We start from the raw sequence: 56,448 nt of genomic DNA, 5'->3' as shown, positions 1-56,448 counted from the left end.
CCGACCGGGGTCCAGGGGCTGTGCCCGCGGAGGAAGCAGAGCTCGTTGACCCACAGGTTGCCCAGCCCGGCGACGTTGCGCTGGTCGAGCAGCGCGGCGGCCAGCGGCCGGGCCGGGTCCGCGGCGAGGCGGGCGGCGGCCTCCGCCGGGTCCCAGTCCGCGCGCAGCGGGTCGGGTCCGAGGTGCCCGATGACCTCGTGCTCCTCGGCGGTGCGGACCAGCTCGACGACCGGCATGGAGATCCCGTAGGCGGTCGACCCGGCCGCGGTCTCCAGCAGCACCCTGACGTCGGGCAGCAGGTCGCGCGGCAGCCGGCGGCCCGGCCGGGTGACGGTCCAGGAGCCGTCCATCCTGAGGTGGGTGTGCAGGGTCAGGCCCGAGTCCAGCCGGGTCAGCAGGTGCTTGCCGTGGGTGTCGATCCCGGTGACGGCGTGCCCGGCGAGGTCGTCGGTCGCGTGCGCCGGCACCCGGAGCTCCCCGCGCACCAGGGTCTGCCCGACCAGCGAGGGCTCCAGCTTCCGGGCGACCTTGTAGACGCTGTCACCTTCGGGCACCGGGCCAGTGTCCTCGTCCGGGCAAGCCCCTCGTGCACGGGCAGGGGTGCACCGCTGGCTACGGTGAGCACCCCACCGAGCAGAGAGAACCGCATCCCGTGACCAGCACCGCCGCTCCCGACGAGACCGTCGTCGTCGTCGCCGTCTTCACCGCCGCCCCCGGGCAGCTCGACGCCCTGCGCTCCGCCCTCGTCGAGGCCATCCCGGCCGTCCACGAGGAGGAGGGCTGCCTGCTCTACGCCATCCACGACGCCCCGGACGACCAGATCTACATGCTCGAGAAGTGGACCAGCGCCGCGCTGCTCGACGCGCACGGCTCCGGCCCGGCCGTCGCCCGCCTGCAGGAGCTGACGGCGGGCCTCACCGCCGGCCCCACCCAGGTGCTCCGGCTCAGCCCCATCCCCGCCGGCACCGCGGAGCAGGGCCTCCTCTAGCCGTCGGCCTCAGTTCGGCGGCACCTGCCGCAGCGACGCCGCCGGCGCCGGGGCGTCGGCGGTGAGCGCGGCGCCGTGGGGCAGCGGCGCGCCGTAGTGCTGCAGCAGAGAGCCGGCGGCGTCCCAGAAGACGTCGTCGACGCCCGGCAGGTACCAGGCCAGCGTCGGCTCGCCCGGTCCGGCGGCTCCGCCGGCCCCGGCGTCGCCCCCCGCGGTGCCGTCGGGCCGGCCGTAGGGGTCGCAGCCCGCGCCGGTCGGGTCGGCCTGCGCCCCCAGCGCGTCGATCATCCCGCTGACCGCCGCCCGGCCCGCCTCCCCGCCCCGGGTGAACTGGGCGTACTGCGGGTCGCGCAGCGCGGCCGCCACCCGGGCGTGCAGCTGGGCCAGGTTGTCCAGGCCGGCCCGCATCCGCAGCCACTGGTGGCGTTGCCACTGGCCGTCGGCGGCGAACCGGCGCCGCAGCCGGGCCCCGGCCACCGCACCCCGCAGCGCCAGCGCGGCGATCCGGTCCCGGGGCATGAACAGGTTCGACCCGCCCTCGTCGGGGCGCTGGCGCACCCAGGCCACCCGGCCCTTCGACGCCGGCAGGAAGGTCTGCGCGGTGTCGCGCCAGTTGCGGGCCGTGTCCACCACGGCGGCCAGGAAGCCCAGCAGGCTGCGGCCCATCGGGGCGGCCACGCCGTGGGCGGCCTGCCGGTCGCTGGGCAGGTAGACGTCCTGGTGGCCGGCGCCGCGGGGGTGCGCGCCGAGGTTGATGCCCACGGTCGGCCAGCGCGGCAGGATCGCGTCGAAGAAGTGGATGGGGAAGTTCGAGGTCACCCCGCCGTCGGTGAACCACAGCTCCTGCACCCAGGTGCTGCCCGGGCCGTCGGCCGGTCCGGCCGGGTGGTGCAGCCGGCGGCCGTCCCGGCGCACCGGGGCGCCGAAGTCGTCGCGGACGACCGACGGGGCCGCCGTCCGGTAGAGGTGCAGGGCCTCGAACAGGCCGGGGAACGCCAGGCTCACCCGGACGGCGAACACGACCGGCAGGTCGGCCGCCTCCGGCAGCGGGTGCAGGTCGCCGAGCACGGCGCCGGTGTCGAGGTCGCGCCCGCCACGGAGCGGGGCGCCGGCGGTCAGGGCGTCGACGACGTCGGGCGGGAAGACCCCGGCCAGCTCCCCGCGGGACAGGTAGAGCTGCTCCCCGCCCGGGGCGAGCGGGAAGCGGTACGGCACCCGGTGCACCAGCTCGCTCGCCATCAGCTCCAGGTTGACCATCCGGTGGTCGGGGGAGGCGGCGGCCCGCTCGAGCGCCGCGGCCAGCGCGGCGGACCGGGGCCCGGCGGCGGTGTAGCGGGCGTCCCACAGGTGCCCGAAGCGCAGCACCTCCGTGGTGCCGGCCAGCTCGGACAGGCTGCGGTCGAGCCAGTCGACCAGGTTGAGCGGCACGGTCACCCGGGGCATGCCCATCAGCCGGGCGAAGCGGCCGTCGAGGTACCCGGTGCCGTCGGGGCCGGTGCTGCTGCCGGCCACCAGGCCGAAGCGGTGGCTCTTCGCCCGGCCGAGCAGCCGGAGCACGCTGACGGCGACGCCGGCCAGGACGACCAGCGCCCCGGCCAGCCAGGCGAGCACCGAGCGGGCGAGGCCCAGCCAGCGCCAGGTCTCCGAGACCAGCGGCAGGGCGACCACGACGAGCAGGCCGAGCCCGCCGAGCCCCAGCAGGAGGGCGGTGCGGCGGGCGACGGGCGGCCGGGGCGGGGCGGGTACGGGCTCGCGCAGCTCGGCGGGAACCGCCGGCGGCCGCGGGCGGCGCAGGGAGAGCAGCCCGGCCGCGAGCCCGAGGACGGCCACCGTGAGGGCGAGCAGCCACCCGGCGGCCACCAGGTAGGCGGTGACCGGGTCGGGGGCGGGGGCGCCCTCCACCAGCCAGGTGCCGACGGAGAGCAGCGCGGGCAGGACCAGCAGGAAGGCGAGGCAGACGGCGCGCACCCCGTCGCCGAAGCTGGTGGCGGCCAGCAGGGGCAGCGCCCAGGACCGGCCGCGCATCACCGCGGCCACCAGCCGGAACAGCGGCAGGGCCGTCCGCTTGGGCTTGAACAGCTGAGCGGTGCGCAGCTCGTCGGGGGTGCCCGCCGGGTCGTCGACCTGGGCCAGCCAGGCGATGACGTCGGCGAGCCCGGCGAAGCCGCGCCGGAGGTGGCCGTCGCGGGCCGGCTCGGGGCGCGCCGGGGCGGGCGGCTCGTCGCGCAGGTCCGCCGTGGCCCGGCCCACCTCCGCAGCCGCGGCGAACGCCGCCGCGATGGCGCCGGCCGAGGCGCCGCCGACGTTGCGCAGCCGGAAGTCGCGGGCGATCTCGCACAGGGCCAGCGGGTAGATGACGCCGCTGGTCGTGCCGCCCTTCATCGTGACGTCGATGCTGGCCCGCAGGTAGGCCTGCTGGGCCGGGCTCGCGCCCCCGACCGACCCGTCCCCGCGCCCGTCCGCCGTCCCGCCCGCCGGCGCCAGGGCTGCGGCGGGGGAGAGGTGCAGCACCGGCCGGAGCACCGGGTCGGCGTGCAGGGTGGCGGTGTAGGCGGCGGGGTCCCGCAGCCCGGGCCGGACCGGGCCGTCCGCCCACAGCCAGCCGGGTGGTTCCTCGCGGTCGTGGCCCGGCGGCAGCGGCGCCTCGGCGAAGGGCAGGTCCGGGTGCCCCTCGTCCAGCAGCCGTCGCAGCTCGTCCAGCGCCGCGGTCCCGCTCGTCACCGCCATCACCCACCCCCGCCCGGCCACCTCCGGCAGCCTCCCCCCAGGAGAGCACCGCAGGGCCTCCCGCGATACCCCTGGCGGGGGTCAGCGGCGCGGGGCGACCCGGCCGAGCAGGGCCCGGGTGGCCGCGACCACCGTCTCGCGCCGGTAGGTGAGCGCGTAGTTGAACTCGCGCTCGCCGTCGGGGCCGCCGCTGCGCAGGTCGCGGGCGAGCAGCGCGGCGCTGAAGTGCGGGCTGAGGACGGTGACGTCCCACTCGTCGGCCACGGGGTCGTCGGCGGCCAGCGGGGCGCCGCGGAGCCCGGGCGCCGGCTCGTCGCCCAGCCCCTCGCCCAGGACGCAGGTGAAGGCCGTGCCCGCGGCGAGCCCGGCGTAGCGGCGCGCGGTGTCGGGGGTGAAGTGCCGGGCGTGCTGGAAGGTCGCGCCGACCACGCAGGTGTCGCCGAGCCGTCGGGCCTCCCGCTCCAGCTGGATGCTCAGCTGCACCAGCAGCCGCTTGGTGGAGCGGCGCAGCGGCGTGCCCGCGGGCAGGCAGTCGAAGGGGGTGACCCGGGGTCCCGGCGGCACCGGGTCCGCCGACGTCGCCAGGGCCAGCGGCGCGACGTCGACGGCGTCCGGACCGGCGGGGTGGTCGGTGCCGCGGCCGAACAGCCAGCCCTGGCCGAGCGTCGCGCCCAGCGCCTCGGCGGCCCGCCGGTGCTGCTCGGTCTCGATGCCCTCGGCCAGCAGCAGCGCCCCGCTGCGCTCGGCGTAGGCGTTGACCGCGTTCATGATCTCGGCGACGGCCCGGTCGGGCCGCTGCTGCACCAGCCGGAGGTCCAGCTTCACCACGTCCGGCCGGACGACCTCGAGGAAGGCCAGCGACGCCGACTCGGCCCCGACGTCGTCCAGGGCCACGCCCCAGCCCAGCTCGCGGACCCGCTGCACCGTCTGCAGCAGCTCGGCGGGACGGGCGGTGAGCGCGCGCTCGGTGATCTCCAGCACGACCCGCAGCCGGCCGGGCGCCTGCGCGGCGAGGGCCACGAGGTCGTCGAGGGGAGCGCTCTCCAGCACCTCGGGCTCGACGTTGACGAACAGGGTGAGCGGGGCGACGAGGCCCTGACCGACGGCGCCGCGCAGCGCCGACCGGCGGCAGGCGGCGTCCAGCTCGGCGAGCAGGCCGTGCTCGCGGGCGGCGGCGAAGAGGTGGTCGGGCCGCTCCAGCGGGCCCACCGGGCCGCGGGCGAGCGCCTCGTAGCCGACCAGCCGTCCGGTGGCCAGCTCGACCAGCGGCTGGTAGACCGAGCGGATCCCGTCGTGGTCCAGGACCTCCCGCAGCGCCGTCGGGGCGGCTGGGGCCCGGTGGTCGGCGGGCAGCAGCGAGGTCATCGGGGTCTCCCAGGACTGGCGACGATCCCCGAGGCGGTCAGCCTAGGTGACGCCCGGGCGGCCGGGCGGTCAGGCCCGGCGGTAGGTGGCCCGGCCGGCCCAGAAGGTGGCGACCACCGGGTCGGGCAGGTCGCGCCCGTGCCACGGGTTGTTCCGGGACAGCGACGCCGAGCCGGCCCGGTCGACGACGGCGCGCGCGGCCGGGTCGACCAGCGTCAGGTTGGCGGGCTCGCCGACGGCCAGCGGGCGGCCCTGGCCGGTGAGCCGGGCGATGCGCGCGGGGACGGCGGACATCCGCTGGGCCACGTCGCCCCAGCCGAGGCGGCCGGGCAGCACCATCGTCTCGAGGACCACGGCGAGGGCCGTCTCCAGCCCGAGCATCCCCGGGGCGGCGTCGGCGAAGGCGTGCTCCTTGTCGTGCCGGGCGTGCGGCGCGTGGTCGGTGGCCACGACGTCGAGCGTCCCGTCGGCGAGGGCCTCGCGCAGCGCGGCGACGTGCTCGTCGGGTCGCAGCGGCGGGTTCACCTTGTAGGTCGGGTCGTAGCCGGCGACCTCCGCGGTGGTCAGCAGCAGGTGGTGCGGGGCCACCTCGGCCGTGACGTCGACGCCGCGGGCCTTGGCCCAGCGCAGCACGTCGACGGTCTCCGCGGTCGAGACGTGGCAGACGTGCAGCCGGGAGCGGGTGAGCGCGGCCAGCTGGACGTCGCGGGCGACGACGGTGGACTCGGCGACCGCCGGCCAGCCCGGCAGGCCGAGGCGCCCGGACAGCTCGCCCTCGTGGCAGCAGGCGTCCGGGCCGGCCAGCCGCGGGTCCTGCGCGTGCTGGGCGATGACGCCGTCGAAGGCGCGGACGTACTCCAGCGCCCGGCGCATCAGCCGGGCGTCGGTGACGCAGTGGCCGTCGTCGGAGAAGACGCGGACGCCGGCGCTCGAGCGGGCCATCAGGCCCAGCTCGGCCAGCTCGGCCCCGGCCAGGCCCTTGCTGATGGCGCCGACGGGGACTACCTGGGCGTGCCCGTCGCGCCGGCCCAGCGCGGCGACGTGCTCCGCGGCCTCGGCGGTGTCGGTGACGGGGTTGGTGTTGGCCATCGCCAGCACGGCGGTGAACCCGCCGCGGGCGGCCGCGTCGGTGCCGCTGGCCACGGTCTCGGCGTCCTCGCGGCCCGGCTCGCGCAGGTGGGTGTGCAGGTCCACCAGGCCGGGCAGGGCGACCAGGCCGTCGGCGTCCACCCGCTCGACGTCGGGGCCGGCCGTCGCCGGGTCGGCGAAGCGCCCGTCGCGCAGCAGCAGGTCGGCGCGTCCGGCGCCGAGCAGGTCGGCGCCGGTGACCAGCACGTCGGGCATCAGAGATCTCCTCGGGGGGTCGCCGGGGCGTCCTCGCCGCCCAGCAGCTGGTAGAGCACGCTCATCCGCACGGCCACGCCGGCCGCCACCTGGTCGAGGATCAGGGAGCTGGCCGCGTCGGCGGCGTCGGCGGAGATCTCCAGGCCGCGGTTCATCGGGCCGGGGTGGCAGATCGCCGAACCGGGCCTCATGCTGGCCAGCCGGGCGCGGGTGAGGCCGTAGCCGACGGTGTACTCTCGCGGCGTCGGGAAGTAGCCGCCCGACATCCGCTCGCGCTGCACGCGGAGCATCATCACGGCGTCGGCCTCGGGCAGCACGGCGTCGAAGTCGCTGCTGGTGGTCACCGGCCACGTCTCGACGCCCGAGGGCATCAGCGTGGGCGGGGCGACCAGGGTCACGTCCGCGCCCAGGGTCTGCAGCAGCAGCACGTTGCTGCGGGCGACGCGGGAGTGGGTGACGTCGCCGGCGATCACGACCCGCTTGCCGGCGAAGGTGTCGAGGTCCGGCTCGGTGGTGCGGAAGTGCCGGCGCAGGGTGAACGCGTCGAGCAGGGCCTGGGTGGGGTGCTCGTGGGTGCCGTCGCCGGCGTTGAGCACGTGCGCGTCGACCCACTGCGCGGCCTGGCCGGGGGCGCCCGAGGCGCCGTGCCGGATGACCAGCGCGTCGACGCCCATCGCGGCCACCGTCAGCACGGTGTCGCGCAGCGACTCGCCCTTGGAGACCGAGGAGCCCTTGGCGCTGACGTTGATGACGTCGGCGGAGAGCCACTTGCCGGCCAGCTCGAAGGAGGACCGGGTGCGGGTGGAGTCCTCGAAGAACAGGTTGACGACGGTGCGGCCCCGCAGCGCGGGCAGCTTCTTGACCGGCCGGGCCTGCACCTGGGCCATCTCCTCGGCCAGGTCGAGGATCGCCGAGGTCTCGGCCAGGCTCAGGTCGGCGGCGGACAGCAGGTGCCGCATCAGCGGGTCCCCTCCTCGTCGGGCGTGCTCAGCTCGGACCCGGCGCCGTCCCAGCCGGGGGAGATGGTGACCTCGTTGACCCCGTCGGTCTCCTCGAGCCGGACGCTGACCCGCTCGTCGGCCCGGGTGGGCAGGTTCTTGCCGACGTGGTCGGCGCGGATCGGCAGCTCGCGGTGGCCGCGGTCCACCAGCACCGCGAGCCGGACGGCGCGGGGCCGGCCGAGGTCGCCGAGGGCGTCCAGCGCGGCCCGGACGGTGCGGCCCGAGAAGAGCACGTCGTCGACCAGCACCACCACGGCGTCGTCGACGCCGACCGGCAGCCGGCTGCGGCCGACGGCCCGGGTGGGGTGGCGGCGGAGGTCGTCGCGGTAGAGCGTGATGTCCAGGGCCCCGACGGGGATGTCGACGCCCTCGACGTCGGCCATCGCGCGGGCCAGCCGCTCGGCCAGGGGGACGCCGCGGGTCGGGATGCCGAGGACGACGAGGCCCTCGGCGCCGCGGTTGGCCTCCAGCACCTGGTGGGCCATCCGGGCACAGGTCCGCTGGATCTGGTCGGCGTCCAGGACCAGGCGTGACGTGGTCGTCGCGGGCTCAGCCACCGACGTGATCCTCCTCAGGCACCGTGCGCGGGCTCTTCTCGCCCGCGACCCACGTACGTGTGACGGCGGGGCTGGCCCTCCCGCTACGGTAGGAGGGTGAATCAGCTCCTGAGCATGCTAGTGCCTCTGGAAACCCTGCCCGGCTGGCCGGAGGCCCCGAGCCCCTCGCTGCTCGAGGTGCTCGGCCTGCTCGTGGGGGCGCCGCTGCTGGTCATCGCGGTCATCGCCGTGCTCACCCGGGTGCACCACGCCGTCAAGGGCAACATGGGCACGCCCGCCGTGGCCAACCAGCCGATCTGGGTCAACGGCGAGCGGGTCGAGCCCTCGATCCAGAGCCAGCAGGCCCGCGAGTCCATCGAGGCCGGCCACCGGGCGGTCACGGAGGGGGCTGCGCAGGACGCCCAGGACGACGGCGCCCCGCAGGGCGGCCGGGCCCGGCGCGCCCAGCACGACGACGACGCGACGACGGGTGGCGCCGGTGCCCGCTGGTGAGGTGCTGGACTTCGTCGAGAAGCGCCGCCTGCAGCGCGCCGTCGAGGTCGCCGAGGAGATCTCCGGCCTCGCCTTCTCCGTCTACGTCGGGCCGGGCGAGGTCCCGGTCCGCCGGCACGCCGAGCGGCTGCACGCCGGCCTGAAGGACGCCGACGGCACCGTCCTGGTGTTCTGCGACCCGGCCGGCCGCTCCCTGGAGATCGTCACCGGCACCACGGCCCGCCGCGTGCTCGACGACTTCGACTGCCGCCTCGCCGCCGTCTCCATGCAGACCTCGTTCCTGACCGGCGACGTCGTCGGCGGCCTCGTCAACGGCATCCAGCAGCTGGGCCAGTCCGCCCGGCACCCCGAGACGCTGCACACCTCGCGCATCTCCTGACGCCCGTTCCCCCAGCCCAGGCCGTCGGTCCTCCCTCCCCTGAGCTCGTCGACGGGCCTTCGACAGGCTCAGGCCGCGGGTCCGGGCTCAGGCCGCGGTGGAGGCTCAGGCAGCGGCAGCCTCAGGTCGGCGAGCGCTGCAGGAACGCGTGCCACAGGTGGAGCGTGGCGTAGGAGCGGTAGGGCGACCAGGACGCCGGGTCGGCGGCGCCGAGGGCGGCGAGCTCCCGGCCGATGATCAGGTCGGAGACCAGCAGCACGTCGGGGACGTGCCAGACCCGCATCAGCACGTAGTCGGCTGTCCAGGGCCCGATCCCGGGGCAGGCCAGCAGGGCGGCGCGGGCCTCGACGGGGTCCAGCGCCGGGTCCAGCACCAGCCGGCCGTCGAGCAGCCGCTCCGCCACCCCGACCAGCGCGCGCCCCCGGGCCCGCGGCATCGGCAGCGTCGTCGGGTCCACCGCGGCGAACTGCGCGGGCGTCGGCCACAGCCGCTCCAGGCCGGGACCACCGCCAGCCGCGGGGGAGCCCAGCCGTGCGCTCAGCGCGGCCCCGTGGGTGCGCGCGGCCGCGAGGGAGATCTGCTGGCCGATGAGCGTCCGGACGAGCATCTCGGCGGGGTCCAGCACGCCCGGCACCCGCAGCCCGGGGGTGGCGGCCACCAGCCCGGCCAGCGCCGGGTCGCGCGCCAGGTGGGCGTCGACGACGGCCGGCTCGGCTGCCGCGTCGACGAGGTGCTCGACGCGCCGGACCGCCTCGCCGTGGTCGCGCGGGTCGGCGTCGACCGCCAGCGCGAGCACGCCGTCCGCCCACCGCAGGTCCAGCGTCGCCGGCCCGTGCGCCAGGCCCAGCGTCCGGGCGTAGCGGACCGACCCGTCGTCAGCCGTCGCCCCGATCTCCACCCCGGCTACCGCGTGCCGGAGCAGGAAGTCCAGCAGCGCGGCCCCGGCGAACGGCCCCGGGACGGCCACCTCCCGCGCGAGGTGCCGGCCCGGCTCGGCCGCCGTGCTCAGGCGGACCCGACGCGCTGGCAGGCCAGGGCGCGGACCGCCTCGTCGCGCCGCTCGAGGATGATCCGGCGCACCGACGGGGCGATCTCGGCGTCCGCGAGCCAGGCGTCCAGCTGCTCGAGGAAGGGCTGCAGGTCACCCGGCCAGGGGAAGAGGTTGCGCAGCGCGCTCTTGCGCAGCGCGACGCCCTTGGTGGCCCAGACCCCGCGGCTCGCCGAGATGTCCTCCGCCAGCTGCAGGTAGCGCTCCACGTAGGGCTGCAGCAGCGCGTCCTGCTGGCGCTGCCAGAAGCCGAGGCAGATGGCGCTCTGCTGGGCGTTGGGGATGGTGTCCTCGTCCACCGCGAGCCGCCACGCCTCGGCCTTGGCCTCGGCGGTCGGGCGGGCGGCGCGGGCACCGGCGGCCCGCTCCTGGCCGGTGACAGAGCCGTCGGCCCGCTCCTCGGCGGCGATCAGCGCCTCGTCGGCGCGGCCGAGGCCGGCCAGCCGGGCGACGACGGCCCAGCGGAGGTCCTGGTCGAGCTCGAGCCCGGCCGGCACGTCGCGGCCGTCCAGCCAGCCCTCGACCTCGGCCGCGCAGTCCTCGTCACGGGCCGCGCCGACGAAGGCGCGGGCCAGGGCCAGCTGGTGGTCCGAGCCGGCGGCGGCCTCGTGCAGCAGCCGGCGCAGGCCCTGCTGCCAGGTGGTCGCCGTCGCGGCGCGGGTGGCGGGCGGGGTGTAGCTGCCGGCCGTCACCGCGGCCTGGCCGAGCAGGTTGCCGACCACCGTCAGGTCCGTCTCGCGGGTCAGCCCGCGGAGCACGAGGTCCAGGTAGGCGTCGGCGGGCAGCGTCGCGTCGCGGGTCGCGTCCCAGAGCGCCTGCCAGCCGACGGCGCGCGAGAGCGGGTCGGGCAGCCCCGGCAGGGCGGCGAGCGCCGTCCGCGTCGAGTGCGGGTCGAGGCGGACCTTGCTGTAGGTCAGGTCCTCGTCGTTGGTGAGCAGCAGGTCGGGGAGCGGGCGCCCGACCAGGGCCGGCACGGGGGTGAGCTCGCCGCTGACCTCCACCTCGACGCGGTCGGTGCGGGTGAGGGCGTCGCCCTCGCGGGCGTAGAGCCCGACGGCGATGCGGTGGTCGCGCAGCGTCGGCCAGGACGCGTGCGCGGTCTGCCGGACCGCGGCGGAGGTGATCCGGCCGTCCTCGGTGCCCAGCTCGAGGGCGAGCAGGTTGACGCCGGGCTGCTCCAGCCACTGCGCCGACCAGGCGCCGAGGTCGCGGCCCGAGGCCTCCTCCAGCGCGCGCAGCAGGTCGTCGAGGGAGGTGTTGCCGAAGGCGTGCTCGGCGAAGTAGGTGCGCAGGCCCTCGAGGAAGGTCTCGCGGCCCACGTAGCCGACCAGCTGGACGAGCACCGAGCCGCCCTTGGCGTAGGTGATCTGGTCGAAGTTCGACTCCACGGCCTCGAGGTCGGGGATGTCGGCGGCCACCGGGTGCGTGGAGGGGAGCTGGTCGCCGCGGTAGGCGTTGGTCTTGAAGCCGTGCAGGAAGCGGGCCCAGACGGCCGTCTTGTCCTCGGCCAGCTCGCTGACGGCGAAGTTGGACGCCCAGGTCGCGAAGGACTCCTTGAGCCACAGGTCGTCCCACCAGCGCATGGTCACGAGGTCGCCGAACCACATGTGCGACAGCTCGTGCAGGATCGTGTCCTGGCGCCGGGAACGGGAGGCGGCGGTCACCCGGCTGCGGAAGATGTACTCGTCGCGGAAGGTGACGCAGCCGACGTTCTCCATGGCTCCGGCGTTGTACTCCGGCACGAAGACCTGGTCGTACTTGCCGAAGGGGTAGGGGAAGCCGAACTGGGTCTCGAAGACGTCGAACCCGTCGGTGGTGACGGCGAAGATCTCGTCGGCGTCGAGGTGCTCGAGCAGTGAGGCGCGGCAGTAGATCGCCATCGGCAGCTCGCCGGCCAGCGCCTCGTAGCTGGACGTGACGCTGACGTAGTCCCCGGCCACCAGCGCGGTCAGGTAGGTGGAGATCGGCTCGGTCTCGCTGAACCGGTGCCGGACGAAGCCCTCACCGGCGGGCTCGCGCTCCAGCGCGTGGCCGTTGGAGACCACCTGCCAGCCCTGCGGCGCGACGACGGCGATGGTGAAGCGGGCCTTGAGGTCGGGCTGCTCGAAGCAGCCGTAGACGCGGCGCGCGTCGGAGGACTCGAACTGCGTGTAGAGGTAGGTGCGGCCGTCGACCGGGTCGACGAAGCGGTGCAGGCCCTGCCCGCTGCGGCTGTAGCGGCAGACGGCGACGACGGTGAGCTCGTGCTCGCCCGGGGTCACCTCCAGCGGCAGCCGGGAGGCGGCGAAGGACGCCGGGTCCAGCGCGACGCCGTCGAGGCTGGCGCTGGTCACCGAGGACGCGATGAGGTCGAGGTGCGTCGAGCCCGTCCCGAGCCCGGTGAAGGAGAGGGTGGTGCGGGAGACGAACTCGCGCTCCGGGTCGGGCAGGCCGGCGCCGGACAGGTCCACCTCGACCGCGTAGCGGGAGGTGCGCAGCAGGGCTGCGCGGGCCTGCGCCTCGGCGCGCGTCAGGTTGTCGGGAAACATGCGGGCGATCTTGTCACGCGCTCCTGACACCGCTGTCGGGAGCGGGGCGCCGCTGGTCACCCGCTCGCGGGTCGCCGGTGCGGAACCGCTGAGCGGTGGGCCGTCGGAGGACGCGCGGCGCGCGACCCGTCAGCGGTTCCCGGGGTACCGCGGGTCCGGCGTCAGTCCCGGCCGCGCGCGGCGGCGGCGGACATCAGGCCGGTCCAGCTGCCCGGCGCCTGCAGGTCGTCGTCGAGGCCGAGCCCGTCCAGCACCGTGCCGGCCGCGCGGCGGGTCGCGGCGTCCCACGAGCCGGTCAGCTCGACGGGCTGCCCCCACAGGTAGCGGCAGACGGCCTGGACGACGTCGACCTGGACACCCGAGCGCGGGCTGAAGGTGGGGTCGCCGTCGCCGGAGCGGCCGTTGTCGACGTGCACGTGGTTGGCGTGCTGGGCGTCGTAGAGGTAGGTGAGCACGTAGGAGAACCGGGCGTGCAGGCCGGCGGCGAGGGCCCAGTAGCGCTGCCTGGCCTCGTCCAGCCGGGCCCCGTCGAGGGAGCGCCAGCGGTCGTGGCGGCAGGACACCTCGGTGCCGTCGGCCAGCCGGACGCGGGCCAGGTCGAAGGCCCGGCCGGCGTGGTGCCAGGAGTCGCAGGCGGTGCCGCCGTCGGTCCAGCTGCCGTAGGTGCTGAGCTGCTCCGGCGGCGACGGCAGCACCGCGGCCAGCCCCTCGGCCCAGGTCCCCAGCCGGGCGTGGAAGGCGGCGTCGAAGCGGAAGGCGCTGCGCCGCCCGTCCGGCTCGTAGACCAGCGGCAGCCCGCCGACCGTGCGGTGGGAGCCCAGCGCGGAGCGCGGCACGCAGGTGGCGCTCTCCCCGCGCTCGGCGACCCCGCCGCCGAGGTCGGGCACCGCGCCGCAGCCCGCCAGGCCGGTGACCGCCAGCCCCGCGCCGAGGCCGAGCACGCGGCGACGGGTCAGCGGGTCGGGCACACGGCCAGGGTAGGGAGCACCCCAAGCCCGTCGTCGGCTCAGAGGCCGAGGAAGTCCTGCACCCGCGCGGCGAGGTCGGCGGCGCCCGCGTCGGTGGGGTGCAGCAGGTCGGCGTAGCGGGGCGGCTGCAGCGCCGACGCCTCGGCGAAGGTGTCGCCCCAGATCCGGCTGAGGTCGCAGAAGCCGATCCCGAGGTCGTCGGCGACGGCCGTCCAGCGGGTCGTGTAGTCCGCGTAGGTCGGCGTGCCGGGCCGGTACAGCGTCGGGCTGGAGACCGGCGGGAAGCACAGCGCGACGTCGCCGCCGGTGGCCTGCTGCCGGGTGACGAGGCGGCGCAGGTCGGCCTCGACGGCGTCCAGCGGCCGGCCCGCGTTGTAGTCGTTGGCGCCCAGCTCCACCAGCAGCAGGTCCTCGGCCAGGGTGTCGAGGAAGGGCAGCCCGAAGAAGCTCTCGCGCGCCGGGTCGTCGGGGCCGAGGAAGGTCTCCAGCGACTCCCCGGCCACGGCCAGCTCGTCGACGACGTAGGGGCCCGCGCCCGTCCCGGTGCCGACGGCGACCAGGTGCACCGGGCCGCCGCTAGCCCAGACCCGCACCGTGTGCCGGCCGGGGGAGCCGAGGTCGACCTCGCTGACGAGGTGGCCCGCCACCGGTCCGCCGCGCGGGGCGACGTCCGGTTCCGGGCCGCCGGTGAGGACGTTGCGCAGCGCGACCGGGGCGCCGCCGTCGACCGACACCAGCTGCTGGCTGCGGCCGCCCGGCTGGGCCAGCACCAGGGTGGTGGCGGTCCGGCCCTCGGCCGTCAGCTCGACGTGGGCGCGGGAGCCGTCCGGGCCGCCGTCGGGCAGGCCGGCGCAGGTCCGCCGGAACAGCCCCGCCGCGATCTTGGTCACCGGGCCGTGGACGACCAGCCGGGGGTCCCAGCCCCGGTTCTGCGCCGTCACCGGCCAGGCCTGCTGGTTGAGCAGCAGCCAGCCGGTACCGCCGTCGCCGTAGGTGCGGGCGAGGCTCTGCCGCAGCAGGCCCACGAGGCTGTGCAGCGGCTTCGGCGAGGAGCTGCCGGAGCCGAACGCGACCGAGTCGCCGAGGACGCCGATCCGGCGCGGCCCGGCCGGCGTCGCGGTCCGCAGCCGCTGCTGCCACGGCGCCGGTGCGGGCGGCTCGTCGCCGGTGCAGCCGCCGACGGCGAGACCGGCGGCCAGGGCGCCGCCCCAGCCGAGGAGCCGGCGCCGGTCCAGGCGCAGCGGGGGAGCGGGCACGGCGTCCACCCTAGGCACCGGGAGCCGTCCGGGGGCGCGGCGCAGCGCCGGTGGGGGCGTCGGCGGCGTCTGCCAGACTGCTGCCATGCGCGTACACATCGGCACCGACCACGCCGGCTTCGACCTCAAGAACTACCTGGTCAGCGCCCTCGTCGCGGACGGGCACGACGTGGTCGACCACGGGCCGGAGGCCTACGACGCCGAGGACGACTACCCCGTCTACTGCATCCCGGCGGCCGAGGCGGCCGTCGCCGAGCCCGGCTCGCTGGGCGTCGTCATCGGCGGCTCGGGCAACGGCGAGCAGATCGCCGCGAACAAGGTCGTCGGCGCCCGCGCCGCCCTGGCCTACGACCGCGACACCGCCACCCTGGCCCGTCAGCACAACGACGCGAACGTCGTCGCCGTCGGCGCGCGCATGCACACCGAGGAGGAGGCGCTGGAGCTGGTCCGGCTGTTCCTCGACACCCCGTTCAGCGGGGAGGAGCGGCACGCGCGGCGGATCGCCCTGCTCGCCGACTACGAGCGCGACCGGACGGCCTGAGCCGACCGTGCACGCACGACCGGGCCGGTCCCCGGGCGCACCGCCGGACCGGCCCCTAGGCGGACGTGCGGCTGGGTCGCCGGCCGTCGACCCGGGCCATCAGGTCGGCCAGCACCTCCACCGCCAGCTCCTCGTCGTCGGGGCCGGGACGCGACACGTCCCGAGCCCGCATCGCACGGTCGAGGGTGACCAGCCCGGAGACACCGTCCCGCCCGAAGTCGCGCGGCCATCCGTCGCGCCACTCGGACGGGTGCCCCCCGGGAGCTCCCCCGCCGTGCGTTCCCGAGGGCCTGGCCCCCGGTGCCCACGCACCACTCATGCGGTCCACGCTAGGCGCGCCCTCCGGGGCGGCCGGGAATCGAGACCAACTCGTTACCCGATGTGTCGCGCGCTCCGCGGGCGGGCGGCGCGGCCGTGAGCGGGCTCACGTTCCCCTGCGGCGCCGCGGAGGTCGGCGTCGCCCCGGACGGCACCGTGACCGCCGTCCTGCCGGGCGCCGGGCCCGAGCGGCTGGTCAGCGGCGGGCTGCTCGTGCACGCCGCCGACGGCACGCCCCTGGTGGCCGGACCGCCCGAGGTGCGGGCCGACGAGGACGAGCTCGAGCTCGCCTGGTTCTCTGGGTCGCTCGGCCTCGTCGTCCGGCACACCTTCGTCGCCGGCTGGGGGCTGCGGGTGGCGCTCAGCGCCCCCGGCGACCACGCCGTCGTCCTCGACGACCCGCTGCTGACCTGGCGGGTGCCGCCCGCGCGCCCGGCCTGGGCCCTCGCCGCCGGGGCCGCCGGGGCCTACGCCGTGCTGCCCGCCGACGGCACCGGTCCGCTGCTGGGCGGCGTGCTGCGCAGCGGCGCCCTGCCCGCCGTCGACGCCGACGGTCTGCACCTCGGCCCGGTGCGGCTGGAGCCGGGCGGGCGCTACGTCGTGCAGTGGCAGTGGGACCTGCACCCCGGTCCGCGCAGCCTCGGCCGCGGCCGGCACCCCGAGGTGCCCCGCCGGCTCGACCTCGTCGTCGACGAGGTGGTGGTCGCCGACGCGGGGGAGGACGAGGCGCTGGTGCTGGCCGGCGGGCTCGAGGCCGAGCACAGCCGGGGCCAGGTCGAGCTGAGCGCCGCCAGCCCCGGCCGCTACCCCGTCGAGCTGCGGTCGGCGCGGGGCACCACCGCCTACGAGCTGCGGGTGGGCCCGACCCTCGACGTCCTGCTCGCCGAGCGGGCGCTGGCCGCGCTGGACCAGCCGCGCACCTCCGCCGGCGTCGTCCGGCTGCCCGACGTCGACGCCGCCCTCGTCGTGCAGCGGGCGCTGGCCGCCGCCGTGCTGCCCGACATCGAGACGGCCGAGGAGGCGCTGGACCTGCGGACGGCGCGGCTGCCCGAGGACGACGCGCTGGACCCGCGCACCGTCGGCTACCTGTGCGGCGAGCACACCCGGACCCGCGACGCCGGCCTGCTGGACCGGGCGGAGCGGGCGGTGCTGGCCGCCCGTGCGCCCGAGCCCGGGCTGGGCCTCGCCGCCACCCAGCTGTGCCTGGCGCTGCTGCTGGCCGGCCGTCCGGTGGCCCCCGTCCTGGAGCACCTGGCCGGGCTGGCCGCCGCGGCCGACCGGCCTCCGGTGGCCGCCCCGCTGGCCGACCAGGCGGCGCTGCTGGAGCTGGAGGTCGTCACCGCCCGCGGCGGGCCGGACGGCGGCGGCGCCGGGTCCACGACGGTCCGGGACCGGGTGGCGGCGCTGGGCGGCTGGCTGGGCGCGGGGCTGACCGGGCGCGCGGTGCGGCCGGTGCCGGTGGACCAGCTGGCGCACCTCTGCGCCGTCCTGGCCCTGCTGCCCGAGCCGGCCGCGGCCGCGCACCGGACCCGCTGGGGCTGCACCGCGCAGGTGCTGGCCACGACCGGCCGCGCCCAGGTGCTGGAGCGGGTGGCCTGGGACGGCGGGCCCGCCGCTGGTCCCGCGCTCTCGTGGCTGCTGCTCGCCGCCCGCGCCGACTGACGCCCCGCCCCGCGAGCCCCCCGCGCACCGCGCCACCCGCACCGTCCGCCCGCCGCTCGGTGCGGGGCCGGCGCGGAGCGCTCTGCCACAGTGGCGGGGTGAGCAGCACGGCGGTGGTCCCCCCGGTCGCGACGTCCGGGACGGCCCCGCCGCCGGGGCGTCCGGGGCGGGCGCTCCGCCCCGGCAGGCGCTGGACCCGCTTCCCCTCGGTGGTCGCGCGGCTGCTGGTCCTCGGGGCGGTGGTGCTGGGCCTGCAGGCGCTGGCCCCCGGCGTCGGCTGGACCGACCTGCTCGTCGACGTCTACTCCACGCTCGTGCTGCCCGTCGACGGCGCCACCGTCGGCTTCGCCGTCTTCCTGCTGATCCTGGCCGGCGGGCTGGCGCGGCGGAAGCAGGCCGCGTGGGTGGTCGCGCTGGTGCTCTGCGGGCTGGCGCTGCTGGGGGACGTGGTGGGCGTCGTCGGCCTGGTCCGGGCCTCGGCGCAGGCGGGGGAGGGCACGGCCCTCCCGCTGCTGGCCCGGTTCGCGGTGAACCTCGCCGTGCTCGGTTGGCTCACCGCGTGCCTGGTCCTGCACCGGCGCGAGTTCGACGCCCGGCGCCCGCCCGGCCGGGTCCGCTCGGCGCTGCTCACCCTCGCCGTCGGGCTGGTGGCCACCTTCGGCGTCGCGCTGCTGCTCGTCACCGTGGTGCCGAGCGCGCTGGTCGCGCCGCGGGGGCGGTCCGCCTGGGTGCTGCGCCAGCTGGGCACCCTGGCCCTCGACAGCGGCGGCTCGCTGACCGGGCCGGTCCTGGTCGCGCCGCCCAGCTGGGTCAGCACCGTGATCGGGGTGCTGGCCGGGCTCAGCCTGCTGGCCGCACTCGTCGTCCTCATGCGCAGCCAGCGCCGGGCGTCGCTGATGACCGACGCCGAGGAGCCGCGCGTCCGCGCCCTGGTCGCCCGGTCGGGGGAGGACTCGCTGGCCTACTTCGCCACCCGGCGGGACCGGGCGGTCGTCTTCGCCCCCGACGGCCGGGCGGCCGTCACCTACCGCGTCGACCTGGGCGTCTGCCTGGCCGCCGGCGACCCGCTGGGCCCGCGCGAGCAGTGGCCGGCCGCCATCGACGCCTGGCGCTCGCTCTGCGCGACCTACGGCTGGACGCCGGCCGTCATCGGCGCCGGCGAGCCGGGGGCCACCGCCTACGCGCGCGCCGGCCTGCGGGTCCTGCGGCTGGGCGACGAGGCGGTGCTGCAGCCGCGTGACTTCCACCTCGACGACAAGGAGATGCGCCCCGTCCGGCAGGCCGTCCAGCGGCTGGAGCGGGCGGGCTACCGCACCCGCGTCCGCCGGCAGCGCGAGGTGCCGGCCGAGGAGCTGGCCGCGCTCGTCGGCCTGGTCGAGGCATGGCGCGACGCCGAGACCGAGCGCGGCTTCTCGATGGCGCTGGGCCGGCTGGGCGACCCCGCCGACGGCGACTGCCTGGTGGTCGAGGCGCTGTTCCCCGACGCCCTGGTGGACGAGCGGGGGGCCGTCGCCGGCCTGCTCTCCTTCGTGCCCTGGGGGACCGACGGCTTCTCCCTCGACCTCATGCGCCGGCACCCGCAGGCGGACAACGGGGTCACCGAGCTGATGGTCTGCGCCGTGCTGGCCGCGGGCCGGGAGCTGGCGCTGCGGCGGGTGTCGCTGAACTTCGCGGTCTTCCGCTCGGCCTTCGAGGAGGGCGCGCGGATCGGCGCCGGGCCGGTGCTGCGGCTGTGGCGGCGGCTGCTGCTGGTGGCGTCGCGCTGGTGGCAGATCGAGTCGCTGTACCGCTCCAACGTCAAGTACCGCCCGCTCTGGCAACCCCGCTTCCTCTGCTACGCCGAGACCCGCGACATCGCGCTGGTCGGTGCGGCGTCGGGCGTGGCCGAGGGCTTCATCGACCTGCCGGGGTTCCTCCGCTCGCGCTCCCGGCCCGCCGCGGTCGGCGCCGGCCCGGCCAGGTCGGCGCCCGCCGAGCCACCCGCGGACCCGGCGGCCGACCCCTCCGACGCCGGCGACGCCCGCCGGCTGCCGGAGCAGGTGCGGCAGCGGATGGCGGTCCGCGACGACCTGCTGGCCCGCGGGGTCGACCCCTACCCGCCCGCCTTCCGGCCCGCCCGGAGCCTGGCCGAGCTCCGGCTGGGCATGACGACCTCCGTGGCCGGCCGCGTGCTGGCCGTCCGCGACCTCGGCGGCGTGGTGTTCCTGCTGGTGCAGGACTGGAGCGGCCGCGCGCAGCTGATGATCACCCGTGAGGCGGCCGGTCCGGAGGCGCTCGCCGAGCTGCGCCGGACCGTCGGCCGCGGGGACCACGTGGGCGCCGAGGGGACCGTCGTCCTGTCCCGCAGCGGCGAGCAGTCTCTGCAGGTCACCGCCTGGCTGCTCACCTCCAAGGCGCTGCGGCCGCCGCCCGACCTCCGCACCGGTGTGCCCGACCCGGAGACCCGGGTGCGGCAGCGCTACCTCGACCTCACGGTCAGCCCCGCGGCGCGCGGCCGGCTGGTCGCCCGCTCGGGAGCGGTCCGGGCGGTCCGCGACACCCTGCACGCGCTCGGGTACCTCGAGGTCGAGACGCCGGTGCTGCAGACCGTGCACGGCGGCGCGAACGCCCGGCCCTTCCGCACGCACATCAACGCCTACGACCTCGAGCTCTACCTGAGGATCGCGCCCGAGCTCTACCTCAAGCGGCTGATGGTGGGCGGGGTCGACCGGCTGTTCGAGATCGGCCGGAACTTCCGCAACGAGGGCGCGGACGCCACCCACAACCCCGAGTTCACGATGCTCGAGGCCTACCAGGCCTACGGCGACTACACGACGATGCGGGCGGTCGCCCAGCAGCTCGTCACCGAGGCGGCGCGCGCGGTGACCGGGCACCCCGTCGTCGAGGGCACCGACGCCGCGGGCCGGCACCACGTCGTCGACCTGCTGGAACCCTGGCCCGTGGTCACGGTGCACGACGCCGTCGCCGCGGCCGCGGGGACCGAGGTCACCCCGGACACCCCGCGCGCGGACCTGGTGGCGCTGGCGGAGCGGCTGCACCTCGACCTCGACGCGCGCGCGGGCCGTGGTGCGGTGCTCACCGAGCTCTACGAGCACCTGGTGGAGCGGACGACCGGCCGGCCCACCTTCTACACCGACTTCCCGGCCGAGGTGTCCCCGCTGACCCGCCCGCACCGGCGCGACGACCGGCTGGCCGAGCGCTGGGACCTCGTGGCCTTCGGCGCCGAGATCGGCACCGCGTACTCCGAGCTGGTCGACCCCGTCCTGCAGCGCCGCCGGCTCACCGAGCAGTCGCTGCAGGCGGCGGGCGGCGACCCGGAGGCGATGGAGCTGGACGAGGACTTCCTCGTCGCCCTCGAGCACGCCATGCCGCCCACCGGGGGCCTGGGGATGGGCCTGGACCGGCTCGTCATGCTGCTCACCGGCACCTCGATCCGGGAGACCATCACCTTCCCGCTGGTCCGGCCGCGGGGCCGGGGGTGAGCGCCGCAGGCTCCCGGGGCTCCCTCCGGACCGCGCCGGGCCGTCCGGTCGCCGCCGTCGCCGGGCTCGTCACCGTGCTCACCTACAACACCTGGGCGGCCTGGCGCCCGCTCAACGGCCACGCAACCCTCCTCGACGGCTACCTCTCCGAGCTGGGCGCCCTCGACCAGCCGCACGACCTGTTCTTCCGCGGTGGCGACCTGCTGAGCGGCCTCCTCGTGGTGGTCGTCGGCCTGCACGCGCGGAGCCGCTGGCGCGCGCGCCGCGCCGGCACGACGAGCCGGTGGGAGGCGCTGGCCTGGGCCGGGCTGCTGCTGTTCGCCGTCGCCACCGTGCTCGACGCCTTCTGCGCCCTCGACTGCTCGCCCACCCTCGAGACCGCCTGCCGGGTCGCCGAGGAGCAGGGCCGGGTCTCCTGGCGGCACGCCGCGCACACCTGGACCAGCGTCGGCGCCCAGGTGGGGATCACGACGTCGCTCGTGGCCGGGTGGCTGGGTCTGGTGCGTCGTCCCGGCGCCCGGCACGAGCCCCCGACCCGACGACGGGTCGCGCTGGGCCTGGCCGTCGTCGAGGTCGTGGCCCTGCTCGTGCTCGTCGTGATGGACGGGCTCGGCGTCCCCGGGCTGGGCTACCCGCAGGCCGTGACGGTCGTGGCGGCGTCGCTGTGGTGCGCGGTCGTCGGGCTCGGCGGCCTGGACGCGCCGCCGTCGTCGGACCGGCGCGAGGCGACCCGAGAGCCTGCCGACGCCCTCGCCGGGCGGGTGCCGCGGTGAGCGACGTCGACGGGGTCCGCCGGCTCGCCGGGCTAGACGTCCGGGTCCGGGTGCAGGGGAGCGGCCCACCGGTGCTGCTGCTCGGCGGCTGCGGGGTGCCGGCCGAGCTGTGGGCGCCGGTGGTCGAGCGGCTGCCGGGCGCCACCGTCGTCCGGCTCGAGCGCGCGGGGGGCGGCGGCACCCGCTGGCCCGGCCGGCTGCCCGACCTGGCGGGCGAGGTCGCGGTGCTCGCCGCCCTGCTGGCCGAGCTCGACGGGCCGGCCGTGGTCGCCGCCCACTCGATGGCCGGGCCGCACGCCGAGGCGCTGACCCGGCTGCACCCCGACCTCGTCGCCCGGCTGGTGCTGGTGGACAGCAGCGTGGCCCGGGACCGCCCGCGGCCGCACCCCGCCGCCGTCGGCGCCGGCTGGCTGGCCCTGGCCCGGCTGGCCCGACGGCTGCTCCGGCTCGCCCCGGCCCGCCGGTTGGCGGCCGAGGTCGGCTGGCTCGGCAGCGCCCGGCAGACCCGCGTCCGGGCGGCGGCGGTGCGCGACGCCGTCCGCCGGGCCTGGTCCGACCCGGAGGCCGTGGCGGCCGTCGTCGCCGAGCAGTCGGTCGAGGCCGACCAGCTGGCCGCGCTCGACGCCGTCCGCGCCCGGGCGCCCTGGCCCGGCACCCCCGCCGTCGTGCTGACCGCGGCCGGTGACGGCGGGGCCGGCTGGGTGGCTGACCAGCGCCGGCTGGCGGGGCTGCTGTCGGCGTCGGTGGTTGTGGTGGAGGATGCTCGGCACCTGATGATGCTGGACTGCCCCGACGTGCTCACCGCTGCGGTGGGCCGCGAGCCCTGGAGGGACGAGCGACCATGACGAACCCGCCGAGCACCGGCGCCGGGGCCCCCACCGGACCCGGCCTGGTGGCCGAGCTCTGGTACCCCGAGGCGCCCGACCTCGCCGACCCCGGCCTGCTGGAGGCGCTGCGCGCCGTCCGCCCCGGGGCCGAGGTGCAGGACGGCTCGCTGAGCGTCCCGCACCCCCTCGACGACCCGGACCTGCCGCCGCTGGTCACCGTCGTGGTGCCTGGCTCCCCGCTGGGCGAGGACGGCAAGACCCTGCCCGACGTCAGCCAGACCTGGGACTGGGCGGGCGCGGAGGCCGCGCTCGCGCCGTGCCGGGCCTCGGTGCTGGTGACCGAGGTGCTGGCCGCCGGCCGCAGCGCCGCCGAGCGGGTGACGTCGCTGGGCGAGGTCGTCGCGGTGCTGGTCGCCCGCACGTCGCCGCGCGCCCTGCACTGGGCCCGCAGCCAGCGCGTCTCCGACCCGGCGACCTTCGGCGCCGGCGACGTCGACGGCGTGATCAACGTGCGGATGTTCAGCGACGCCCACGACGAGGGCGCGCTGGCGATGGACTCCCTCGGCCTGCACGTCTTCGACCTGCCCGACGTCCAGTGCCACTTCCGCGACCGGGAGCCGGGCGAGATCGCCGAGCTGCTGTTCGCCACCGCGATCTACCTGTTCGACACCGGCGACGTCATCGAGGACGGCAACACGATCTCCGGCACCGACGGCGAGGGCCGCTACGTCTGCCGGCGGGAGGCCTCCCTGCTGGACCCCGCGCGCCTGGTGCTCGACGTCGACCTCGGCGAGCCGTGGGCGGCCGGCCGGCGCGACCGCACGTCCTGAGGTGCGGCGGACCGACGTGACCTCCGCGCGGCGGGCGGTTGTGTGACGAGGCAGAGTGGAGCCGTGCCCGTCAGCATCCGATCCATCGAGACGGTGGTGCCCGAGACCGTCCTGGCCCAACCGGTGGTCCGGGACCTCTTCGCCGCCCAGCCCGGGCTGTCGCGGCTGCGGCAGCGGATGGTGGCCACCGTCTTCGACGCCGCCGCCATCGACACCCGGCACACCGTCCTCGCCGAGCTGGCCGGGGGCGGCACCCCCGGCGCGGGGTTCCTCGAACCCGCCACCGGCGTGCTGCGCCGGCTGCCGACCGGCCGCCGCAACGCCGTCTACCGGGAGGCGGCCGGTGAGCTGTTCACCGCCGCCGCCAAGCAGGCGCTGGCCGCCGCGCCCGGCGTGCTGCCCGCCGACGTCACCCACGTCGTCACCGTCTCCTGCACCGGCTTCTACGCCCCCGGCCCCGACATCGAGGTGGTCCGGGCGCTGGGCCTGGAGCCCTCCGTGCAGCGCTACCACGTCGGCTTCATGGGCTGCTACGGCGCGTTCCCGGCCCTGCGGGCGGCCGCGGACTTCTGCCGGGCCGACCCCGACGCGGTGGTCCTCGTCGTCTCCGTCGAGCTGTGCACGCTGCACCTGCGCAGCGCCGAGGACGCCGACACCCTGCTGAGCTGCTCGCTGTTCGCCGACGGCGGCGCGGCGGCCGTCGTCACCGCCCGGCCCGCCCCGCCCGGCACACCGCTGCTGGACCTCGACACCTTCGCGTCGGCGCTGGTCGTCGAGGGCGAGCACGACATGGCCTGGACGATCGGCGACGAGGGCTTCGAGATGGTGCTGAGCGGCCAGGTGCCGCGGCTGGTCGGCGCCCACGTGCGTGAGGCCCTGACGCCCCTGCTGGGCGCGGGCGGGGACGGCTACCCCGGCGTCGACCACTGGGCGGTGCACCCGGGCGGGCGCAGCATCCTCGACCGCGTCGAGTCCGCCCTGGGGCTGGGCCCGGACCAGCTGGCGCCGTCGCGGGAGGTGCTGCGCCGCTACGGCAACATGTCCAGCGCCACCGTGCTGTTCGTCCTGCGCGCCCTCCTGCAGGGGGAGCCCGCGGGCGCCGGCCGGGTCTGCGCGCTGGCCTTCGGCCCCGGTCTCAGCGTGGAGAGCGCCCTGCTGACCCGGCGGGACGCCTGATGGGGCCGCGCCGGTGAGCGTCGACCTGCGGCACCGCGACACCGCGGTGCTCGAGCTGATGGACGACCCGGACTGCGACGAGCAGGCGCTGCGCCGCACCTACGCCCGTTTCGGGCTGGTCAACCGGCTGGTCGCCGGCTGGCGACGGACCTACCGCGAGCTGCTGGCGCCCCGGCTCTCCGCCGAGCGGACGACGACGCTGCTCGACGTCGGCTTCGGCGGCGGGGACCTGGCCCGCGCGCTGGCCGGCTGGGCGCGGGCCGACGGGCTCCGGCTGGTCGTGGACGCCGTCGACCCGGACCCGCGCGCGCTGGCCTTCGTCCGCGACCGGCCCGCCACCCCGGGTGTCACCTTCCGCGCCGCCGACACCGCCGCCCTCGTCGCGGCGGGGGAGCGGTTCGACCTCGTCACCTCCAACCACCTGCTGCACCACCTCGACGCCGACGCGCTGGGCCGGGTCCTGGAGGAGTGCACCCGGCTGGCGCGCGGGCTCGTCGTGCACAGCGACCTGCGGCGCAGTCGGGCGGCCTACCTGGGCTGGTGGCTGGCCGCGCGGCCGGCGGCCCGCGACTCCTTCCTGCACACCGATGGGCTGCGGTCCATCCGCCGCAGCTACACCCCCGACGAGCTGGCCCGGGCGCTCCCGGACGGCTGGCGGGTGCGGCCGCAGGCGCCGTTCCGGCTGCTCGCCACCTGGAGCCCGCGTGGCTAGGCCGGCGCGGGCGCTGCTCCGGGCGGCCGGCACCAGCTACCTGGCCAGCTGCGCCCTGGGCGTCGGCGTCGCCACCGGCCGGCTGCGCACCGGCCGGGCGCGCTGGGTGCACCACGCGCTCTACGTCAGCACGGCGACGTTGACGGCGGTGGCGCTGGCGGCCGCGGGCCGGGAGCGGGCCCGGGCCGGCTGGTGGCTGCTCCCCGCGGTCGTCCCGCTGGCCGTGGTCCCGTACGCGGGCACCCGCTCGCGGCGCCACGTCGTCGTCGCGGCCTCGGCCGCACCCTTCTACGCGGCCGCCCTGGTCGCAGACCGGCGGTGACCATGGAGTTCCTCGACGTCGTCCGGCGGCGCAAGACCACCAACGGGCCGTTCCTGCCCGACCCGGTGACGCCTGAGCACCAGAAGCTGCTGATGGAGGTGGCGGGGCGGGCGCCGTCGCAGCTCAACAGCCAGCCGTGGCGCTTCGTCATCACCGAGGACCGCGGCGTCGTCGAGCAGGTGGCGGCGATCAGCGGCGAGAGCATGACCGAGGCGATGTCGAACGGCACGTTCTTCGAGCGCTACAAGCGGTACTTCCGCTTCAGCGCCGAGGAGATGGAGTCCCGCCGCGACGGGATGCTCTTCGACAAGCTGCCGGCGCCGCTGCGGCCGTTCACCAAGCAGGTGTTCACCGCGCGCGGCCAGCGGCTGATGAACACGCTGCGGGTGCCGCACACCCTGGGCGAGGAGAACCGCAAGCTGGTGGCGGGCTCGCCGCTGCTGCTCGGCGTGATGCTGGACCGCGCCGAGTACCGGCCCGGGGAGCTGTCGTCCTTCTACTCCGTGTTCAGCATGGGCGCGGCGATGGAGAACGTCTGGCTGACCACCGTTGAGCTCGGGATGGGCATCCAGTTCATCTCCTTCCCGATGGAGGTGCCGGGCCAGTGGGCGCGGATCGAGAAGCTCTTCGGCGTCCCCGACGAGCTGGAGCTGATGGCGGTCTACCGGCTGGGCTACCTGCCCGCCGAGCAGCGCCGACCGGCCATCGACTGGTCCAGCCACCAGCGCAAGCTGGTATCCCAGTACGTCTTCCGCGACTCCTGCGCCACCCCGCAGCAGGGCTGGGACGACGTCGGCCAGACCCCACGCTGACCCCCGCCCTGCGCCGGCCCCCGCTCCCTGAGCCCGCCCCTGCTCCCTGAGCCCGTCGACGGGCCGAGCCGTCGTAGGGCTCAGTCGTCCCCGGCCCGCAGCCGCCTCCGCGCGGAGAGCAGCTCCATCTCCGGGCGGGCGGCGACGCTGCGCTCGACGGCGTCGAGGACGTCGACGAGGTGCCCCTGCTCACCGGCCACCGCGACGACCCCGACGACGGCCCGGCGGTGCAGCTCGACGTGGTCCACCTCGGCGACGGCCACCTCGAAGCGGCGTCGGAGCTCCGCCAGCAGCGGCCGCACCAGGGAGCGCTTCTCCTTGAGCGAGTGCACGTCCCCGAGCAGCAGGTCCAGCTCCAGCGATCCCGTCCACATGGCCACCGGCCGATGGTAGGGCCGAGCTGTGAGGAGTTGAGTCGCGACTACCCGGTCGAAGTCCTCACAAGCCCACGGCCGACCGGTGGCAGACTGCCCGGATGGTGCTGCCGGCCGACGGACACGTCCACAGCGAGTTCTCCTGGGACGCGCTGGCGGGCTCGATGGAGGGGACCTGCCGCCGGGCCGTCGCGCTCGGCCTGCCGGCGGTGGTCTTCACCGAGCACGTCGACCTCACCCCGTTCCGGGCCGGCGCCCTGGTGGAGCGCTACGCCCCGCTCGTCCAGGACGGCCTGCTGGTCGCGCCGCGACTGGACGTCCCGGGCTACCTCGCCTCCGTCGAGCGCTGCCGGGGCCTGTTCCCGGAGCTGCGGGTCGTCACCGGGATCGAGGTGGGTCAGCCGCACCGGCACGGCGACGAGCTCGCCGCGCTGCTGGCCGCGGGGTCCGTCGACCGGGTGCTCGGCTCCCTGCACTGCCTGCCCGACGGCGACGCCTTCGCCGAGCCCTTCACCCTGGTCGAGCGCCGGCCCGTCGCGGAGCTCTTCGTCGAGTACCTGGCCGAGATCCCGCGGATGGTCGCGGGCTCGGACGCGTTCGGCGTGCTGGCGCACATCGACTACCCCGTGCGGTCCTGGCCCGCGACGGCCGGTCCGTTCGACCCGCGCGACTTCGAGGACGAGCTGCGGGCCGCGCTGGCGGCCGTCGCGGCGGGGGAGCGGGCGCTGGAGATCAACACCAAGCTGCCGCTCGACGACACGGTCCTCCGCTGGTGGGTCGAGGAGGGCGGGCGCCGCGTCACCTTCGGCAGCGACGCGCACGAGCCGGAGAAGGTCGGCCGCGGGCTCGAGGGCGCCGCGGCCAGGGCGGAGGCGCACGGCTTCCGCCCTGACACCCGGCCCGAGGACCCCTGGCTCCGCGGCTGACCCGGGGCATGACGCAGCACCGGGGAAGGGCGCGCGCGTCCGGTGGCCGAATGGTCTGAGGCCGGACCATTGACGGCTCGGGGCCCCGCCGACAGACTGTGCGCGACGTCGCCCCCTTCGATCGGAGCCCGCATGAGCGTCGACCACCCCGACCACGCCGACCTGGACGACGACGCCCGGCACCTGGCCGAGCTCGGCTACACCCAGGAGCTGCACCGCGGCATGTCCGCGTTCTCCAACTTCGCCGTCTCGTTCTCGATCATCTCGATCCTCGCCGGCTGCATCACCTCCTACGGGATCGCGCTCCGCTCGGGCGGCCCGTCGACGCTGGTGCTCGGCTGGCTCATCGTCGGCATCCTCGTGCTGGCCGTGGCCGGCGCGATGGCCGAGGTCTGCTCCCGCTACCCGACGGCGGGCGGGCTCTACTTCTGGGCCGGCCGCCTGGCCAAGCGGAACAAGCGCGAGTGGGCCTGGTTCACCGGCTGGTTCAACTTCCTCGGCGAGGTCGCCGTGACCGCGGCCATCGACTTCGGCTGCGCCACCACCTGGATGGCGTTCATGAACCTCGTCTGGGGCGTCGAGGCGACGCCGGGGCGCACGTTCGCCCTCTTCGTCGCGATCATCGTCGTGCACGGCCTGCTCAACACCTTCGGCGTCAACCTGGTCAGCCTGCTGTCCAACGTCTCCGCCTGGTGGCACGTCGGCGGTGTGCTGGTGATCGTCGGCGCGCTGTGGATCCTGCCCGAGAAGCACCAGTCGGTGTCCTGGACACTGACCGGCTTCCACAACGAGACCGGCTGGACCTTCCTGCCCTACGTCTTCCTCATGGGCCTGCTGATGGCCCAGTACACCTACACGGGCTACGACGCGTCGGCCCACGTCGCCGAGGAGACCAAGAACGCCTCCGTCGCGGCGCCCCGGGGGATCGTCACCAGCGTCCTGGTCTCAGTCATCGGCGGGTTCATCCTGCTGTACTCGATCACCGCCGCCATCACCGACCGCAGCGAGGCCGGCCTGGCCGCCCTGTCGGAGTCGGCGACCGGCCTGCCGCCCGCGCAGATCTTCCTCGACAGCCTGGACAACCCGACGGTGGCGAAGTTCCTGCTCTTCATCGTCTGCGTCGCCCAGTTCTTCTGCGGCATGGCCTCGGTCACCGCCAACTCGCGGATGTCCTACGCGTTCTCCCGCGACAAGGCGCTGCCGGGCTCCCGGATCTGGGCCAAGGTCAACCCGCGCACGGGCACCCCGACCAACTCCATCTGGCTGTGCGTCGCGCTGTCGGTGATCCTGGCCTCGCCCGCCCTGGTCAGCTCGACGGCCTACTTCGCCGTCACCTCGATCGCGGTGATCGGGCTCTACATCGCCTACGTGGTCCCGGTGCTGCTGCGCCGGCTCAACCGCGACTTCACCCCGGGCCCGTGGAACCTCGGCCGCTTCTCCGGCCTCGTCGGCTGGGTCGCGGTGGTCTGGGTCGTCATCATCTGCATCCTCTTCGTGCTGCCGCCGGTCTCCCCGGTCGACGTCAGCACCTTCAACTACGCACCGGTCGCGGTGCTCGTGGTGCTGGCCTTCGCCACCGTCTCCTGGTTCGTCGGCGGCCGGCACACCTTCATGCTGGCGGCGAAGGACGAGGCGACCAGCCCGGAGGCCGAGAAGGTGCTGGACAGCTGAGCGGGGAGCAGGAGGCCGGGCCGGGGCTGGCGGCCGTCGTCCTCGGCGCGGCGCGCAGCCGGCACGCCTTCGAGGACTGCGTCGAGCGGCTGGCCACGGCCATCCGGCTGGGCGTCTACCCGCACGGCAGCGCGCTGCCGCCCGAGCGGGAGCTCGCGGTGGCGCTCGGGGTCTCCCGGGCGACGCTGCGGGAGGCGATGGCCGGGCTCCGGGAGGCCGGGATGGTGGCCACCACCCGGGGCCGGGGCGGCGGCAGCGTCGTGCTGCACGAGCCCTCCACGCCGGGCCAGGGCGGCCGGGCCCGGCTGCGGGGCCGGCGCGAGGAGCTGCTGGACGGCCTCGTCTTCCGCCGGGTGGTGGAGCCGGGGGCGGTGCAGGTCGCGGCGGGGCGCACGCTGAGCGCGGCGGAGCGGGCGCTGGTGGTCGACTCGCTCGCGGCGGTGGCCGCGGCACCCGACGCGGCGGGGCACCGGCAGGCGGACTCCCGGCTGCACCTCGCGCTGGCCACGGTCACCGGGTCGGCCCGGCTGGTCGAGGCCGTGACGGCGGTGCAGGCGGGGCTGCACGACATGCTGGTGGCGATCCCGGTGCTCCGGGTCAACATCGAGCACTCGAGCGCCCAGCACGAGGCCATCGTGGCCGCCGTGCTGGAGGGCGACGGCGCCCGCGCGCGCCGGGAGATGGAACGGCACTGCGACGACACCGCCGCGCTGCTGCGCGGCCTGCTGGACTGACCGACGAGTGGACGAGGGACGAGGAGAGCGGACATGAGCCAGCTGAGGAACGACCGGCACCTGAGCGTGCACGACCTGCGACGACGCGTCGCCGAGGGCGAGCTCGACACCGTCGTGGTGGCCTTCACCGACATGCAAGGACGGCTGCAGGGCAAGCGGATGCACGCCGCCTACTTCGTCGACCACGTGCTGGAGGCGGGCACCGAGGGCTGCAACTACCTGCTGAGCGTCGACGTCGACATGAACACCGTCGACGGCTACGCGATGGCCAGCTGGGACTCCGGCTACGGCGACATGGAGTTCGCGCTGGACCTGCAGACGATCCGGCTGCTGCCGCACCTGCCGGGCTCGGCGATGGTGCAGTGCGACCTCGTCACCCTCGACCACCGCCCGGTCCCGCAGTCCCCGCGCACGCTGCTGACCACCCAGCTGGCCCGGGCCGCCGAGCGCGGCTACGTCGCCCTGGCCGGCACCGAGCTGGAGTTCATCGCCTTCCGCACCTCCTACGAGGACGCCTGGAACGCCGGCTACCGCGACCTCGCGCCGCTCAGCCAGTACAACGTCGACTACTCGGTGCTGGGCACCGCCCGGGTGGAGCCGCTCTCCCGCGCCATCCGGAACGCGATGTACGGCGCGGGGATGGACGTCGAGTCGGCCAAGGGGGAGTGCAACCTCGGCCAGCACGAGATCGGCTTCCTCTACGCCGACGCCCTCACCACGGCCGACAACCACGCCGTCTACAAGACCGCCGCCAAGGAGATCGCCGCCCAGCACGGGATGTCGCTGACCTTCATGGCCAAGTACGACCAGCGCGAGGGCAACTCCTGCCACATCCACCTCTCGTTCCGCGGGGAGGACGGCGAGACGGTCTTCTGGGACGAGTCGGGGAACGGCGGGAGGAGCACGCTCTACGACCACTTCCTCGCCGGCCTGCTGGCGACGATGGCCGACTTCACGCTGCTCTACGCGCCGAACGTCAACTCCTACAAGCGGTTCGCCGCCGGCTCCTTCGCCCCCACGACGATCGCCTGGGGCCAGGACAACCGGACCTGCGCGCTCCGCGTCGTGGGGCACGGGAAGGGCGCCCGGGTGGAGAACCGGGTCCCGGGCGGCGACGTCAACCCCTACCTGGCGCTGGCGGCGATGGTCGCGGGCGGCCTGCACGGCATCGAGCACGAGCTGGAGCTGCCGGCCGAGCTGACGGGCAACGCCTACACCTCGGGCCTGCCGACGGTGCCGCGTACGCTGCTCCAGGCCCGGGACGCCTTCGCCGGCTCCGCGGTCGCCCGCGAGGTCTTCGGCGACGAGGTCGTCGACCACTACACCAACATGGCCGACGTCGAGCTGGCCGCCTTCGACGCCGCCGTCACCGACTGGGAGCTGCGCCGCGGCTTCGAGAGGATGTGAGACCCATCTCCGAGAGCTTCACGCTGGTCGACCCCACCACCGCCCGCCCGATCGGCGACGTGGCGATGGCCGACCTGGCCCGCACCGACGCCGCGATCGAGGCCGCCGCGGCCGCCGCCCCGGCCTGGGCCGCCGTCACGCCGGGGGAGCGGGCCCGGCTGCTGCGGCGGTTCGCCGTCGTCGTCGACGAGCACCTGGAGGAGCTGGCCCGGCTGGAGGTCCGCAACGCCGGCCACACCATCGGGAACGCCCGCTGGGAGGCCGGCAACGTCCGCGACGTCCTCAACTACTACTCGGCCACCCCCGAGCGGCTGTTCGGCCGGCAGATCCCGGTGCCCGGCGGCATCGACGTCACCTTCCACGAGCCGCTGGGCGTCGTCGGGATCATCGTGCCCTGGAACTTCCCCATGCCCATCGCGGCCTGGGGCTTCGCGCCGGCGCTGGCGGCGGGCAACACGGTCGTCCTCAAGCCCGCCGAGTACACGCCCCTGACCGCGCTGCGGCTCGCCGAGCTGGCGCTGGAGGCGGGGCTGCCCGAGCACGTCCTCACCGTCCTGCCGGGCGCCGGGCCCGTCGTCGGGCAGCGGTTCGTCACCCACCCGCTGGTCCGCAAGGTCTGCTTCACCGGCTCCACCGCCGTCGGCAAGCAGGTGCTGGCCGGCTGCGCCGAGCAGGTGAAGCGCTGCACGCTGGAGCTGGGCGGCAAGAGCGCCAACATCGTCTTCGCCGACGCCGACCTCGCCAAGGCCGCCGCCGCGGCCCCGTCCGCGGTGTTCGACAACGCCGGCCAGGACTGCTGCGCCCGCTCCCGGATCCTCGTCCAGGAGTCGGTGCACGCGGAGTTCCTCGACCGGCTGCAGAGCGCCGTCGAGGCCTTCGTGGTCACCGACCCGTCCGACGAGGCCGCCGAGATGGGACCGCTGGTCTCGGCCCGGCAGCGCGACCGGGTGCAGGGCTACCTCGACGAGGTCGACGTCGCCTTCGCCGGCACCGCGCCGGACGGGCCCGGGTTCTGGGTGCCGCCGTCGGTGGTGCTGGCCACCGGCCCCGAGCAGCGGATCTGGCGCGAGGAGGTCTTCGGGCCCGTCGTCGCCGTGCTGCCGTTCGCCGACGAGGCCGAGGCCGTGGCGCTGGCCAACGACTCCGACTACGGGCTGTCCGGTTCGATCTACACCGGCGACCTCGGCCGGGCGCTACGGGTCTCCCGGGCCGTGCAGGCCGGCAACCTCAGCGTCAACTCCCACTCCTCGGTGCGCTACTGGACCCCGTTCGGCGGCTTCAAGCAGTCCGGCCTGGGCCGCGAGCTGGGGCCCGACGCCCCGCACGGCTTCACCGAGGAGAAGAACGTCTTCCTCAGCGACGGATGAGCATGATCATCTGTCCAACCGACCACGAAGGAGCAAGATCATGACCGGACGCGTGCAGGGCAGGGTGGCCGTGGTCACCGGGGGCTGCTCGGGCATCGGCCTCGCGAGCGTTCGCCGGCTGGCCGCGGAGGGCGCGCACGTCGTCATCGGTGACGTCGACGACGCCCGGGGACCCGTGGTGGCGGAGTCGGTGCAGGGCACCTACGTGCGCACCGACGTCACGAGCAAGGAGGACGTGGACGCCCTCTTCGCCACCGCCAAGGAGACCTACGGCGCGGTCGACATCGCCTTCAACAACGCGGGGATCTCCCCGCCGGAGGACGACTCGATCCTCGACACCGACCTCGACGCCTGGCGGCGGGTGCAGGAGGTCAACCTGACGAGCGTCTACCTGTGCTGCAAGGCCGCGCTGCCGCACATGATCGAGCAGGGCCGCGGGTCGATCATCAACACGGCCTCCTTCGTGGCGGTGATGGGGGCGGCGACGTCGCAGATCTCCTACTCCGCGTCGAAGGGCGGCGTGCTGTCGATGAGCCGTGAGCTCGGCGTCCAGTTCGCCCGGCAGGGGATCCGGGTGAACGCGCTGTGCCCCGGGCCCGTCAACACGCCGCTGCTGCGCGAGCTGTTCGCCTCCGACCCGGAGCGGGCCGCCCGTCGGCTGGTGCACGTCCCGATCGGCCGCTTCGCCGAGCCGGACGAGATCGCGAACGCCGTGCTGTTCCTGGCCTCGGACGAGTCCAGCTTCATCACCGCGAACACCTTCCTGGTGGACGGCGGGATCAGCGGCGCGTACGTGACGCCGCTGTGAGCCGCCCGGTGATCGGGCTCAGCGCCTACCGGGAGCAGGCGGCCTGGGGCGTCTGGCACGCGCAGGCCGACCTGCTCAACTCGCTGTACGCGCGCTCGGTGGAGGCGGCCGGCGGGATCCCGGTCCTGCTGCCCCCGCAGGCCGAGGACGGGGCGGGCGTGGTGGAGCGGCTGGACGGGCTGATCATCAGCGGCGGCTCCGACGTCGAGCCGGTCCGCTACGGCGCGGAGAGCGACCCGCGCACGCAGGCGCCGCGGCCCGACCGCGACGCCTGGGAGCTGGCCCTGCTCGACCGGGCGGCGGCGCTGGGCACCCCGGTGCTCGGCATCTGCCGCGGCCTGCAGGTGATGGCCGTGCACGCCGGCGGGACGCTGCAGCAGCACCTGCCGGACGTCGTCGGCCACGACGAGCACTCGCCGGGCGGCGACGCCTTCGGCTGGGTGCCGGTCGCCACCGCCGAGCGCTCGCTGGTCCGCACGCTCGTGGGCGCGGACCTGCAGGTCAACTGCCACCACCACCAGAGCGTCGCCGTGCACCCGGGCCTGGTGGCCACGGCCCACGCCGCCGACGGGACGGTCGAGGCCCTCGAGGACCCCGACCGGCCCTTCTGGCTCGGCGTCCAGTGGCACCCCGAGCACGGCGACGACCACGGCCTCTTCCGCGGCCTGGTGGAACGTGGGCTGAAGAGCTGAGCCGAGCCGAGCAGGGGAGAGACCCGGCGACGCCACCCGGCACCCGACGAACACGGCGGACCAGAGCGCCCGCCGCGTCCGAGCGGAGCGAGGACCATCAACACCGGCGGAGCCGAGGGTCGTCCTCGCTGAACGTGCGGACCGGGCCGGGGCCGGTGGTCCGGGTCTCGAAGCGGACGGTGACCCGGCCGACGCCGGAGCCCCAGACCCAGCCGGGGCCGTGCTCGTCGTGCTCGACGTCGGCGCCGGGGGTCCAGCCGGCCCGCCGCGGCGGCTCGGGCTCCTCGTCCGGCGCTGAGGTCGGCTCGGCGCCCGGGGCGGCGTCGGCCTCGGCGAGCGCCGGCGGGTCCTCGGCGAACAGGTCCTCCTGCAGGACGTCGGTCAGCCCGGCCACGCCGACGCCCAGCAGCCGTACGCCGTCGGTGACGTCGACGCCGGCCAGCAGCGCCTCGGCGACCGACGCGACGACCTCGGCCCGGTCAGTGGCGCTCAGCAGGGTGCGGGACCGGGTGATCGTGGAGAAGTCGTGCCGGCGCAGCTTGAGGGTGACGGTGCGGGCGAAGAGCCCGGAGGCGGTGAGCCGGCGCGCCACCGCCCGGGCGTCGCGGCGCAGGATCGCGGTGAGCTCGGCGACGTCGGTGAGGTCGCGCTCGAAGGTGTCCTCGGTGGAGATCGACTTGGCCTCGCGCTCGGCCTCGACGGGCCGGTCGTCGCGCGCGTGCGCCAGGGCGACGAGGGCGGTAGCGGCGTTGCGGCCCAGCACCTGGGCCAGCTCGTCGACGTCGACGTCCTGCAGGTCGCCGACCCGGTGCAGCCCGATGCGCTGCAGCTTGTCGACCGTCACCGGCCCCACGCCGGGGATCACGCCCACCTCCATCGGCGCCAGCAGTGCGACCTCGGTGCCGGGCTCGACGATCCGGCTGCCGTCGGGCTTGGCCAGCTCGCTGGCGATCTTGGCCATGAACTTCGAGGTCCCGACGCCGACGGAGGCGGTCAGCCCGTCCGTCGCCTCGGTGATCGCGGCGCGGAGCTCGTCGACCACGCGCTGCAGCGTGGCGGTGTCGTAGCCGGGGACGGACTCGGCGGCCCGCAGGTCGACGAACGCCTCGTCCAGGCTCAGCGGCTCGACCAGCGGGGACAGCGCCCGCAGCCGGGCCATCACCTGGCCGCTGGCCTCGCGGTAGGCGCCGAAGCGGCCGCCGAGGAACGCGGCGTGCGGGCAGCGCCGACGGGCCTCCCCGCCCGGCATCGCGGACCGGACGCCGAACACCCGGGCCTCGTAGGACGCGGTGGCGACGACCCCGCGGGCGCCGACCCCGCCGACGACGACGGGCTTGCCCCGCAGCGAGGGCTTGTCGCGCTGCTCGACCGAGGCGAAGAACGCGTCGAGGTCGAGGTGCAGCACGGAGGCCTCGGGTCGCACGGCCCCATCATGCCGCCCCGCGCCGCGGGCTCACTCCTGCGCCGTAGCCGCCCGATCCGGCCGGTGAGGCGACAACGTGTGACCTCGCGCGGTGAGTACGCCTCACCAGCTCACACGCTGTGCGGAGACAGGGCGCTAGGTTGCGGTGTGCCCCGCGACCTCGCCCTGGCCGTCCGGATCGCCGAGCGCCACGGGCTGCCCACCGCCCCGGCGCAGGAGGTGCGCGGCGCCGGCTCGGTCAACCACGTGGTGGTCCTCGGCCGTGGCGACGAGCGCGTGGTGGTGCGGTTCGCGCGCGAGCAGGAGCGCGGCGACGAGTTCGTCGTCGAGTCCTGGTGCCTGCGGGCGGCCGCGGCCGCCGGGCTGCCGGTGCCCGCGGCGCTGGCCGACGGCGTCCTGGACGGGGTGCCCTACGGCGTCCAGCGGTACGTCCCGCACCTCCCGCTGGAGCCGGCCGACCCCGGTCGGCTGTGGTGGACGCTGGGGGACTGGGCCCGGCGGACGGCGGACGTCCCGGTGGGCGACGACGCCCCCGACGCCCTGTTCACCCGGTTCGGCCGCGACCTGCCGGCCGCCTGGCAGGCCCACCTGGACTACAACCGCGCGGCGCTGACGGCTGAGGACCCGCTGCTCGGGCTCGGCGTCTACCCGGCCGCCGAGCAGCCGCGGCTGCACGAGCGGCTGGACCGGCTGGCCGCCACCCCGCTGCGGACCGGCCTCGGCCACGGGGACCTGGTGCCCCGCAACGTCCTGCGGGCCCCCGACGGCACGCTGGTGCTCATCGACTGGGGGACGGCCGCGTGCGGGCCGGTCCCGTTCGCCGACCTGCTCACCCTCACCGGCCACCACACCGACGACGACATCGCCAGCCCGGACCAGCTGGCCGCCTTCGCCGCCGGCTTCGGCACGACGCTGCCCGCGCTGCTGGCCCCGCTGGACGACGTGCGGGCCGTCGCCGTCCTCGACCGCGTCCGCTGGGCCCTCGACCGGCGCCCGGACCTCGTCGCCGGGGTGGCCGAGCGCGGTCGGCGCGACCTCGCCCGGCTGGCCGGCCGGCCGTGACGGACGGCCGGCGGCGAGACCCGGTGGCGGGACGCCGCCCGGCCGGGGAGGCTGGCCCGGCCATGGACGCCGCACACCTCCTCGCCGCCTACGACGCCCAGCTCCGCACCGACGCCGAGACGGCCGGAGCGCTCGACGTCGCGACCCTCGGCCCGCTGCTGCTGGCCACCTTCGCCGGGGGTCAGGGCTTCATCACCTACCGCGACCTCGGCGGGGGCGGGGCGGCGGAGGTCGCGGCGCTCGTCGCGGGCGCCCTCGACCACTTCCGCGGGCTGCCGTCGGTCGAGGAGGTCGAGTGGAAGGCCCGCGGCCACGACCACGCCCGCGGTCTGCCCGAGGCCCTGGCGGCGCACGGCTTCGTCGCCGGTGAGCCCGAGTCGGTCATGCTCGGCCGCGCCGCGCTGCTGGCCGCCGACGTCGCCCTGCCGGCCGGGGTCGCGCTCCGCCGGGTCCGCGCGGAGGAGGACGTCCGGGCGGCGAGCACGGCGCAGGACGCCGCTCTCGGGGAGCCCGTGTCGGCCCGGCGGGCCGAGGACCTGCTGCACCGGCTGGCCGCCGACGACGGGGTGGAGCTGTGGGTCGCCGAGTCCGGCGGCCGGGTGGTCAGCGCCGGGCGGCTCGAGCCGGTGGCCGGTAGCGACGTCGCCGGGCTCTGGGGCGGCGCGACCCTGCCGGGCTGGCGCGGCCGGGGGATCTACCGCGCGCTCACCGCCGCCCGCGCGCGCTCGGCCCTGGCGCTGGGCCGCACCCTGCTGCACAGCGACTCGACCGAGCTCTCGCGGCCGATCCTCGAGCGGGCCGGCCTGGTCCGGGTCACGAGGACGACGCCCTGGACCTGGCGCCGCTGACCCTCAGCCCTCGGGCTGGGTCCGCGCGGCCAGCCGGTCGTGCCGCTGCTGGGCCGCCTGCGCGCTGCCCAGCCCGAGGCCCTCGGCGACCTCGGCCCAGGTGAGCCCGCGGCCGCGGGCCATCACCAGCAGCCCCAGCTCGGTCTCGTCCAGCTCGGCCCGCACCTGGGGGAGCAGGGTGAGCGCGGCCCGCAGGTCGTCGGCGTCCACCCGGGGCTCGGCGTCCTCGTGCTGGGCCGTGCCGGCCGCGAGCAGCTCCACGAGGCGCACCGCCTCGTGCGGCAGCAGCGTCGCGGCCGGAGCCGTCCGGGCGCGGGCGGCGGGGGAGGCGGCGTGCCGTTCGGCGACCGCGACGAGGGCGGCGGGGGCCCGCCGGCGGCGTCGGTCCTCGGCGGTGGTGCGGGGTTCCTCGGTCATGCTCCGAGCCTCCACCCGTCAACAGATTGTTGTCAACAGCACGTTGACGTCCGATCGGTCGCGGCTGCGACCAGTGCGCCGCTGGTACGGCGGCCGGTCGGGTCCCGGCTGCTACCGTGGCGGCCTCGGGGACCGACACTGTGGCGCGCGCGCCCGAAGGAGCACCGGTGAGCCCCCGAACCACCCCCCGCCTGGCGTCCCTGGCTCTCGCCACGGCTCTCCTGGGCGGCGTCCTGTCCGGCTGCGGCACCGCCCCCTGGAACGAGGGCGACGAGCAGGCCGCCCCCGCCGCCCCCGTCTCCGCGACGCCGTCCGTCACCCCGAGCCCGACGCCCACGGCGAAGCTCGTGAACGACCTGGCGAAGGGGTCGGCGAAGCGGACCCTGACCGCCGGCGGGGTCGAGGTGGCCGTCACCTACTACTCCGAGCTGGCGCTGGACCGCTGGAGCCCCGAGGCCACCAAGCCGCTCAACGTGGCCCTCACGGCCTCCTTCCCCGACGGCAGCGAGCAGGACATCTACCTGCGCTCGGTCGAGGCCCGGGTCGACGTGGCGGGCGAGGACGGCCCGCTGCCGGCGGCCGAGCCGCTGACCGACCAGGCCGACGTCGACCCCGGGTACCTCGTCACGGAGCCGAGCTCCTACAGCGAGGTGCTGACCCTGCCGGCGCTGGACCCCGCCGCCCGCTCGGTCACGCTCAACCTGACCTACGAGCTGCTCGCCCAGAGCGCCCCGAAGTCGAAGCGTTACCTCAAGCAGACGGCCAGCGACACCCTGGAGATCGCGCTCGCCACGACCTAGGACCGACCCGAGCCAATCCTGAGGTACGGGACCCATACTTTTCCCAGCGCACAGCCGGGCGGACGTGCGGTCCCGTCGACGCCGTCCCTCCCGTCCCACCGCCGCGGTGCGCGCGGGCGGTGCGGCCTAGGGGTTGGTGGGGGCGATGAGTCGGGGCGCTCCCACCAGCCCCTTCCCGTTTCCCGGACCCGGGCGGAGAGAACTGTCAGCGGTGGGCTCTACGGTCGGCGCATGGAGCAACGGATCAGCGTGCTGACGCTCGGCGTGCGCGACCTCGAGACCGCCCGCCAGTTCTACGAGGACCTCGGCTGGCGGCCGCACCAGCCGGGCGACGGCGACGTCGTCTTCTTCCAGGTGGGCGGCTTCGTCGTCGGGCTGTGGGGACGTGAGCAGCTGGCGGAGGACTCGTGCGTCGAGGACACCGGCGGCTGGGGCGGCGTGACGCTCGCGCACAACGTCGCCGACCCGGCCGCCGTCGACGCGGTCCTGGCCCGGGCCGAGGCCGCGGGGGCGCGGATCGGCCGCCGCGGCGCGCCCACCTCCTGGGGCGGCTACGGGGGCGTCTTCGTCGACCCCGACGGCCACCCCTGGGAGGTCGCCCACAACCCGGGCTGGGTCCTCACCCCCGACGGGGCCACCCTCCTCGAGCCGCCGCCCGGCTGAGCGGGGGGCGCCCGCCACGGGACGGGTGCGCGGGCGCGCCCGCCGGGTGTCGGTAGGTTGACCCCGCGGCGCCGGGGTACCCCCTCGGGGGCGATGCTGCCCGCGCCCGCATCGAACGACCACAAGTGCAGAGGTTTGAGACATGGATATCTGGCCTGGAAGGCCCTACCCGCTGGGTGCGACCTACGACGGCAGCGGCGTCAACTTCGCGATCTTCTCCGAGGTGGCCGACAAGGTCGAGCTCTGCCTGATCGACGACGACGGCTCCGAGACCCGGCACGAGCTGGTGGAGGTCGACGGCTACGTCTGGCACGCCTACGTGCCGAACGTGCAGCCGGGCATCCGCTACGGCTACCGCGTGCACGGCCCGTACGACCCGGCGAACGGCCACCGGAGCAACCCGTCGAAGCTGCTGCTCGACCCCTACGCCAAGGCCATCGACGGCCAGATCGACGGCGACGAGTCGCTCTTCAGCTACCGCTTCGACGACCCGGACGCGTTCAACGAGGACGACTCGCTCGGCCACACGATGCTCTCGGTGGTGACCAACCCGTTCTTCGACTGGGGCCACGACCGCCCGCCGCGGCACGAGTACCACGAGACCGTCTTCTACGAGATGCACGTCAAGGGTCTGACGATGACCCACCCCGACGTGCCCGACGACGTGCGCGGCACCTACGCCGCCATCGGCCACCCGGCGATCATCGAGCACCTCACCTCGCTCGGGGTCACCGCCGTCGAGCTGCTGCCCGTGCACCAGTTCGTCAACGACTCCCACCTCGTCGACCAGGGGTTGTCGAACTACTGGGGCTACAACACCATCGGGTTCCTGGCGCCGCACAACGGCTACGTCAGCTCCTCGGCCATCGGCGCGCAGACCACCGAGTTCAAGGCGATGGTCAAGGCGCTGCACGCGGCGAACATCGAGGTCATCCTCGACGTGGTCTACAACCACACCGCGGAGGGCAACGAGAAGGGCCCGACGATCGCGTTCCGCGGGCTCGACAACGTCAACTACTACCGCCTGGTGGACGACGACAAGAGCCACTACTACGACACCACCGGCACCGGCAACAGCCTGCTGATGCGCAGCCCGCACGTGCTGCAGCTGATCATGGACTCGCTGCGCTACTGGGTGACCGAGATGCATGTCGACGGCTTCCGCTTCGACCTGGCCGCCACCCTGGCCCGGCAGTTCCACGAGGTCGACAAGCTGAGCGCGTTCTTCGACATCATCCAGCAGGACCCCGTGATCTCCCAGGTGAAGCTGATCGCGGAGCCGTGGGACCTCGGCGACGGCGGCTACCAGGTGGGCAACTTCCCGCCCCTGTGGACGGAGTGGAACGGCAAGTACCGCGACACGGTCCGCGACTTCTGGCGGGGGGAGCCGGCCGCGCTGGCCGAGTTCGCCTCCCGGATCACCGGATCCAGCGATCTCTACAACCACTCCGACCGGCGCCCCACCGCGTCGATCAACTTCGTGGTCGCCCACGACGGCTTCACGCTGCGCGACCTCGTGTCCTACAACGAGAAGCACAACGACGCCAACGGCGAGGGCGGCAACGACGGCGAGAGCCACAACCGCTCCTGGAACTGCGGCGTCGAGGGGGAGACCGACGACCCGGCGATCCAGGCGCTGCGGCTGCGCCAGCAGCGGAACTTCATCACCACGATGATGGTCAGCCAGGGCGTGCCGATGCTCGCCCACGGCGACGAGCTGGGTCGCACCCAGGGCGGCAACAACAACGTCTACGCGCAGGACAACGAGCTCTCCTGGGTCGACTGGGACCTCGACGAGGACCAGAAGTCGCTGCTGGACTTCACGTCGGCGGCGATCGCGCTGCGCAAGGCGCACCCGGTGCTGCGGCGCCGGCGCTTCTTCGGGGGCGACGCCGCCCGGGGCGGGCAGAGCGAGCTCGGCGACATCGAGTGGCTCCGCAACGACGGCGGCGCCATGGACGACGGGGACTGGAGCACCGGCTACGCCCAGAGCCTCATGGTCTTCCTCAACGGCGACGCCATCCCCGAGTCCGACGCCATGGGCCGCCGGGTGGTGGACGACCACTTCCTGCTGATGTTCAACGCCTCCGGCGAGGACATCACGTTCACCGTGCCGCCGGAGCCGTTCGGCAACCACTGGGTGGTCCAGCTCGACACCGGTGACGGCACCGTCGGCCCGGTCGCCGACGCCCCGTGGGACGCCGGGACCGAGCACGTCGTCGCCCCGCACTCGATGGTGGTGCTCTCCACCGAGGTGGTGCCCGAGTCCGAGCGCCAGGCGGCGAACGAGCGGGCGACGGCGGCGTCGGGCAGCGTGGCCAAGCGGTCGGAGAACCCGCCGCACGCCATCAAGCCCACCCCGGCCAAGCCGTAGGGCGGAGGCGCCGGGCGGGCGACCGCCCTCGTCAGGAGCAGGTGCCGACGGGCCGTGCTCCCGGGATCTCCCGGGGGCGCGGCCCGTCCGCGTCCCCGGCCGGTGGCGGTCCGCCGGTGGCCCTCAGCCGGCGGCCTCCGGCTGAGGGCCCTCGCGCCGGCGCCGTCAGAAGGCGTCGCCGGTCCGCCAGGCCATCTCCTGCAGCGTCCACGTGTTGCCGTCCGGGTCGCCGAACCAGGCGTAGCGCACGCCGCCGCCGACGTCGCTGACCTCCCCGACGTCGACCCCGCGGCCCCGCAGCTCGGCGCGGGCGGCCTCGATGTCGGCCACGACGAGGTGCAGCGCCTGGAGGGTGCCCGGGGCCATCGCCGAGATGGGGCCCAGGCCGGTGCCGATGACGACGGAGCAGGCCGAGCCCGGCGGCGTCAGCTGCACCACCCGCATGCCCGGCGCGGGCTGCACGTCGACGTCGAGGGCGAACCCGAGCTGCTCGGTGTAGAAGGCCAGGGCGCGGTCGACGTCGGCGACCGGCACGGGGACCAGCTCCAGCTTCATGTCCATGGGCCGACCCTAGGGCGCGTGGCCCGGCCGCGCGCCCGCCGCGCTCAGCCCACGTGCACGTGCGGCCGACGGCTCCGGTCGCGCTCGGCGCGGCGGAGCACCTCGCGCGTCACAGGCGCGATCTCACCACTGCCCAGCAGCAGGAACCGGGCGAGGTTGACGACCGGGTTGCCCTCGGTCCACTCGAAGTAGACGTGCGGCGAGCGCCCGGTCACGTCGCGGACCTCCAGCAGCAGCGCCGCGAGCGCGTTGGGCACCGTCGAGCTGGTCGCGGTGAGCACCCGGTAGCGGCCGTGCCGCACCTCGCCGTGCACCTCCAGCGTGCTCTGGAAGTCCGACGCGTCGGCCACGGTGATCTCGACGAGGACGACGTCCTCCTCGTCGCGCAGGTCGTTGTCGCGCAGCACCTGCCGCAGCTTCTCGCGGTACTCCCCGGCGTCGCGGCGGTCGGGCTCGTTCGGCACCAGCCGGATGGTGCGGCGGGCGCACTCGCGCAGGAAGCGCTGCGCGGTCGGGTCGAGCACCACGGCGTCCACCCGGAGCTCGAAGGCCCGGGTCAGCCGCGAGACCAGCGAGACGGCGACGATCGCGGCGATGAAGACCGCGGCGATCCGGACGCCGTCGGGGCGCTCCACCACGTTGGCCGCGGTCGTGTAGAGGAAGACCAGGGCGACGACGGCGAAGGCGACCGTCCGCTTGGGCTGCCGCGCGCGCCGGGCCGCCAGCGTCACCGCGATGGCCGCGGAGGTGATGAGGACCAGCACGCCGGTGGCGTAGGCGCCGCCCTGGGCGTCCACGTCGGCGCGGAAGATCACCGTGATGACGAAGGCGGCGGCGATGAGGATGAGCACCAGCGGCCGGACCGCGCGGGCCCAGTCCGGGGCCATCCCGTAGCGGGGCAGGTAGCGCGGGATGAGGTTGAGCAGCCCGGCCATGGCCGAGGCGCCCGCGAACCACAGGATGGCGATGGTGGACGCGTCGTAGACGCTGCCGACGACCCCGCCCAGGTAGGAGTGCGCCAGGTAGGCCAGCGCCCGGCCGTTGGCCTCCCCGCCGGGCTGGAACTCCGCCGCGGGGATGAGCAGCGTGGTGACGACGCTGCTGGAGACGAGGAAGACGCTCATCGTGAGCGCCGCGGCGGTCAGCAGCCGCTTCGCGCCGGCGATCCGGCCGCGGGGGTGCTCCTCGGTGTCCCCGGGGGCGCCCGCGATGTGCGGCATCACGGCGACGCCGGTCTCGAAGCCGGACAGCCCGAGCGCGAGCTTGGGGAACACCAGGAGGGCGACCGCGACCACCATCAGCGGGTCGGCGTGCGAGGTGGTCAGGGCCGCCTGCCAGTCGGTGACCACCGACGGCTGGGTGACGACGTGGTAGATCCCGACGCCGATGACCAGCACGTTGAGGGCCAGGTACACCCCGACGAGGCCGACGGCGATGCCGATCGCCTCGCGGAAGCCCTTGAGGAACACCGCGCCCAGCAGGGCCAGCAGCACCAGGGTCACGGGCACCTCGTGCCCCTCGAGCAGCGGGGAGAGGTGCGGGTTCTCGACCAGGTGGGCGGTCGCGTCGGCGGCCGAGAGCGTCATGGTGATGAGGAAGTCGGTCGCCGCGAAGCCCAGCAGCACCAGCACGAACAGCTTGCCGCCCCAGAACGACAGCAGCCGCTCCAGCATGGCGATCGAGCCCTCGCCGTGCGGGCTCTCCTGCGCCACCCGGCGGTAGACCGGCAGCGCGCCCAGCAGGGTGAGGGCGACCAGGACCAGGGTGGCCAGCGGGGACACCGCCCCGGCGGCCAGCGCCGCGATGCCCGGCTGGTAGCCGAGGGTGGAGAAGTAGTCGACGCCGGTCAGGCACATCACCCGCCACCAGGAGTGCTTCGTGCCGGTGTCGTCCGGGTGGGCGTGGGGTCCGGGGTGGCCGCGGCCGCGGTCGGGGAGGCCGTCCAGCAGCCAGCCGCGGACGGGTCCGCGGGCGGGCGCCGGGGACGGCGCCACGGGGGTCGGGGCGGCCGGCGGGGCCGTGAGGGTCATGCTGCTCCTGCGTCGAAGGACTCTGCCCCTCGACGCTAGGACGACCCGGCGCGCGGGCACGGGTTGTCGGCGTCAAGATCGCGTCAAGGTTCCCGGGCGGCGTAGAAGGCGAGGTGCGCGCGGGCCGCGGCGGCCCAGGTGTGCCGGCGGGCGAAGGCCTGGCCGCCGGGCAGCGGGCCCTCGTCGAGAGCCGCCCGCAGGGCCACCGCCATGCCCGCCGGGTCCGAGCCGTAGCGCACGTGCGGCCCGAACACCTCCGCCATCACCGGCAGGTCGCGGACGACGACGGGGACGTCGGCGGCCAGTGCCTCCATCGCCGCCAGCCCGAAGCCCTCCTGGGTGGAGACGAAGCCCAGGGCCCCGCAGCCGGCGACCAGCGACGGCAGCGCCGCGTGCTCGACGGGGCCGAGGACCTGCGGCACCACGCCCAGCGCGCGGGCCCGGTCGTCGAAGGCCGCCCGGTAGTCGCGGTAGTCGAAGAGGGTCTCCCCGCCCGCGACCACCAGCTCCAGCCCGGGGTCGTCGACCCGCAGCCGGGCCACCGCCTCCAGCAGGTCCAGGCTGCCCTTGCGCGGCTCGATCCCGCCGACGGCCAGCACGTACCGCTCGCCGACGCGGTCGCGCCAGTGCTGCTGCCCGGCGTGGTCCTGCGCCGCGGCCGCGAACCGCTCCGCCTCGACGCCGTTGCCGATGACGGTGGGGTGGCGCCCCCAGCCCTGCTCCACCTCGCGCGCCACCGAGGCCGACACGCAGACCAGCGCCGAGGGCCGGACGACGGCCCGCTCGTGGCAGGCGGCCAGCTCGGGGGTCGTGAAGTGGTCGAGGTGGTGGACGGTCCGCACGCACCGCTCCACCGCGTTCGCGCTGATGCAGTCCTGCGCGTGCACGACGTCGTAGGTCCCGCCCGCGGCGAGGTGGGCGTCGAAGGCGGCCCGGAGCGTGGCGATCGAGCGGACGATGCGCGCGCCCACGGCCTCGCCGTCCACCGCGGGGAAGTCGACGACCCGGACGCGGACGGCCGGGTCGACGGGCCGGAAGAAGTCGGCGTCCCCGCCCCGGCCCAGCGTCCACACGGTGACGTCGACGCCCAGGGCCGCCAGCGCCTCGGCCAGGGCCAGCGTGTGCACCACGCCCCCGCGCGGCTTCGTCGAGTAGGTGAGCAGCGCGAGCCTCATCCCGTGGCCCCCGGGACGGCCGCGCCGGGCGGGGCGGGGGCGTCCAGCCGGTAGGCGGCCGGTCGGCGCTCGGCCAGGTGGGAGAGCACCCGGCGGGCCCGGTCGACCTCGGCGTCGACGTCGAGGTCGGCGCGGGCCAGCGCGCCCTTGGACCAGGTGCGGGCCAGCACGTCGCCGCCCGGGCCCACGACCTTGGCCTGGCCGAGGAAGCGGAGGTCGCCCAGCACGCCGGTCTGGTTGGCCGAGGCGAGCACCACCTGGTTCTCGGCCGCCCGGGCCGCGTCGTACAGGTCGAACAGCCGGGACTGCCGGTCCTCGGTGATCCGGGCCGCCCGGTCGGTGACGCTGGCCGGCCAGGCCGACAGCGCGGCGACGACGCGGGCCCCGTCGAGGGCCAGGGTGCGCGTCGACTCCGGGAAGGTCTTGTCGTAGTCGACGAGCAGGCCCAGCCGGCCCACCGGGGTGTCGAAGGCGGCGAAGCGGTCGCCGGCCGCGTAGGCGAAGTGCTCGCCGGCGGGCTGGTGGACCTTGCGGTGGTGGCCGAGGAGCCCGTCGCCGCTGAGGCAGACCGCGGTGTTGTAGCGCCGCCCGTCGGCCTCCTCGCAGAAGCCGACGCAGAGCGTCAGCGGGCCGGCCATCCGCCGCAGCGCCGCCAGCTCGGGGCCGTCGAGGGCCAGCACCGGGGGCAGGTCGTCGCGGCCGGGGTGGCGCAGGTCGGGGATGTAGCCGCCGAGGGTGGCGCCGGGCAGCACGAGCAGGTCGAGCCCGTCGCGCCGGGCCGCGGCGACGATCCCGGCGAGCTTGGCCAGCGTGCGGTCCACGTCGCGGCCGAAGTGGCCCGCGACGGCGCCGATGCGGGTGAGCGCCATCCTCAGCCGAGCGCGGCCTGCGGCGTGCGGACCCGCGCGGCGAGGTGCTCGACGACGTGCGCGGCGTCGCGGTCGACGCCGGCGAACCGGCCCGAGCCCCAGGTGTGCAGCCACGGCAGGCCCAGGAAGTAGAGGCCCTCGACGGCGGTGACGCCGCGCTCGTGGCAGGGCTGGCCCTCGCCGTCGAAGACGGGCACCCGCAGCCAGCGGAAGTTGCTCCGGAAGCCCACCGCCCAGACCACCGAGGTGATGCCCTCCGCTGCCAGGTCCAGCGCGGTGCTCTCGGACTCCGGCCGCCACACCGGCACGTAGCGCGGCTCGGTCGGGGCGTCCAGGCCCAGCTTCGCGATGTGCACGTCGATCGCGTCCTTGATCGACTCGGCCACCGCGTCGGCGGCGTCCAGCGACGCCTCCAGGGTGGGGGCCAGCGCGAGACGGGTGCCGGTGCAGCCGAGCAGCCGGCCGTGCAACCGCATCCCGTCACGGGCGAAGGCCCGCAGGTCGATGTCGCGGCCGCCGTCGCGCCCGGTCACGTAGTGGTTGGTCTTCTCGCGCGCCGCCAGCCCGCCGGGCTGCTGCTGCACCGGCACGTCGTAGGTGCCCATGTCCTCCAGCCAGGCCACGCAGTCGCGGCCGCGGTAGAACCGCGCGACCCGGGGCGCCGAGCCGACGACGAGGTGCACCCGGCGGCCCTCCAGGTGCAGGTCCTCCGCGATCTGGGCGCCCGACTGGCCGCTGCCCACCACCAGCACCGCGCCCGGCGGCAGGGCGTCGGCGTGCCGGTAGGCCGAGGAGTGCACCTGCACGAGGTCCTCCGGCAGCCGGTCGGCCAGCCGCGGCACGTGCGGGTCGTGGTAGCCGCCGGTGGCCACGACGACGTGGTCGGCCCGCAGCACCTCGACGTCACCGCTCGCCGAGCGGGTGCTGACGAGGAACCCGCCGGACCCGTCCTGCTGCACCGAGGTGACGGTGACGTGCTCGCGCAGCGGCGGGTCGACCAGCGCCACGTAGTCGGCCAGGTAGGCGAGCACCTGCTCGCGGGTCATGAAGCCGTCGGGGTCGGGGCCGGGGTAGGGGAAGCCCGGCAGCCGGCACTGCCAGTTGGGGGTGACGAGGGTGAAGTGGTCCCAGCGGCTGTCCCGCCAGGCGTGGGCGGCGGTGTCCCGCTCCAGCACCAGGTGCTCGACGCCGTGCCGGGTCAGGTACCAGCTGGCCGACAGGCCGGCCTGGCCCGCGCCGACGACGACCACGGGCACGTGCCGGGGCGCGGCCGTGCTCACCGTGCCTCCCGCGCCGGTCGGAGCGCGGTGACCTCGACCTCGCCGGCCACGCCGGCGGCGCGCGCCTCGATGACCGCCAGGGATGCGGCCGCCCGGGAGCAGGGGACGCCGTAGCGGGCCCGCACCCGCTCGCTCGCGGTCCCCAGCGCCGTGCGGGAGCGGGCGAGGAAGTCCGCGACGGCGTACCGCTCGCCCACCTCCAGGTGGTCGTGCACGACCAGCGAGGGGGAGTAGCTGACCAGCTCGCCGCCGTCGGGCCAGCGCGTGGTGAAGGTCATCTCAGGCATAGGACGGCTCCGGCCGGGGCGCGGGCTCGTAGTCGCCCAGGACGGCGTCGAGCCGGTAGGCCGAGGGCCGGCGGTCGCGCAGGGCGTACATCCCGCCCCGCGCGCCGGCCAGCACGGCCGGGACGTCGACGGCGGCGGTGGCCAGGCCCGGTCCGACGCCGGTCGCGGCCAGCACCTCACCGCCCGGCCCGACCACCTTGGCGCTGCCGACGAACCGCAGGGAGCCGAAGGTGCCGGCCTGGTTGGAGGCCACCCAGACCACCTGGTTGTCCAGCGCCCGGGCGGCGTCGTAGAGGTCGTGGCGCTTCTTCCAGCGGTCGTCCTCCAGGTTCGCCGCCGTCGCCGTGCGGGCCGCCGGCCAGGCCGACAGCGCGGCGATGATCTCGGCGCCGTCGAGGGCGAGGGTGCGGGAGGCCTCGGGGAAGGCCTTGTCGTAGCAGATGAGCATGCCCATCCGGCCGACGGGGGAGTCGAAGGCCGCGAAGCCGTCGCTCGCGGCGTAGCAGAGGTTCTCCCCGAGCGGCTGGTGCACCTTGCGGTGGGTGGCCAGCACCCCGTCGCCGGTGAGGGCGACGGCGGTGTTGTAGGTGTCCGCGCCGGCGGCCTCGCGGATGCCGACCAGCACGAGCATGTCGCCCGCGAGCCCTGCGACCCGGCGGAGCTCGGGGCCGTCGAGCTCCAGGGCCGGCGGCAGGTCGCGGGCCCGGCGGGCGCGGGTCTCGGCGTCGTCGCCCGCGTTGCCGAGGCTGGGCAGGTAGCCGCCGAGGCACGCCTCGGGCAGCACCAGCAGGTCGGTGCCGCGCTCGCGGGCCTCGATGGCGATCGTGGCGATGGCGGCGTAGGCCTCCTCGAGGTCGCGCCCGAAGGCCGCCGAGACGGCGGTGATGATGGTGGTCGACGTGCTCGGTGAACGGCTCATGCGGGTCCTAGTCCGGTGACGTGGGGGGAGAGGGCCTCGGTGAGCCGGCCGTCGGGCCAGCGCAGGGAGACCCCGGGGGTGTCGTGCAGGGTGCCGCAGACCGCGGACGTGGCCGGGCCGGCGGAGGCCGGCTCGGCGCCCGGGGCGTCGGCGGTGAGCATCGCGAAGCCGGGGAAGCAGGTCAGCCAGTCCCCGGCGGTGGCGCCGGCGGGGCGCGGGACGTCGGCGACGTCCAGGGTGGCCCCGCAGCCGCTCGCCTCGGCGAGCATGCCGAGGGTGCCGACGACGCCGGCCATGCTGACGTCCTTGGCCGCCGCGGGGGCGGTGCGGGCCACGGCGGAGCCCATCGCCCGGAGCTCGGCGGTGGTCCGGCCGCTGGTGGAGTCCCACTGCTGCCCGGTGTAGCCGGCGCGCCAGCGGCCGCCGAGGTCGGCCGTCAGCCGGACGGCGTGACCGGGCCGGCCGCCGCCGCCGGGGACGGGGCGGTCCGTGCGGCCCAGCGCCGTCACCGAGAGCGCGGCGGGGACGCCCAGCTGGGTGTGCCCGCCCAGCACGGGGACGTCCCAGGCCCGGGCGGCCGCGGCCAGGCCGTGCACCACGCGGGTGGCGAAGGAGCGGTCGCGGGCCCCGAGGGCGTCGAGCAGGCCCACCGGCTCCGCGCCCATCGCGGCGAGGTCGTTGAGGTTGACCAGCACCGCGCACCAGCCGGCCCACTCCGGGTCGCGCTCCACCATCGAGGGCAGGACGGCGTCGGTGGCCGCGACGAGGTCGCTGCCGGGCACCGGGGCGCCGTCGTCGCCCCGGAAGCCGGGGCCGCCGAGGCCGGCCGCGCCGCCGCCGAGGGTGGCGAGGGTGGCACCCAGCGGGGCCTTGGTCCGGGCGACGAGGTCGGCGACCCGGTGGACGGGCCAGGTCATCAGCACGTGCGGGTGGCCGTGCACCTGCTCTTCGTCCAGCGCCCGCCAGCCCAGCCGGGTGAACAGGCGGGCGTTCTGCCGCTGCACGTGGGCGTCGAAGCGGAGCACCCCGCGGGCCTCGGCGTGGGCGCAGGCCGCCCGCACCAGGGCCGAGCCGACGCCCAGCGCGTGCCCCCGGGCGTCGGGCCGGACGGCCAGCCGGCTGCCGGTCCACCAGCCCACGTCGACGGCGGTGGCCGGGGCCAGCCGCACGGTGCCCAGCACGGCGCCGGAGCCGTCGCGGGCCACCAGGGTGAGGGCGCGGGCGTCGTCGTCGGCGTCGTCGCGGTCGTGCCGGGCGAACAGGCCCTGCTCCTCGACGAAGGTGGCGTGCCGCAGCCGGGCGGCCGCGTCCCGCTCGGCCGCCGAGACCGCGACGGCGACCGTGACGGCCGGCGCGGCGGGCGGGGCGTGCCGCGGTCCCCGGGTCAGCACCTCGACGTCGAAGGTCACCTCAGGCCCCCAGCGTCTTGAGCGTGCTGCAGGCGCCGCAGGCCGCGCAGCCGGCCTTCTGGCCGTCCGAGCCCATCCCCGCCGCCAGCAGCAGCCGGGCCACCCGGGCGGTGACGTCGGCCACGACCGCCGGGTCGGGGGCGCCGACGCCGTCCACCGTCGTGGCCAGGGTGCCGGCCAGCGGCCGGAAGGGCACGACGAAGGGGTAGACCCCCAGGGCGACCAGCTCGGCGGCGCCGGCGACCAGCTCGTCGGGGTCCTCGCCCAGCCCGACGATGAGGTACGTCGAGACCTGGTTGCGGCCGAACACCCGGACCGCCTCGACCCAGGCCGCCCGGTACTCGTCCAGGCTGACGGCCCCCTTGCCCGGCATCCAGCGGCGGCGGACCCCGTCGTCGAGCGACTCGACGTGGATCCCGATGGAGTCGGCCCCGGCCTCGCGCAGCTCGGTGATCGTGGCCAGGTCGCCCGGCGGCTCGCACTGCACCTGCACCGGCAGCCACGGCACGGCGGCCTTGACCGCGCGGACGCAGCGGGCGAGGTGGGTGGCCCCGCGGTCGCGGCCGGCGGAGGTGCCGGTCGTCATGACCATCTGCCGGACCCCGTCGTGCGCGACGGCCGCGGCCGCCACCTCGGCGAGGTCGGCCGGCTTCTTCACCGCGACGGTGCTGCCCGCGGTCAGCGAGGCCTCGATGGCGCAGAAGCGGCAGCGCTGGTCCTCGGCGTAGCGGACGCAGGTCTGGACGACGGTCGTGGCCAGCACGTCCGCGCCGTGCAGCCGGGCGATCTTCTCGTAGGGGACCCCGTCGGCGGTGCTGAGGTCGTAGAACCGCGGCCGCGGGACGAGGCCGACGTCCAGCCCGATGTCGGCGCCGTCGAGGGTGATCCGGCCCCGGTCGTCGAGCAGGTAGGGGCTGGTGTCATTGATCGGCAGCGCGGCGCCGAGGCCGTCGATCAGCAGGTGGCCGTCGTCGCTGGGTCCGGCGCCGGCCACCCGGCTGACCGGGGCCCGGCCGCGGACGCCCAGGATGGCCAGGTCGACGCGGGTGCTGGTGCTCATGGCTGCTCCTGCCTGCTGCGCGGCGGCCGGCTCAGACCATGTAGGTGGAGTTGATGATCGCGCCCTTGTTGGCGTAGTGGATGACGGCGTCCTGGACGTCCAGCGGGTGGCAGGGGATGACGCCCTCGATGAGGTCCTCCTCGCGGCCGCCGTGCAGGGCCAGGCCGAAGCGGCAGCAGAAGACCGTGCCGCCCTCGCCGATGAAGGTGGCGATGGAGTCGTTGAGGTTCTGCTCGCCCGGGAAGGCGGAGTCGCCGGTGGTGGGGAACCCGCGGGTGGCCAGGCAGTTGATGGAGCCCGGGCCGTAGAAGTAGAGGACCGACTCGAAGCCCTTGCGCAGCGCGCGGGTGGCCTGCAGCACCGCGACGAAGCTGACCGAGGACTCGTGGGCGATGCCGTGCACCAGGGTGAAGTAGGACTGGCCCTCCGACGCCTGGTAGTCGGGGAAGATCTTGGTGCCGCCGTAGATGCTGCTGCCCTTGGGCAGCGAGGGGTGGGGGATCTCGGTGAGGGACGTGGCGATGTTGGCGGTGATGGTCTCGTCGAACTGGGGCATGGCGGAGCCTCCTGGGGCGGGTGCGGGAGAGCGCGGAGCGGCTCGGCGGGCGCGGCGGGCGGACCGGGCGTCGACGCCCGGCCGGTCCGTCGGCCCTGGGGGAGGACGACCACGGCGCGTGCACCCCTGGTCCGGTACGTCCATCCTCGGCCCGGGCCGATGTCAGCGTGGTTACAGCCGGAACAAGCCCCGGTGACAGCGGTGACGATCTCGCGTCCGACGGCTCACCGCGGCGCGTGACCCCGGCGACGAGCGGTGAGGTCAGCCCGCCGGGGCTCCCCTGGCGCCCGCTCCGGGGACGGACGGGGTGGCCTCAGAGCTGGCGGTCGGTGAGCGCGATGGTCACGCCGACGCCGATCATCATCACGCCGCCGGTGGCGCCGAGGCGGGGCAGCCGACGCGGGTCGCGGGTGAGCCAGCCGCGGGCCGCGCCGGCGGTCAGCGCCCAGACGGTGTCGAAGGCCAGCCCGATCAGCAGGTGGATCAACCCGAGGACGAGGATCTGGCTCCAGACCGGCCCGGTGGCCGGGGCGGTGAACTGCGGCAGGACCGCGACGAAGAAGACCGCCGACTTGGGGTTGCTGACGCCGACGAGGAAACCCTCGCGCAGCGCCCTGCTCGCGGGGACCTCGGCGGGGGAGCCGGTGCCGCCCGTCGTCGCCGCGGCCGCCGCGGTCGCGCGGTGGCGGTGCCGGATGGCCTGGACCCCGAGGTGCACGAGGTACAACGCGCCCGCCGTCTTCAGGACGGTGAACGCGACCACGGACTGCGCGAGCAGGGCCCCGACGCCGGCGGCGACGGCGAGGACCTGCGGCACCATCCCCAGGGCGTTCCCGAGCACGGTGAGCAGCCCCACGCGTCGCCCGGCCGCCAGGGACCGGCCGATGACGAACAGCACGCTCGGCCCGGGGACCGCGATCAGGAGGGCCGCGGCGAGGACGAACGCGGCCAGGTTCGCGGCGGGGGGCATGGGCGGACGGTACCAACAGGTGGGCGGGAGCCGCTGGGTCCGAGGCCCGGGCGGGCCCGGCCCGCTCAGGCGGCGGGCAGGGTGGCGCCGGTCAGCTCCGCCGCCCGGGCCAGGAAGCGCTCCTGGAGGTCGACGTCGGTGGCGGCCGGGTTGGGCGCGCGCAGCTGGCGGCGGTGCAGGTAGCGGCCGGTCACCCGCGCCGCGTCGTCGTCGCTGGTGGCCAGCCACACGGAGGTGTCCGCGCCGGCGGGCAGCTCGTCGGTCGCGCCGGCGCCGCCCATCCGGGTCTTGATCCAGCCGGGGTCGACGGCGTTGCTCAGCGTGCCGGGCCGGTGCCGGGCGACGGCGAGGGCCAGCACGACGTCCCAGAGCTTGGAGTCGCAGTAGGCCTGCATGCCGTCCCACGGGCGGCGCGCGAAGTCGAGGTCGTCCAGGTGCGGCTCGCCCTGCGCCTCCAGGCCGGAGGTCAGGTAGACCAGCCGGGCGGGCGTCGGGGTGAGGGCGGTCAGCAGGTAGGGGGCCAGCACGTTGACCTGGAAGGTCAGCTCGTGCCCGTCCTCGGTGAGCCGGCGCTCGTCCTGCCCGCCGACGCCCGCGTTGTGCACGACGGCGTCGAGCGTGCCGAGAGCGCTCACCTGGTCGGCCAGCGCGCGGGTGGAGGCCAGCGAGCCCAGGTCGCCCACGACGACGTCGGCCGCCCCGGGCACCGCGGACCGGGCCTGCTCGGCCCGCGCGTCGCTGCGGGCGTGCAGCACGACCCGGTGACCACCGGCCACCAGGTCCAGGGCGGTCTGCCGCCCGATGCCGTCGCTCGAGCCCGTCACCAGCACCGTCGCCATCCCACCGCTCCTGTCCGTCCGCCCCGGCCGTCGGCCCGGGTCGCCCGCGGCAGCCTACGAGACGCGCCGACGCCGGCCGGGGGCGGTCACCTCAGGCGCTGGCGACGACCGGGACGTCGGCACCGCGGAGCCGGACCTCGTCCACGCCGCGGTTGGCCAGCTGGTCGGCGCGCTCGTTGCCCGGGTCCCCGGAGTGGCCCTTGACCCAGACCCAGGTGATGGTGTGCCGCGCCACCTCGGCGTCCAGCGCGCGCCAGAGGTCCTCGTTCTTCACCGGCTTCTTGGCCGAAGTCCGCCAGCCGTTCCGCTTCCAGCCGGGCAGCCAGTCGTTGAGGCCGTTCATCACGTAGGTGGAGTCCACGTGCAGGGTGACCGCGCACGGCCGCTTGAGGGCCCGGAGGGCCTCGATGACGGCCGTCAGCTCCATCCGGTTGTTCGTCGTCACCCGCTCGCCGCCGAACAGCTCGCGCTCGCGCTCACCCGACCGCAGCCAGGCGCCCCAGCCGCCGACCCCGGGGTTGCCCTTGCAGGCTCCGTCGCTCCAGATCTCCACCGCGTCCACGGCCCCATGATCGCAGGACCGGGCCGCCCGGCCGTCCGTGACGGACGGCCCCTTCCCGTGGCGGCCCGGCTGCGCGAGCATGAGCCGGTGAGCACTCTGGACGGGCAGCAGGTCGCCGACGCGGGCCTGGACGGGTGGGTGAACCTGCTGGGCGGGCTGCAGACCCGGGTCACGACGCCGGACTTCGCCGCCGGGCTGGCCCTGGTCGACGCCATCGGCGCGCTGGCCGACGAGCTGGACCACCACCCCGATCTCGGCCTGCGACCGGGCCAGGTGGACGTCCGGCTGCGCAGCCACGACGTCGGCGGGATCACGGGCCGCGACGTGCGGATGGCCCGGCGCATCACCGAGCTCGCCGCCGCGGCCGGGCTGCGGACGGCGGCCGCGGGTGTCACCCGTCTGGAGCTGGGGCTGGACAGCCCCGACCAGCGGGCCGTGGCGCCGTTCTGGGGTGCGGTGCTGGGGCTGGTGGACGAGGACGGCGGTGCCGACGAGCTGCTCGACCCGGCGCGGGCGCTGCCCACCGTCTGGTTCCAGGGCTCGGGTGCCGACGAGCCGCGGCAGCGCTGGCACCCGGACCTGTGGGTGGACCCGGCCGAGGTGCAGCCGCGCATCGACGCCGCGGTGGCGGCCGGCGGCACCCTCGTCGACGACGCGGAGGCACCGGCCTTCTGGGTGCTGGCCGACCCCGAGGGCAACCGGGTCTGCCTCTGCACGTGGCAGAGCCGCTGAGCCCGTCCCGCGCCCGGTGAGCGGCAGCCCCGCCAGCCGACGGGCCGCCCTGCTCCGCAGCCTGGGCCGGACCGGCAAGGCACGCCTGCGCGACCTCGCCGAGGAGCTCGACGTCTCGATGCCGACGGTCCGGCGCGACGTCGAGGCGCTCAGCCGGCAGGGCCGGCTGACCCGGCGGCACGGCGCCGTCGAGCTGGAGGACCGCAGCCGGCTGCCCCGGGAGAGCGGCGGCGCGATCGGGATGATGGTCTCGACCAACCGCTACCTGGCGCTGATCGGCCAGGCGGCCCGCCGCGAGGCCGAGCGGCGGGGCCACCGCTTCCTGCTCGAGCACGTCGAGGACGCCGAGGAGTCACGGGCGGCGACGGCCCGGCTGGTCGCGGCGGGCTGCGTGGGCCTGGTCTGCTCCCCGCAGTGGCGGACCGAGGAGGAGGCCGCGGAGCCGCTGCCGTGGCTGGCGGGAGCGGCCGTCCCCGTGGTGCTGGCGGGCCGCGACGTCGAGGCGGGGCACCCGCTCTTCGAGCTCGACTCGGTGATCGCCGACCACGCCTACGGGATGCGGCTCGCCATGGACCACCTGCAGCAGCTGGGGCACACCCGGATCCTGGCCAGCATCCGCGACAACACCCCGCCGGGCCGGCTGCTGCGCCGGTTCTTCGTCGCCGAGCTGCACCGCCGCGGGCTGCCGCAGCTGGGGGAGCCGCTGCTCACCCCCGAGGGGCTGGAGCCCGCCGACTTCGACGCCGTCGTGGCCGCGGTGCTCGACCAGCGCGCGACGGTCGTGGTCATGCACACCGACACCTCGGCCCAGGTGCTGGTCTCCGCGCTGCGCGCCCGCGGGGTCGACGTGCCCGGCCGCTGCTCGGTGGTGGCCTACGACGACATCGTGGGGCCGCGGGCCGAGGTGTCCCTCACCTCGATCTCCCCGGCCAAGCACCAGCTGGGCGTCGAGGCGGTCTCGCTCCTGCTGCGCCGCCACCTCCGGGCCCGGGCCGGGCTGGACCGGCCCCCGGTCGCGCACGTCCGGCTGCTGCCCGAGCTGGTCCTGCGCCGCTCGACCGGACCCGTGCCGACGCGGTTCTGAGCGTTCTGAGCGTTTGCGTTGCAAGCGCTTTCCCGCCGTCCCTAGCGTCGACCGGAGCTCGCCGACGAGCTGTCGACCTAGGAGCACCCCATGCCGTCCAGCCCCACCTTCTCCCGCCGGTCCCTCCTGCTCACCACCACCGGGCTGGCCGCCGCCGCGCTCGTGCCGGGCCTCGCCGCCTGCTCCTCCGGACCGGGCTCCGGCGCCACCGCCTCCGGGGCCGCGGTCCAGCTGCCCACCCGGCGCGCGGCGGCGCTGGCCGAGCCCGACCTGCCGGGCACGGCGTCCGGCGTCCCGGACGGCTTCCTCCGCTACCCCGCCGACCCGAAGCCCAGCGTCAGCGAGGCGCCCGGCACGGGTGCGGCCGTGACCGCGCTGCTCAGCAGCTTCGCCGTCGCCCCCACCAGCGCGCCGCGCAACGCCTACGCGGCCGAGCTGAAC

General features: G+C 75.8%; 54 protein-coding genes (2 of these 54 cut by a window edge). 28 read left to right on the top strand and 26 right to left on the bottom strand.

Features of this window, described 5'->3' with window-relative positions; all coding sequences use genetic code 11:
• Positions 1–554, bottom strand: partial view of a DNA-formamidopyrimidine glycosylase family protein gene (locus JOF54_RS21800; protein WP_210053812.1) — the 5' portion only. Its footprint begins 256 nt before the window's first position; 554 of the gene's 810 nt are visible here — the first part of the coding sequence; the start codon lies at positions 552–554; its stop codon lies beyond the left edge, outside the window.
• Positions 555–652: 98 nt separating this feature from the next.
• On the opposite strand from JOF54_RS21800, the gene JOF54_RS05755 reads away from it, so the two are divergent.
• Positions 653–988 carry a putative quinol monooxygenase gene (locus JOF54_RS05755; RefSeq protein WP_210053811.1) on the top strand — a complete coding sequence of 112 codons (336 nt, stop codon included), beginning with the start codon at positions 653–655 and terminating at the stop codon, positions 986–988.
• A gap of 9 nt (positions 989–997) precedes the next feature.
• Here JOF54_RS05755 and JOF54_RS21405 read toward each other — a convergent pair whose 3' ends face one another.
• The 5 genes from JOF54_RS21405 to pyrR form a co-directional block, all read right to left on the bottom strand.
• Positions 998–3,736, bottom strand: a complete 2,739-nt coding sequence (locus tag JOF54_RS21405; RefSeq protein WP_210053809.1) for a patatin-like phospholipase domain-containing protein — start codon at positions 3,734–3,736, stop codon at positions 998–1,000.
• A 60-nt stretch (positions 3,737–3,796) separates the two neighbouring features.
• Positions 3,797–5,080, bottom strand: coding sequence for a sensor domain-containing phosphodiesterase (locus JOF54_RS05745; protein ID WP_210053807.1), 1,284 nt, complete (start codon positions 5,078–5,080; stop codon positions 3,797–3,799).
• 69 nt (positions 5,081–5,149) lie between these two features.
• Entirely contained in the window at positions 5,150–6,424 is a 1,275-nt protein-coding gene (locus JOF54_RS05740; protein WP_210053805.1) for a dihydroorotase, read from the bottom strand.
• On the bottom strand, positions 6,424–7,383 hold the full coding sequence (locus tag JOF54_RS05735) for an aspartate carbamoyltransferase catalytic subunit (RefSeq protein WP_210053803.1): 960 nt from the start codon (positions 7,381–7,383) through the stop codon (positions 6,424–6,426). The genes JOF54_RS05740 and JOF54_RS05735 overlap by 1 nt, the downstream gene beginning before the upstream one ends.
• Positions 7,383–7,982, bottom strand: coding sequence for a bifunctional pyr operon transcriptional regulator/uracil phosphoribosyltransferase PyrR (pyrR, locus tag JOF54_RS05730; protein ID WP_210053801.1), 600 nt, complete (start codon positions 7,980–7,982; stop codon positions 7,383–7,385). The genes JOF54_RS05735 and pyrR overlap by 1 nt, the downstream gene beginning before the upstream one ends.
• Positions 7,983–8,096: 114 nt before the next feature.
• Here pyrR and JOF54_RS05725 point away from each other — a divergent pair, with 114 nt between their 5' ends.
• Positions 8,097–8,474 (top strand): hypothetical protein, encoded by a 378-nt coding sequence (locus JOF54_RS05725; RefSeq protein ID WP_210053799.1) that lies wholly within the window; start codon positions 8,097–8,099, stop codon positions 8,472–8,474.
• A complete protein-coding gene (locus JOF54_RS05720; RefSeq protein ID WP_210053797.1) occupies positions 8,461–8,853 on the top strand; it encodes a DUF5130 family protein in 393 nt (130 codons plus the stop codon). The genes JOF54_RS05725 and JOF54_RS05720 overlap by 14 nt, the downstream gene beginning before the upstream one ends.
• Before the next feature lie 121 nt (positions 8,854–8,974).
• Here the strand turns inward: JOF54_RS05720 and JOF54_RS05715 are convergent, their stop codons facing one another.
• The 4 genes from JOF54_RS05715 to JOF54_RS05700 all read right to left on the bottom strand — a co-directional run bounded on the left by JOF54_RS05715 (position 8,975) and on the right by JOF54_RS05700 (position 14,653).
• A complete protein-coding gene (locus tag JOF54_RS05715) occupies positions 8,975–9,820 on the bottom strand; it encodes a DNA-3-methyladenine glycosylase family protein (RefSeq protein ID WP_210053795.1) in 846 nt (281 codons plus the stop codon).
• Between the two features lie 38 nt (positions 9,821–9,858).
• Positions 9,859–12,429 (bottom strand): aminopeptidase N, encoded by a 2,571-nt coding sequence (gene pepN / locus JOF54_RS05710; protein WP_210053794.1) that lies wholly within the window; start codon positions 12,427–12,429, stop codon positions 9,859–9,861.
• 161 nt (positions 12,430–12,590) lie between these two features.
• Complete coding sequence (locus JOF54_RS20745; RefSeq protein WP_210053792.1) at positions 12,591–13,397, bottom strand: extensin family protein; 807 nt, start codon at positions 13,395–13,397, stop codon at positions 12,591–12,593.
• Positions 13,398–13,435: 38 nt separating this feature from the next.
• A complete protein-coding gene (locus JOF54_RS05700; protein ID WP_210053790.1) occupies positions 13,436–14,653 on the bottom strand; it encodes a GDSL-type esterase/lipase family protein in 1,218 nt (405 codons plus the stop codon).
• An 85-nt stretch (positions 14,654–14,738) separates the two neighbouring features.
• Here JOF54_RS05700 and JOF54_RS05695 point away from each other — a divergent pair, with 85 nt between their 5' ends.
• The 10 genes from JOF54_RS05695 to JOF54_RS05650 all read left to right on the top strand — a co-directional run bounded on the left by JOF54_RS05695 (position 14,739) and on the right by JOF54_RS05650 (position 26,108).
• Positions 14,739–15,194: a ribose-5-phosphate isomerase gene (locus JOF54_RS05695; RefSeq protein ID WP_210053789.1), complete on the top strand. Its 456-nt coding sequence runs from the start codon at positions 14,739–14,741 to the stop codon at positions 15,192–15,194.
• A 414-nt stretch (positions 15,195–15,608) separates the two neighbouring features.
• On the top strand, positions 15,609–17,174 hold the full coding sequence (locus JOF54_RS21795; RefSeq protein ID WP_210053787.1) for a hypothetical protein: 1,566 nt from the start codon (positions 15,609–15,611) through the stop codon (positions 17,172–17,174).
• Positions 17,175–17,383: 209 nt separating this feature from the next.
• The gene (gene lysX / locus JOF54_RS05685) at positions 17,384–20,656 is read left to right on the top strand and encodes a bifunctional lysylphosphatidylglycerol synthetase/lysine--tRNA ligase LysX (protein ID WP_344017865.1); all 3,273 of its coding nucleotides are present in this window, start codon (positions 17,384–17,386) and stop codon (positions 20,654–20,656) included.
• On the top strand, positions 20,653–21,429 hold the full coding sequence (locus JOF54_RS05680; protein WP_210053783.1) for a DUF998 domain-containing protein: 777 nt from the start codon (positions 20,653–20,655) through the stop codon (positions 21,427–21,429). The genes lysX and JOF54_RS05680 overlap by 4 nt, the downstream gene beginning before the upstream one ends.
• Positions 21,426–22,274, top strand: a complete 849-nt coding sequence (locus tag JOF54_RS05675; protein WP_210053781.1) for an alpha/beta fold hydrolase — start codon at positions 21,426–21,428, stop codon at positions 22,272–22,274. The genes JOF54_RS05680 and JOF54_RS05675 overlap by 4 nt, the downstream gene beginning before the upstream one ends.
• Positions 22,271–23,086, top strand: coding sequence for a DUF4261 domain-containing protein (locus tag JOF54_RS05670; protein ID WP_210053779.1), 816 nt, complete (start codon positions 22,271–22,273; stop codon positions 23,084–23,086). Before JOF54_RS05675 ends, JOF54_RS05670 begins: the two co-directional genes overlap by 4 nt.
• Positions 23,087–23,149: 63 nt before the next feature.
• Complete coding sequence (locus JOF54_RS21790; RefSeq protein ID WP_210053777.1) at positions 23,150–24,262, top strand: type III polyketide synthase; 1,113 nt, start codon at positions 23,150–23,152, stop codon at positions 24,260–24,262.
• A 13-nt stretch (positions 24,263–24,275) separates the two neighbouring features.
• Entirely contained in the window at positions 24,276–24,974 is a 699-nt protein-coding gene (locus JOF54_RS05660; RefSeq protein WP_210053775.1) for a class I SAM-dependent methyltransferase, read from the top strand.
• Entirely contained in the window at positions 24,967–25,296 is a 330-nt protein-coding gene (locus JOF54_RS05655) for a hypothetical protein (RefSeq protein ID WP_210053773.1), read from the top strand. The genes JOF54_RS05660 and JOF54_RS05655 overlap by 8 nt, the downstream gene beginning before the upstream one ends.
• Positions 25,297–25,298: 2 nt before the next feature.
• A complete protein-coding gene (locus tag JOF54_RS05650; RefSeq protein ID WP_210053771.1) occupies positions 25,299–26,108 on the top strand; it encodes a nitroreductase family protein in 810 nt (269 codons plus the stop codon).
• An 80-nt stretch (positions 26,109–26,188) separates the two neighbouring features.
• Here the strand turns inward: JOF54_RS05650 and JOF54_RS05645 are convergent, their stop codons facing one another.
• Positions 26,189–26,482 (bottom strand): DUF503 domain-containing protein, encoded by a 294-nt coding sequence (locus tag JOF54_RS05645; RefSeq protein WP_210059375.1) that lies wholly within the window; start codon positions 26,480–26,482, stop codon positions 26,189–26,191.
• Positions 26,483–26,583: 101 nt separating this feature from the next.
• Here JOF54_RS05645 and JOF54_RS05640 point away from each other — a divergent pair, with 101 nt between their 5' ends.
• The 7 genes from JOF54_RS05640 to JOF54_RS05610 all read left to right on the top strand — a co-directional run bounded on the left by JOF54_RS05640 (position 26,584) and on the right by JOF54_RS05610 (position 34,087).
• Positions 26,584–27,408: a PHP domain-containing protein gene (locus JOF54_RS05640; RefSeq protein ID WP_210053769.1), complete on the top strand. Its 825-nt coding sequence runs from the start codon at positions 26,584–26,586 to the stop codon at positions 27,406–27,408.
• Positions 27,409–27,540: 132 nt separating this feature from the next.
• Positions 27,541–29,079 (top strand): amino acid permease, encoded by a 1,539-nt coding sequence (locus JOF54_RS05635; protein ID WP_210053767.1) that lies wholly within the window; start codon positions 27,541–27,543, stop codon positions 29,077–29,079.
• Positions 28,992–29,813 carry a FadR/GntR family transcriptional regulator gene (locus JOF54_RS05630; protein ID WP_307804458.1) on the top strand — a complete coding sequence of 274 codons (822 nt, stop codon included), beginning with the start codon at positions 28,992–28,994 and terminating at the stop codon, positions 29,811–29,813. Before JOF54_RS05635 ends, JOF54_RS05630 begins: the two co-directional genes overlap by 88 nt.
• A gap of 33 nt (positions 29,814–29,846) precedes the next feature.
• The gene (locus JOF54_RS05625; protein WP_210053765.1) at positions 29,847–31,220 is read left to right on the top strand and encodes a glutamine synthetase family protein; all 1,374 of its coding nucleotides are present in this window, start codon (positions 29,847–29,849) and stop codon (positions 31,218–31,220) included.
• Positions 31,217–32,587, top strand: coding sequence for an aldehyde dehydrogenase family protein (locus tag JOF54_RS05620; protein ID WP_425560611.1), 1,371 nt, complete (start codon positions 31,217–31,219; stop codon positions 32,585–32,587). The genes JOF54_RS05625 and JOF54_RS05620 overlap by 4 nt, the downstream gene beginning before the upstream one ends.
• Positions 32,588–32,627: 40 nt before the next feature.
• Positions 32,628–33,395, top strand: coding sequence for a 3-oxoacyl-ACP reductase (locus tag JOF54_RS05615; protein WP_210053763.1), 768 nt, complete (start codon positions 32,628–32,630; stop codon positions 33,393–33,395).
• Positions 33,392–34,087: a gamma-glutamyl-gamma-aminobutyrate hydrolase family protein gene (locus JOF54_RS05610; RefSeq protein ID WP_210053761.1), complete on the top strand. Its 696-nt coding sequence runs from the start codon at positions 33,392–33,394 to the stop codon at positions 34,085–34,087. Before JOF54_RS05615 ends, JOF54_RS05610 begins: the two co-directional genes overlap by 4 nt.
• A gap of 97 nt (positions 34,088–34,184) precedes the next feature.
• Here JOF54_RS05610 and JOF54_RS05605 read toward each other — a convergent pair whose 3' ends face one another.
• On the bottom strand, positions 34,185–35,510 hold the full coding sequence (locus JOF54_RS05605; protein ID WP_210053759.1) for a DNA polymerase IV: 1,326 nt from the start codon (positions 35,508–35,510) through the stop codon (positions 34,185–34,187).
• 147 nt (positions 35,511–35,657) lie between these two features.
• Between JOF54_RS05605 and JOF54_RS05600 the strand changes: the two genes are divergently transcribed.
• Together JOF54_RS05600 and JOF54_RS05595 are read left to right on the top strand one after the other, a co-directional pair.
• Positions 35,658–36,572 (top strand): phosphotransferase, encoded by a 915-nt coding sequence (locus JOF54_RS05600; protein ID WP_210053758.1) that lies wholly within the window; start codon positions 35,658–35,660, stop codon positions 36,570–36,572.
• Between the two features lie 62 nt (positions 36,573–36,634).
• On the top strand, positions 36,635–37,420 hold the full coding sequence (locus JOF54_RS05595; protein ID WP_210053755.1) for a GNAT family N-acetyltransferase: 786 nt from the start codon (positions 36,635–36,637) through the stop codon (positions 37,418–37,420).
• Between the two features lie 3 nt (positions 37,421–37,423).
• Here the strand turns inward: JOF54_RS05595 and JOF54_RS05590 are convergent, their stop codons facing one another.
• Positions 37,424–37,837, bottom strand: a complete 414-nt coding sequence (locus tag JOF54_RS05590; protein WP_210053753.1) for a hypothetical protein — start codon at positions 37,835–37,837, stop codon at positions 37,424–37,426.
• Positions 37,838–38,004: 167 nt separating this feature from the next.
• Between JOF54_RS05590 and JOF54_RS05585 the strand changes: the two genes are divergently transcribed.
• The 3 genes from JOF54_RS05585 to glgX all read left to right on the top strand — a co-directional run bounded on the left by JOF54_RS05585 (position 38,005) and on the right by glgX (position 41,674).
• The gene (locus JOF54_RS05585) at positions 38,005–38,637 is read left to right on the top strand and encodes a hypothetical protein (protein WP_210053751.1); all 633 of its coding nucleotides are present in this window, start codon (positions 38,005–38,007) and stop codon (positions 38,635–38,637) included.
• A 231-nt stretch (positions 38,638–38,868) separates the two neighbouring features.
• Complete coding sequence (locus JOF54_RS05580) at positions 38,869–39,300, top strand: VOC family protein (protein WP_210053749.1); 432 nt, start codon at positions 38,869–38,871, stop codon at positions 39,298–39,300.
• 142 nt (positions 39,301–39,442) lie between these two features.
• Positions 39,443–41,674: a glycogen debranching protein GlgX gene (gene glgX, locus JOF54_RS05575; RefSeq protein WP_210053747.1), complete on the top strand. Its 2,232-nt coding sequence runs from the start codon at positions 39,443–39,445 to the stop codon at positions 41,672–41,674.
• 165 nt (positions 41,675–41,839) lie between these two features.
• On the opposite strand, the gene JOF54_RS05570 is transcribed toward glgX, so the two are convergent.
• The 13 genes from JOF54_RS05570 to rnhA form a co-directional block, all read right to left on the bottom strand.
• Entirely contained in the window at positions 41,840–42,235 is a 396-nt protein-coding gene (locus JOF54_RS05570) for a VOC family protein (RefSeq protein WP_210053745.1), read from the bottom strand.
• A 44-nt stretch (positions 42,236–42,279) separates the two neighbouring features.
• Complete coding sequence (locus JOF54_RS05565; protein ID WP_307803862.1) at positions 42,280–44,265, bottom strand: APC family permease; 1,986 nt, start codon at positions 44,263–44,265, stop codon at positions 42,280–42,282.
• A gap of 83 nt (positions 44,266–44,348) precedes the next feature.
• Positions 44,349–45,440, bottom strand: a complete 1,092-nt coding sequence (locus JOF54_RS05560) for an MSMEG_0565 family glycosyltransferase (RefSeq protein ID WP_210053743.1) — start codon at positions 45,438–45,440, stop codon at positions 44,349–44,351.
• Positions 45,437–46,309 carry a carbon-nitrogen hydrolase family protein gene (locus JOF54_RS05555; RefSeq protein ID WP_210053740.1) on the bottom strand — a complete coding sequence of 291 codons (873 nt, stop codon included), beginning with the start codon at positions 46,307–46,309 and terminating at the stop codon, positions 45,437–45,439. Before JOF54_RS05555 ends, JOF54_RS05560 begins: the two co-directional genes overlap by 4 nt.
• Before the next feature lie 2 nt (positions 46,310–46,311).
• Positions 46,312–47,589 carry an MSMEG_0569 family flavin-dependent oxidoreductase gene (locus tag JOF54_RS05550; protein WP_210053738.1) on the bottom strand — a complete coding sequence of 426 codons (1,278 nt, stop codon included), beginning with the start codon at positions 47,587–47,589 and terminating at the stop codon, positions 46,312–46,314.
• Positions 47,586–47,867, bottom strand: a complete 282-nt coding sequence (locus JOF54_RS05545; RefSeq protein ID WP_245357980.1) for an MSMEG_0570 family nitrogen starvation response protein — start codon at positions 47,865–47,867, stop codon at positions 47,586–47,588. Before JOF54_RS05545 ends, JOF54_RS05550 begins: the two co-directional genes overlap by 4 nt.
• Position 47,868: 1 nt before the next feature.
• Complete coding sequence (locus JOF54_RS05540) at positions 47,869–48,795, bottom strand: carbon-nitrogen hydrolase family protein (RefSeq protein WP_210053733.1); 927 nt, start codon at positions 48,793–48,795, stop codon at positions 47,869–47,871.
• The gene (locus JOF54_RS05535) at positions 48,792–50,204 is read right to left on the bottom strand and encodes an MSMEG_0567/sll0787 family protein (protein ID WP_210053731.1); all 1,413 of its coding nucleotides are present in this window, start codon (positions 50,202–50,204) and stop codon (positions 48,792–48,794) included. Before JOF54_RS05535 ends, JOF54_RS05540 begins: the two co-directional genes overlap by 4 nt.
• 1 nt (position 50,205) lies before the next feature.
• Positions 50,206–51,264, bottom strand: coding sequence for an MSMEG_0568 family radical SAM protein (locus JOF54_RS05530; RefSeq protein ID WP_210053729.1), 1,059 nt, complete (start codon positions 51,262–51,264; stop codon positions 50,206–50,208).
• 31 nt (positions 51,265–51,295) lie between these two features.
• Positions 51,296–51,820: an MSMEG_0572/Sll0783 family nitrogen starvation response protein gene (locus JOF54_RS05525; protein WP_210053727.1), complete on the bottom strand. Its 525-nt coding sequence runs from the start codon at positions 51,818–51,820 to the stop codon at positions 51,296–51,298.
• A gap of 313 nt (positions 51,821–52,133) precedes the next feature.
• Positions 52,134–52,790 (bottom strand): LysE family translocator, encoded by a 657-nt coding sequence (locus JOF54_RS05520; RefSeq protein WP_210053726.1) that lies wholly within the window; start codon positions 52,788–52,790, stop codon positions 52,134–52,136.
• Between the two features lie 65 nt (positions 52,791–52,855).
• Complete coding sequence (locus JOF54_RS05515; protein WP_210053724.1) at positions 52,856–53,629, bottom strand: SDR family NAD(P)-dependent oxidoreductase; 774 nt, start codon at positions 53,627–53,629, stop codon at positions 52,856–52,858.
• Positions 53,630–53,720: 91 nt separating this feature from the next.
• Positions 53,721–54,191: a ribonuclease HI gene (gene rnhA, locus JOF54_RS05510; protein WP_307803861.1), complete on the bottom strand. Its 471-nt coding sequence runs from the start codon at positions 54,189–54,191 to the stop codon at positions 53,721–53,723.
• Positions 54,192–54,278: 87 nt separating this feature from the next.
• Here rnhA and JOF54_RS05505 point away from each other — a divergent pair, with 87 nt between their 5' ends.
• From JOF54_RS05505 to JOF54_RS05495, 3 genes are all read left to right on the top strand, one after another.
• Complete coding sequence (locus tag JOF54_RS05505; protein WP_307803859.1) at positions 54,279–54,923, top strand: 4a-hydroxytetrahydrobiopterin dehydratase; 645 nt, start codon at positions 54,279–54,281, stop codon at positions 54,921–54,923.
• A 16-nt stretch (positions 54,924–54,939) separates the two neighbouring features.
• A complete protein-coding gene (locus tag JOF54_RS05500) occupies positions 54,940–56,007 on the top strand; it encodes a LacI family DNA-binding transcriptional regulator (protein WP_210053718.1) in 1,068 nt (355 codons plus the stop codon).
• Between the two features lie 90 nt (positions 56,008–56,097).
• Positions 56,098–56,448, top strand: the start of a protein-coding gene (locus tag JOF54_RS05495; protein ID WP_210053715.1) for an extracellular solute-binding protein. Its footprint extends 1,284 nt past the window's final position; the window shows 351 of its 1,635 coding nt (coding positions 1–351); the start codon lies at positions 56,098–56,100; its stop codon lies off the right edge, out of view.

This window comes from Microlunatus capsulatus (assembly GCF_017876495.1).
GTDB classification, from domain to species: Bacteria; Actinomycetota; Actinomycetes; order Propionibacteriales; family Propionibacteriaceae; genus Microlunatus; species Microlunatus capsulatus.
The sequence above is the reverse complement of the archived record's forward strand: the minus strand, read 5'-3'. Positions and strand labels throughout refer to the sequence as shown.

Coding starts and splice junctions, on each gene's coding strand:
- glgX (WP_210053747.1), top strand. CDS start 39,443: ATGGATATCTGGCCTGGAAGGCCCTACCCGCTGGGTGCGACCTACGAC.
- JOF54_RS05625 (WP_210053765.1), top strand. CDS start 29,847: ATGAGCCAGCTGAGGAACGACCGGCACCTGAGCGTGCACGACCTGCGA.
- JOF54_RS05645 (WP_210059375.1), bottom strand. CDS start 26,482: ATGTGGACGGGATCGCTGGAGCTGGACCTGCTGCTCGGGGACGTGCAC.
- pepN (WP_210053794.1), bottom strand. CDS start 12,429: ATGTTTCCCGACAACCTGACGCGCGCCGAGGCGCAGGCCCGCGCAGCC.
- JOF54_RS05590 (WP_210053753.1), bottom strand. CDS start 37,837: ATGACCGAGGAACCCCGCACCACCGCCGAGGACCGACGCCGCCGGCGG.
- JOF54_RS05520 (WP_210053726.1), bottom strand. CDS start 52,790: ATGCCCCCCGCCGCGAACCTGGCCGCGTTCGTCCTCGCCGCGGCCCTC.
- JOF54_RS05530 (WP_210053729.1), bottom strand. CDS start 51,264: ATGAGCACCAGCACCCGCGTCGACCTGGCCATCCTGGGCGTCCGCGGC.
- JOF54_RS05735 (WP_210053803.1), bottom strand. CDS start 7,383: ATGCGGCACCTGCTGTCCGCCGCCGACCTGAGCCTGGCCGAGACCTCG.
- JOF54_RS05565 (WP_307803862.1), bottom strand. CDS start 44,265: ATGACCCTCACGGCCCCGCCGGCCGCCCCGACCCCCGTGGCGCCGTCC.
- JOF54_RS05515 (WP_210053724.1), bottom strand. CDS start 53,629: ATGGCGACGGTGCTGGTGACGGGCTCGAGCGACGGCATCGGGCGGCAG.
- JOF54_RS05670 (WP_210053779.1), top strand. CDS start 22,271: ATGACGAACCCGCCGAGCACCGGCGCCGGGGCCCCCACCGGACCCGGC.
- JOF54_RS05580 (WP_210053749.1), top strand. CDS start 38,869: ATGGAGCAACGGATCAGCGTGCTGACGCTCGGCGTGCGCGACCTCGAG.
- JOF54_RS05545 (WP_245357980.1), bottom strand. CDS start 47,867: ATGACCTTCACCACGCGCTGGCCCGACGGCGGCGAGCTGGTCAGCTAC.
- JOF54_RS05570 (WP_210053745.1), bottom strand. CDS start 42,235: ATGGACATGAAGCTGGAGCTGGTCCCCGTGCCGGTCGCCGACGTCGAC.
- JOF54_RS05540 (WP_210053733.1), bottom strand. CDS start 48,795: ATGAGCCGTTCACCGAGCACGTCGACCACCATCATCACCGCCGTCTCG.
- JOF54_RS05725 (WP_210053799.1), top strand. CDS start 8,097: ATGCTAGTGCCTCTGGAAACCCTGCCCGGCTGGCCGGAGGCCCCGAGC.
- JOF54_RS05650 (WP_210053771.1), top strand. CDS start 25,299: ATGGAGTTCCTCGACGTCGTCCGGCGGCGCAAGACCACCAACGGGCCG.
- JOF54_RS05595 (WP_210053755.1), top strand. CDS start 36,635: ATGGACGCCGCACACCTCCTCGCCGCCTACGACGCCCAGCTCCGCACC.
- JOF54_RS05615 (WP_210053763.1), top strand. CDS start 32,628: ATGACCGGACGCGTGCAGGGCAGGGTGGCCGTGGTCACCGGGGGCTGC.
- JOF54_RS05695 (WP_210053789.1), top strand. CDS start 14,739: ATGCGCGTACACATCGGCACCGACCACGCCGGCTTCGACCTCAAGAAC.
- JOF54_RS05745 (WP_210053807.1), bottom strand. CDS start 5,080: ATGACCTCGCTGCTGCCCGCCGACCACCGGGCCCCAGCCGCCCCGACG.
- JOF54_RS05635 (WP_210053767.1), top strand. CDS start 27,541: ATGAGCGTCGACCACCCCGACCACGCCGACCTGGACGACGACGCCCGG.
- JOF54_RS05560 (WP_210053743.1), bottom strand. CDS start 45,440: ATGAGGCTCGCGCTGCTCACCTACTCGACGAAGCCGCGCGGGGGCGTG.
- JOF54_RS05555 (WP_210053740.1), bottom strand. CDS start 46,309: ATGGCGCTCACCCGCATCGGCGCCGTCGCGGGCCACTTCGGCCGCGAC.
- JOF54_RS05640 (WP_210053769.1), top strand. CDS start 26,584: ATGGTGCTGCCGGCCGACGGACACGTCCACAGCGAGTTCTCCTGGGAC.
- JOF54_RS05525 (WP_210053727.1), bottom strand. CDS start 51,820: ATGCCCCAGTTCGACGAGACCATCACCGCCAACATCGCCACGTCCCTC.
- JOF54_RS05740 (WP_210053805.1), bottom strand. CDS start 6,424: ATGCCCGACGTGCTGGTCACCGGCGCCGACCTGCTCGGCGCCGGACGC.